This window comes from Leyella stercorea, from assembly GCF_021531655.1.
In genome coordinates, this window is the sequence record NZ_JADYUF010000014.1 from 1 (window position 1) to 57,671 (window position 57,671).

General features: G+C 45.3%; 50 protein-coding genes, 1 tRNA gene and 1 other RNA gene (1 of these 52 running past the window's edge). 35 read left to right on the plus strand and 17 right to left on the minus strand.

Translation table 11 applies throughout. The features are described 5' to 3' along the window. The first annotated feature begins 248 nt into the window (after positions 1-248). From I6E49_RS05535 to I6E49_RS05575, 9 genes are all read left to right on the plus strand, one after another. Complete coding sequence (locus tag I6E49_RS05535; RefSeq protein ID WP_235400916.1) at positions 249-1,178, plus strand: FimB/Mfa2 family fimbrial subunit; 930 nt, start codon at positions 249-251, stop codon at positions 1,176-1,178. Positions 1,179-1,753: 575 nt separating this feature from the next. Further along, entirely contained in the window at positions 1,754-1,975 is a 222-nt protein-coding gene (locus I6E49_RS05540) for a DUF6140 family protein (RefSeq protein WP_235400917.1), read from the plus strand. Positions 1,976-1,990: 15 nt separating this feature from the next. Further along, positions 1,991-2,161 (plus strand): hypothetical protein, encoded by a 171-nt coding sequence (locus I6E49_RS05545; RefSeq protein ID WP_235400918.1) that lies wholly within the window; start codon positions 1,991-1,993, stop codon positions 2,159-2,161. An 84-nt stretch (positions 2,162-2,245) separates the two neighbouring features. Then, entirely contained in the window at positions 2,246-2,824 is a 579-nt protein-coding gene (locus I6E49_RS05550) for a hypothetical protein (protein WP_235400919.1), read from the plus strand. Further along, the gene (locus I6E49_RS05555; RefSeq protein ID WP_235400920.1) at positions 2,821-3,645 is read left to right on the plus strand and encodes a hypothetical protein; all 825 of its coding nucleotides are present in this window, start codon (positions 2,821-2,823) and stop codon (positions 3,643-3,645) included. Before I6E49_RS05550 ends, I6E49_RS05555 begins: the two co-directional genes overlap by 4 nt. Then, complete coding sequence (locus I6E49_RS05560; RefSeq protein ID WP_235400921.1) at positions 3,632-5,227, plus strand: HNH endonuclease; 1,596 nt, start codon at positions 3,632-3,634, stop codon at positions 5,225-5,227. Before I6E49_RS05555 ends, I6E49_RS05560 begins: the two co-directional genes overlap by 14 nt. Before the next feature lie 318 nt (positions 5,228-5,545). Beyond that, complete coding sequence (locus tag I6E49_RS05565; RefSeq protein ID WP_235400922.1) at positions 5,546-6,175, plus strand: hypothetical protein; 630 nt, start codon at positions 5,546-5,548, stop codon at positions 6,173-6,175. A 17-nt stretch (positions 6,176-6,192) separates the two neighbouring features. Beyond that, positions 6,193-6,447, plus strand: coding sequence for a DUF234 domain-containing protein (locus tag I6E49_RS05570; RefSeq protein ID WP_235400985.1), 255 nt, complete (start codon positions 6,193-6,195; stop codon positions 6,445-6,447). A 120-nt stretch (positions 6,448-6,567) separates the two neighbouring features. Next, on the plus strand, positions 6,568-8,031 hold the full coding sequence (locus I6E49_RS05575; RefSeq protein ID WP_235400924.1) for a UDP binding domain-containing protein: 1,464 nt from the start codon (positions 6,568-6,570) through the stop codon (positions 8,029-8,031). A gap of 147 nt (positions 8,032-8,178) precedes the next feature. Here the strand turns inward: I6E49_RS05575 and kbl are convergent, their stop codons facing one another. Continuing rightward, positions 8,179-9,366 carry a glycine C-acetyltransferase gene (gene kbl, locus I6E49_RS05580; RefSeq protein WP_235400926.1) on the minus strand — a complete coding sequence of 396 codons (1,188 nt, stop codon included), beginning with the start codon at positions 9,364-9,366 and terminating at the stop codon, positions 8,179-8,181. Positions 9,367-9,691: 325 nt separating this feature from the next. Here kbl and I6E49_RS05585 point away from each other — a divergent pair, with 325 nt between their 5' ends. The 5 genes from I6E49_RS05585 to I6E49_RS05600 all read left to right on the plus strand — a co-directional run bounded on the left by I6E49_RS05585 (position 9,692) and on the right by I6E49_RS05600 (position 15,307). Further along, complete coding sequence (locus I6E49_RS05585; protein WP_235400927.1) at positions 9,692-10,648, plus strand: NAD-dependent epimerase/dehydratase family protein; 957 nt, start codon at positions 9,692-9,694, stop codon at positions 10,646-10,648. A 268-nt stretch (positions 10,649-10,916) separates the two neighbouring features. Then, positions 10,917-11,567: a type I restriction enzyme HsdR N-terminal domain-containing protein gene (locus tag I6E49_RS14740; RefSeq protein WP_295392183.1), complete on the plus strand. Its 651-nt coding sequence runs from the start codon at positions 10,917-10,919 to the stop codon at positions 11,565-11,567. Beyond that, complete coding sequence (gene hsdR / locus I6E49_RS05590) at positions 11,549-13,279, plus strand: EcoAI/FtnUII family type I restriction enzme subunit R (protein WP_441006963.1); 1,731 nt, start codon at positions 11,549-11,551, stop codon at positions 13,277-13,279. The genes I6E49_RS14740 and hsdR overlap by 19 nt, the downstream gene beginning before the upstream one ends. 14 nt (positions 13,280-13,293) lie before the next feature. After that, a complete protein-coding gene (locus I6E49_RS05595) occupies positions 13,294-14,799 on the plus strand; it encodes a class I SAM-dependent DNA methyltransferase (protein ID WP_235400928.1) in 1,506 nt (501 codons plus the stop codon). A gap of 106 nt (positions 14,800-14,905) precedes the next feature. After that, complete coding sequence (locus I6E49_RS05600; RefSeq protein WP_235400929.1) at positions 14,906-15,307, plus strand: DUF1016 N-terminal domain-containing protein; 402 nt, start codon at positions 14,906-14,908, stop codon at positions 15,305-15,307. Positions 15,308-15,551: 244 nt separating this feature from the next. Here the strand turns inward: I6E49_RS05600 and I6E49_RS05605 are convergent. The 4 genes from I6E49_RS05605 to pyrB form a co-directional block, all read right to left on the minus strand. After that, positions 15,552-15,622 (minus strand) — tRNA-Cys (locus tag I6E49_RS05605). A gap of 373 nt (positions 15,623-15,995) precedes the next feature. Then, positions 15,996-17,276 carry a serine hydroxymethyltransferase gene (gene glyA / locus I6E49_RS05610; protein ID WP_235400930.1) on the minus strand — a complete coding sequence of 427 codons (1,281 nt, stop codon included), beginning with the start codon at positions 17,274-17,276 and terminating at the stop codon, positions 15,996-15,998. A gap of 41 nt (positions 17,277-17,317) precedes the next feature. After that, positions 17,318-17,776, minus strand: coding sequence for an aspartate carbamoyltransferase regulatory subunit (gene pyrI, locus I6E49_RS05615; RefSeq protein WP_235394073.1), 459 nt, complete (start codon positions 17,774-17,776; stop codon positions 17,318-17,320). Positions 17,777-17,789: 13 nt separating this feature from the next. After that, positions 17,790-18,734: an aspartate carbamoyltransferase gene (pyrB, locus tag I6E49_RS05620; RefSeq protein WP_235400931.1), complete on the minus strand. Its 945-nt coding sequence runs from the start codon at positions 18,732-18,734 to the stop codon at positions 17,790-17,792. A gap of 162 nt (positions 18,735-18,896) precedes the next feature. Between pyrB and I6E49_RS05625 the strand changes: the two genes are divergently transcribed. Both I6E49_RS05625 and prmA read left to right on the plus strand, forming a co-directional pair. Further along, entirely contained in the window at positions 18,897-21,209 is a 2,313-nt protein-coding gene (locus tag I6E49_RS05625; protein ID WP_235400932.1) for a transglycosylase domain-containing protein, read from the plus strand. 17 nt (positions 21,210-21,226) lie between these two features. Continuing rightward, on the plus strand, positions 21,227-22,099 hold the full coding sequence (gene prmA / locus I6E49_RS05630; protein ID WP_235400933.1) for a 50S ribosomal protein L11 methyltransferase: 873 nt from the start codon (positions 21,227-21,229) through the stop codon (positions 22,097-22,099). 240 nt (positions 22,100-22,339) lie between these two features. Here the strand turns inward: prmA and I6E49_RS05635 are convergent, their stop codons facing one another. After that, positions 22,340-23,212 carry a glycoside hydrolase family 25 protein gene (locus I6E49_RS05635; RefSeq protein ID WP_235400934.1) on the minus strand — a complete coding sequence of 291 codons (873 nt, stop codon included), beginning with the start codon at positions 23,210-23,212 and terminating at the stop codon, positions 22,340-22,342. A gap of 119 nt (positions 23,213-23,331) precedes the next feature. Continuing rightward, complete coding sequence (locus I6E49_RS05640) at positions 23,332-24,981, minus strand: diphosphate--fructose-6-phosphate 1-phosphotransferase (protein WP_235400935.1); 1,650 nt, start codon at positions 24,979-24,981, stop codon at positions 23,332-23,334. Between the two features lie 208 nt (positions 24,982-25,189). Between I6E49_RS05640 and I6E49_RS05645 the strand changes: the two genes are divergently transcribed. From I6E49_RS05645 to I6E49_RS05665, 5 genes are all read left to right on the plus strand, one after another. Continuing rightward, the gene (locus I6E49_RS05645) at positions 25,190-25,459 is read left to right on the plus strand and encodes a hypothetical protein (protein ID WP_235400936.1); all 270 of its coding nucleotides are present in this window, start codon (positions 25,190-25,192) and stop codon (positions 25,457-25,459) included. A gap of 46 nt (positions 25,460-25,505) precedes the next feature. Continuing rightward, positions 25,506-26,066 (plus strand): 1-acyl-sn-glycerol-3-phosphate acyltransferase, encoded by a 561-nt coding sequence (locus tag I6E49_RS05650; RefSeq protein WP_235400937.1) that lies wholly within the window; start codon positions 25,506-25,508, stop codon positions 26,064-26,066. A 160-nt stretch (positions 26,067-26,226) separates the two neighbouring features. Then, positions 26,227-29,163, plus strand: coding sequence for a golvesin C-terminal-like domain-containing protein (locus I6E49_RS05655; RefSeq protein ID WP_235400938.1), 2,937 nt, complete (start codon positions 26,227-26,229; stop codon positions 29,161-29,163). A gap of 34 nt (positions 29,164-29,197) precedes the next feature. Beyond that, positions 29,198-29,524, plus strand: a complete 327-nt coding sequence (locus tag I6E49_RS05660) for a hypothetical protein (RefSeq protein ID WP_235400939.1) — start codon at positions 29,198-29,200, stop codon at positions 29,522-29,524. Positions 29,525-29,544: 20 nt separating this feature from the next. After that, entirely contained in the window at positions 29,545-31,779 is a 2,235-nt protein-coding gene (locus I6E49_RS05665; RefSeq protein WP_235400941.1) for a YgiQ family radical SAM protein, read from the plus strand. Between the two features lie 210 nt (positions 31,780-31,989). Here the strand turns inward: I6E49_RS05665 and I6E49_RS05670 are convergent, their stop codons facing one another. The 3 genes from I6E49_RS05670 to I6E49_RS05680 all read right to left on the minus strand — a co-directional run bounded on the left by I6E49_RS05670 (position 31,990) and on the right by I6E49_RS05680 (position 34,366). Beyond that, entirely contained in the window at positions 31,990-32,274 is a 285-nt protein-coding gene (locus I6E49_RS05670) for a putative quinol monooxygenase (RefSeq protein WP_235400943.1), read from the minus strand. A gap of 319 nt (positions 32,275-32,593) precedes the next feature. Then, positions 32,594-33,670 (minus strand): chorismate synthase, encoded by a 1,077-nt coding sequence (aroC, locus tag I6E49_RS05675; protein ID WP_235400944.1) that lies wholly within the window; start codon positions 33,668-33,670, stop codon positions 32,594-32,596. Between the two features lie 75 nt (positions 33,671-33,745). Continuing rightward, positions 33,746-34,366, minus strand: coding sequence for an FKBP-type peptidyl-prolyl cis-trans isomerase (locus I6E49_RS05680; protein WP_235400945.1), 621 nt, complete (start codon positions 34,364-34,366; stop codon positions 33,746-33,748). 173 nt (positions 34,367-34,539) lie between these two features. On the opposite strand from I6E49_RS05680, the gene I6E49_RS05685 reads away from it, so the two are divergent. Together I6E49_RS05685 and rnpB are read left to right on the plus strand one after the other, a co-directional pair. Beyond that, the gene (locus I6E49_RS05685; RefSeq protein ID WP_235400946.1) at positions 34,540-35,421 is read left to right on the plus strand and encodes a M48 family metallopeptidase; all 882 of its coding nucleotides are present in this window, start codon (positions 34,540-34,542) and stop codon (positions 35,419-35,421) included. Between the two features lie 57 nt (positions 35,422-35,478). Further along, positions 35,479-35,870: RNase P RNA component class A (gene rnpB / locus I6E49_RS05690), an RNA gene on the plus strand. Positions 35,871-36,236: 366 nt separating this feature from the next. Here rnpB and I6E49_RS05695 read toward each other — a convergent pair. From I6E49_RS05695 to I6E49_RS05710, 4 genes are all read right to left on the minus strand, one after another. Further along, positions 36,237-36,737, minus strand: a complete 501-nt coding sequence (locus I6E49_RS05695; protein ID WP_235400947.1) for an N-acetyltransferase — start codon at positions 36,735-36,737, stop codon at positions 36,237-36,239. Between the two features lie 39 nt (positions 36,738-36,776). After that, a complete protein-coding gene (locus tag I6E49_RS05700; protein WP_235400948.1) occupies positions 36,777-38,060 on the minus strand; it encodes a Y-family DNA polymerase in 1,284 nt (427 codons plus the stop codon). 67 nt (positions 38,061-38,127) lie between these two features. Continuing rightward, positions 38,128-38,565 carry a LexA family protein gene (locus I6E49_RS05705; RefSeq protein ID WP_235400949.1) on the minus strand — a complete coding sequence of 146 codons (438 nt, stop codon included), beginning with the start codon at positions 38,563-38,565 and terminating at the stop codon, positions 38,128-38,130. Between the two features lie 61 nt (positions 38,566-38,626). Beyond that, the gene (locus tag I6E49_RS05710; RefSeq protein ID WP_235400987.1) at positions 38,627-39,451 is read right to left on the minus strand and encodes a DUF5715 family protein; all 825 of its coding nucleotides are present in this window, start codon (positions 39,449-39,451) and stop codon (positions 38,627-38,629) included. 137 nt (positions 39,452-39,588) lie between these two features. Here I6E49_RS05710 and I6E49_RS05715 point away from each other — a divergent pair, with 137 nt between their 5' ends. From I6E49_RS05715 to I6E49_RS05770, 12 genes are all read left to right on the plus strand, one after another. Then, complete coding sequence (locus I6E49_RS05715) at positions 39,589-40,566, plus strand: PhoH family protein (protein ID WP_235400950.1); 978 nt, start codon at positions 39,589-39,591, stop codon at positions 40,564-40,566. A 26-nt stretch (positions 40,567-40,592) separates the two neighbouring features. After that, complete coding sequence (locus I6E49_RS05720; protein WP_235400951.1) at positions 40,593-41,543, plus strand: phosphoribosylaminoimidazolesuccinocarboxamide synthase; 951 nt, start codon at positions 40,593-40,595, stop codon at positions 41,541-41,543. Between the two features lie 105 nt (positions 41,544-41,648). Next, positions 41,649-42,386 carry a bifunctional demethylmenaquinone methyltransferase/2-methoxy-6-polyprenyl-1,4-benzoquinol methylase UbiE gene (gene ubiE / locus I6E49_RS05725; protein ID WP_235400952.1) on the plus strand — a complete coding sequence of 246 codons (738 nt, stop codon included), beginning with the start codon at positions 41,649-41,651 and terminating at the stop codon, positions 42,384-42,386. 36 nt (positions 42,387-42,422) lie between these two features. Continuing rightward, on the plus strand, positions 42,423-43,175 hold the full coding sequence (locus I6E49_RS05730) for a shikimate dehydrogenase family protein (protein ID WP_235400953.1): 753 nt from the start codon (positions 42,423-42,425) through the stop codon (positions 43,173-43,175). Positions 43,176-43,241: 66 nt separating this feature from the next. Further along, entirely contained in the window at positions 43,242-44,390 is a 1,149-nt protein-coding gene (locus I6E49_RS05735) for an AIR synthase-related protein (RefSeq protein ID WP_235400989.1), read from the plus strand. 60 nt (positions 44,391-44,450) lie between these two features. Continuing rightward, entirely contained in the window at positions 44,451-45,563 is a 1,113-nt protein-coding gene (gene prfA / locus I6E49_RS05740) for a peptide chain release factor 1 (RefSeq protein ID WP_235400954.1), read from the plus strand. 63 nt (positions 45,564-45,626) lie between these two features. Continuing rightward, on the plus strand, positions 45,627-46,454 hold the full coding sequence (gene pyrF / locus I6E49_RS05745; RefSeq protein ID WP_235400955.1) for an orotidine-5'-phosphate decarboxylase: 828 nt from the start codon (positions 45,627-45,629) through the stop codon (positions 46,452-46,454). A gap of 198 nt (positions 46,455-46,652) precedes the next feature. Then, positions 46,653-47,681 (plus strand): UDP-3-O-(3-hydroxymyristoyl)glucosamine N-acyltransferase, encoded by a 1,029-nt coding sequence (gene lpxD / locus I6E49_RS05750; protein WP_235400956.1) that lies wholly within the window; start codon positions 46,653-46,655, stop codon positions 47,679-47,681. A gap of 6 nt (positions 47,682-47,687) precedes the next feature. After that, the gene (locus I6E49_RS05755) at positions 47,688-49,076 is read left to right on the plus strand and encodes a bifunctional UDP-3-O-[3-hydroxymyristoyl] N-acetylglucosamine deacetylase/3-hydroxyacyl-ACP dehydratase (protein ID WP_235400957.1); all 1,389 of its coding nucleotides are present in this window, start codon (positions 47,688-47,690) and stop codon (positions 49,074-49,076) included. A 27-nt stretch (positions 49,077-49,103) separates the two neighbouring features. Further along, complete coding sequence (gene lpxA / locus I6E49_RS05760; RefSeq protein ID WP_235400958.1) at positions 49,104-49,874, plus strand: acyl-ACP--UDP-N-acetylglucosamine O-acyltransferase; 771 nt, start codon at positions 49,104-49,106, stop codon at positions 49,872-49,874. 90 nt (positions 49,875-49,964) lie between these two features. Next, on the plus strand, positions 49,965-50,873 hold the full coding sequence (miaA, locus tag I6E49_RS05765) for a tRNA (adenosine(37)-N6)-dimethylallyltransferase MiaA (protein WP_235400959.1): 909 nt from the start codon (positions 49,965-49,967) through the stop codon (positions 50,871-50,873). A gap of 62 nt (positions 50,874-50,935) precedes the next feature. Further along, positions 50,936-53,425, plus strand: a complete 2,490-nt coding sequence (locus tag I6E49_RS05770) for a transglycosylase domain-containing protein (protein WP_235400962.1) — start codon at positions 50,936-50,938, stop codon at positions 53,423-53,425. A gap of 122 nt (positions 53,426-53,547) precedes the next feature. Here the strand turns inward: I6E49_RS05770 and I6E49_RS05775 are convergent, their stop codons facing one another. The 3 genes from I6E49_RS05775 to gyrA form a co-directional block, all read right to left on the minus strand. Then, complete coding sequence (locus tag I6E49_RS05775) at positions 53,548-54,753, minus strand: tetratricopeptide repeat protein (protein WP_235400963.1); 1,206 nt, start codon at positions 54,751-54,753, stop codon at positions 53,548-53,550. A gap of 83 nt (positions 54,754-54,836) precedes the next feature. Next, a complete protein-coding gene (locus I6E49_RS05780) occupies positions 54,837-56,042 on the minus strand; it encodes a tetratricopeptide repeat protein (protein ID WP_235400966.1) in 1,206 nt (401 codons plus the stop codon). A gap of 22 nt (positions 56,043-56,064) precedes the next feature. Next, a protein-coding gene (gyrA, locus tag I6E49_RS05785; RefSeq protein WP_235400968.1) for a DNA gyrase subunit A crosses the window boundary here: on the minus strand, positions 56,065-57,671 show its 3' portion. 949 nt of this gene lie beyond the right edge of the window; 1,607 of the gene's 2,556 nt are visible here — the last part of the coding sequence; the start codon falls outside the window, past its right edge; it ends in the stop codon at positions 56,065-56,067.

The window sequence follows — 57,671 nt, forward strand, 5'->3', positions numbered from 1 at the left end:
GAGAAGTTAAGCCCGCTTGCGCCGATGGTACTGCAATGCAATGCGGGAGAGTAGGTGGCTGCCTTCTTTACTTAGGGTCTTCAAGGTCTAATGACTTTGGAGACCTTTTTTGTTTGTACATTTGTACTTTTTCTATGTTTTTACATTTTATCTTATATTTTTGTGGATTTTCTTGCGTCGTAAAATATAAATGTGTATTTTTGCAGAAAATAGCATCATATTTTATAAAACCTTAAATAACTATCAAAATGAAGATTTTGAATTATTGTTTCTTTCTGTTTGTTATTGGCATTTTGTCTGCTTGTTCTTCAGAGTCTAATTCTGTTGATGAAAATGCCTTAGTTCCTGTTCAAGTGACATTCTCCGGACTTGATGTTAGTGTTGTGCCTGATGGTAGTAGAGGCTTAACGACTCGTGCAACGGTCTCAGAAGCCAAAGTCGACCGTATTGCCTTTAAAGTATTTGATGCGAAAGGTAAGAATGTTTATTCTGTGGTTAAGGAAGATCCAAATGCAGAGGACTTTGACAAAGTCAAGTGCTTGTTGCATATTGGTACTTACAAATTCGTTGCAGTAGCACATAAGGCAACAAGTGCGGAATCTAAAGCTGCTGTGATTACTTCCGATACAATTGCTACATTGAATGAAAAAAATATTCCTTCTGCTATGTATTCCAAGGTTATGGATGTAAAAGTAGCTGGTAATACAAAGCAAGATGTTGCTATTGAATTTGGAAAGCGTATCACTTCTACCTTTAATCTGACTGTGACGGATACTTATCCTGCCGATATAGAGATTCTGGAGCTAATATTTAATCCTTCTGAAAATAAAGCTACTAATCCGTATACATTTAACCCGACTACGGGACTTGTTGCCAATCCTCTTACGTATAGTGTTGCATACAGTTCCAAACCTTTAAAAAATTCATCATTCACTGGATATAATTTATCTGCAAATCTTTTTCTGGCTGCTAAAGAACAGAAGATGGATGTTACTATCAATATGAAGAATAGCGATGGAATCACACTTTACACTCGTACGCTTAAAGATGTCACTTTCCGTCAGCATTCATCAACTATTGCTAAGGGCACATTCTTCTCTTCACAAGTTAGCAGCAGTTTTACTTTTGATACCACAGATGATACTTCCATTAATATTCCATTGAAACCACTGGATTAATAACGTTCATTATGTCAGCTCATCGTCATTAACGGTGGGCTTTTTTTTCTTAGTGAACCATTATGGACTTGTATGGTTCGCGAATATTCAATACCTTTACACCGAAAATAGCTTGACACATGCTTATTCAGCATGTAGATACATTTATAATGAGGAATCCGACAAGATTTTCTTAACAATGGTTGGGTATTATTCTGATTTTTGTTAAATTTGCAATTAGTTGGTGACAGGGCAGGTGAAAGTCCTCGCTTGAAGTCGCCAATGTAGAAGCAAGACAATCTTGTGGACACGAGCAAGCAAATAGTTCTGTAAGTTGAAATCTGGTAAATTGAAACGTAGAAAGAACGCGAATTTGTTTGAGCGAGTCTGCACCATCATATGGTGTGGATTCCTCTTTCATATTTCCTATTCTACGGGTTTTACCAGAGCCTAACTTACGAGGAAGTGTTGAGAGATGGGATTCACACCTTTCTATTTCCACTTGTGAACCATTATGGACTTGTACAGTTCACAAATAACCTATACCTTTACATCGAATTAACAATTACACGTCAAAACCTAAAAACGATAAGACTATGAGTAAGGTTTTTCAAGTTAAGCCGAAGCGTATCAAGCGCTCCAACGGCACAGTCCTCACTCCCGACATGGTAGTGAACGTGACAACCTTGCAGCATACTGCTACACCTTTCTATAATGGAGCGAAAGAGTTGCAAGAAGTATACATGCGCATCTATGCTTTTGACTACAAAAAAGCATGCTGCAATCCGAATGATTTTGAATTTAAGAAGTTGGACTAAAATGATTGATAAGTTATGAGAACATTAAAACCATCAACTTGTAAAAAATGTAAGCAAGTATGTCAAACGATAACTGAAGTATGGGTATGTCCTAAATGTGGAGCTAAAAATGTGAGTTATACCCATATTGCAAATGATGTAACTGCAGGATTGAAAATCTTAACAAAAATATTAGCAAAGAAATAGGTTAAACAATATTTCAAATCATTAGTGTTACTTTAAAATTGAGACACTAAAGAATATAAAAATGTAGTATTAAAATAAGAAAATATGAAAATAAAACATTTATTGTTGGTAGTGACACTTATAGTCTCACCAGTTATCTTCTCATCTTGTTCTAGTTCTGACGAAGCAGAAAATAGAATTGAAGCAGCAAAAGTAGTTGAAAGTCGTTCAAATGAAGACTTATTGAATGATCTTTATTTAGCTAGTGACGGTGATATAGAGTCACTCTCTAGAATTTTGCAAGTGACACCATCTTCTATTAATCGTTTAAGAAATGGGAAAACTGTTGCTACTGCAAAATTTGAAGAAAAAGTAAAAACTGTAGCAATATATTATTATCAAAATGATCGAAAGTTTTCTTTGCTTCAGTCCGCATTGGATGAAGAGTATGGATGGTATGATTCTATTTTGAACTTCCCATCACATCATCCATGGATTTTTTGGATTGTAAATATTGTTTTGCTTCTGATTCTTGCTTTTGCCGCTATAATAGCAATATGGCCTATTCTTGCAGAAATGCTCATATTCTTAATTGCTTGGATTGTGAGTCTGATTTGTGCACCAGAACAGATGCCTGATAATTTCACTAATTCCATTAATCCAACAATAGAACAAGTATTATGATGGTTAGGTCTGTCTTTGCTTTTTTTCTTTTATGTGTTGTGTTCTTTTCCTGTTCTAACAGTGAAGAGGAGAAACTTCGTGCAAAAATATCTGAAGAAGCAACAATCGTACAGAAAGATTCTAGAGAACTATCTGAAACCCAAATATCTCAATATAAAGATTTGGAACTGGCTGCAAATAAAGAATATATCAAGGATTTAAAGGTGCTGATTGATAGTAGTTTTGAAAAACAGTTAGGACACTTTGAGGATGAGGAATTAGGGGTTATTGCTGGTTATAAATATATGTTTAAGTATATTTTTATGAATGAAGAGAAGTGGACGGATCTCCAAATACAATTAGGAGACAGATATTTCAATTCACTCAATACAGAACAAACCGCATTGCAGCTTAGTTTGAATCACGCTCAAAAAGTAAAAGATCTCAGAATAAAATACAAAGGGATTAAAGCAAGTACAGCACCTAAAATGCAAGTTCTGAATTTACCTAATTCAAACGTGTATTTAGGTTCCTTGATTAATCATTCTAGAAACAATGTTGCAATAGAGATTGGTACAACAATTCTTGACTATCTTTTAGGATTGCTTTTAATTTGGATTGTAGTTAACATAATTGGTTATGCAATTACAGGTCCTGTTGGATGTGGCATCTCTATTGTTTCATTTGTTATTATGGTTGTAGTATCAGTATGCCTTACCCATTATAATGATAATTCATTGCTGGAATCATTAAGGCAACAAAAACAAGAAAATACTGTTGACTACAATAGTATTTTATATAATTTGAATAATAATACAGCTAAATTCTATGAAGCTAAATAATAATTGTTTTCTATTTCTAGGATTACTTTCTTTATTGCTTACTTCATCATGCAAGAAAGTTGCAAAAGAAGCTTCGGAAGAAATAATGGAAAAAGGTACAAAATCCTTATCGAAGGAATTTACGGAAGAATCATTAGAAAATATTTCTAAAAGAGAACTAAAGACAATAACTTGGGAGGATTTCTATAAGGCTATTGCCAAGAATAGGCCCTCTTTGGCAAACGCTTTAGATGGTTTGGATAGTAATGTACGTGTAGTTTTTGAAAAATACCTCAAAAGAGATTTCCGTTTCTTTAAGGGGCTAACTTCATCTAATACAGTTATAGATGAATGTACGATATATTCAAAGCAAGCACCTAAATTAATGAAAGACCCTAATTTCATGAGAATGTATGTAAAGTCTAACATTCTAAGAAATGAGGGAAGAAATTGTATTATTAATAATTTAATAGCTAAAGAGGAATCTGGCTTTGTTAGATTCTACTCAAAGGCAACAAATAAATTAGTTGCAGAATATCGTGATGGTATAGTTAACACTTTTGATAAAAGTATTTTATCTCAGGAACTGATACCTAACGCTTGTTATACAATAAAAGGTACAAATGGCAAAAAGCTTTCTTATTTTATTGATGAATTAGGGCGTATTTCATCAATAGAAGGCAAAAATATGTCACCAGAGGAAATTGCTTCAGAAATAGTAAATATTTCTAAGAAAAATGACTTTGGCAAAAATTGGGATCAAGCCCTTTCGAAACTTAAGCAATCATCGGGTAAAGATGATATCAATATTAAGTGTCAGTTTTCATATGTAAATGATGATGAGTTAGTGCCTAAATATGCTCATATCGAGACTGATATCAGGGGTAAGAAGAAAGTAAGTTCTACTTACGAGAATGTAGCAAAAAGACTAGGTAATACCTTCTCGGCAGAAGAAAATACAGCTATTATAAAGAGGTACGCATCAAAACTTGGACTTTCTGTAGACAAGTCTACTAAGTTATTATCGGAAATGAACGCTGATGATGGCTTAGCTAGATTAATTCATGAAAATCCCCAACTAAATATTAAGCGTTGGTTAAATACTCGTAATCATGTAGATAAAAAACAAATTATGCGTACTCCTAAAGGCAAAATGCCAATAAATGCCCGTGTTTATGCTGGTAATGTGTATTATTTTAATCCACACCTTAATTATGGTCTAAAAGCGCGTTTAAGAAGAGGTAATGGAATGGTAGATTTGAGGGGCATGAGTAACCTTTCTTATGACGATCTTGTAAGATTAGACAAGTTATATCCTGATGGTGTACCTTTTACTAAGCAAGGTTTCCCTGATTTTTCTAATGTTGCAGCCAAAGGAAGAGATGGAAAACCTATAAAGGTTGACATTGGGAAATTAACGGGTGATAGTAAAAAGGATATAAATAAAGCAGAAACAATATTTCAAAGTTTGGGAAATTCTTGGGGAACAGGATTTACATGGCACCATATAGAAAATACAACTAGTCTTCTCAGAGTTCCAACTCAGATTCATCAGTTAGTTGATCATACTGGTGGCATGAGTATGTCTGGGCTGAAGCCATAGTTCTTTGAAAGAATTCAGTGAAATGTACGAAGTGTTATATTGCTTCTTACCAATAATGATTATGACCGCATAACTCATACAAGAAAGGAATAGTTTATGTTTAGAGGATTCTGTACTTTCGTCTGTGATGATTGCGGACATCGATTCAAGGGGATGGATTGTGAGTGGATGGCAACTGCCTATACTGCTCCTGTGAAATGCCCAAAGTGTGGCGGATGGCACACCTATCCGCCAGGCTTTTTAGGCTTGAACAAATATGTCTATCGAAGAATATGGAAAAGCAGAGAGAAGAAATGAATCTCTAACGACTATTGAGTTTTGGCGAATAACATTTTCTTTCAGCCTTTCGTTGGCAAGGACTATGCCAGCGGAGGCATGTTTGGCAAGCGAATAATGATATTGGGCGAGAGCCATTATTGTGATGAGGGTTGCAGCAATTGTGGCAACTGTCGTCTGCATGGGGAGTGTACTGGTTTTACGCAGGGCGTTATCAAGGATTATCTTGATGAGAATAAGGAATGGCAGGACTGGATGCGGACTTTCGTGAAATTTGAGCGTTCACTTGTAGGTAAAGAGACAGACCAGACGATGAGGCTGAAGATATGGAATTCCGTTGTCTTCTTCAACTATCTGCAAGTGGCAATGGGAGGTCCACGTGAGGCAGGAACGTCAGCACAATATCGTCAGGCAGGTGATGCTCTGTTTGAGGTTATGGATAAGTATCAGCCAGAGTATGTCATTGCGTGGGGCAAAAGGCTTTGGAGCAATATGCCTGGAGAACGCTGGAGGGAAGGAGAAGACATAGTTGTGGATGGCTATCATGTTGCTACTGGTGCTTATTTCCTAAGTAATGGCAGGCAGGTGAAGGTGATGGCAGTAAACCATCCTTCTGTGGGCTATCCTTGGGACTATTGGAGTCGAGTGATACAAGATTTCTTATTGCAGTAAATGGTGAAAAAATAGTGATGTTTCTGAAATGTCTGTTTCCGAAATGTAGGTTTCGGAAATCCTCGTGGTGGGACAGAAAGGGTGAGTATGAAATAGACATAATAGCTGCCGACGAAATAGAGCAAACAGTTTGTTTCTATGAGGTTAAGCGTCAAGCTAAGGATGTGGTCATCGGTATTGTGAAAGAAAAGGCCGAACACTTCTTCCAGACTACAGGAAGATTCAAGAAATACAACATAGAGTATAAGGGTTTGTCTATGGAGGATATGTAATAGGAGAGAGGATGCCCTAAATTGGTGTTCTTTCTAAAAAGAATCCAAAACTTGTGGCAGTCTCACCGAAAATATATATCTTTACATGCTAAAAACAACAACATATAGATTTAAACAAGTATGCGTGAATTCAAAGATATAAAGGTGGCTGTGGCAGGAACCGGCTACGTAGGCTTGAGTATTGCTACATTGCTTGCTCAGCATCATCATGTTACGGCTGTAGATGTGATACCCGAAAAGGTAGAGAAACTGAACAATCGTATATCGCCTATTCAAGACGAGTATATCGAAAAGTATCTGGCAGACAGGAATATTCTGCCTTGTGTAGGTAATGAGACCTGTGCGTCAGAGCAAGAAGGTAAAGGAACTTTGATAGCCACTCTTGACGGCAAGGCTGCATATGCTGATGCTGATTATGTGGTTATTGCGGCTCCTACCAACTACGACCCAGTAAAGAACTATTTCGACACATCACATGTAGAGGAGGTTGTCGACCTGGTGCTGGAGGCAAATCCTGATGCAGTAATGGTCATCAAGTCGACCATTCCCGTAGGTTATTGTCGCGGCCTATATGTGAAGTATGCACATAAATTCCAGACAACCCCTTCGCTCAAGGGCAAGCATTTCAATCTGCTGTTCTCGCCTGAATTCCTTCGTGAGAGCAAGGCATTGTACGACAATCTTTATCCCTCACGTATCATAGTGGGCTATCCCAAACAGCTCCCTACAGAGCAGAACGAGGAGTGGAAAGAGGAGAATGTTGCAATAGCTGCTGTCAGCAATCCAAAGTCGGAAGAGTTTGCCAAGACATTTGCATCTTTACTCTTGGAAGGCGCTATCGGCCATAATGGCGATACAAAGCAATTGGATTCTTTACTTTTCACTCTTAACTCTTCACTCGAAAAGAACATTCCAGTTCTTTTCATGGGCACTAAGGAGGCTGAGGCTGTAAAGTTGTTTGCCAATACTTATCTGGCATTGCGTGTGAGCTACTTCAATGAGCTTGACACTTATGCCGAGATGAAGGGTCTGGACAGCAAGGCTATTATTGAAGGTGTAGGACTTGATCCGCGCATCGGTACACATTATAATAATCCTTCGTTCGGTTATGGTGGCTACTGTCTGCCTAAGGACACCAAGCAGCTTCTTGCCAACTATCAGGATGTGCCCGAAAATCTTATTGAGGCTATCGTGGAGAGCAACCGCACACGTAAGGACTATATTGCTGATGCTGTGCTTAAAAAGGCCGGCTACTATAGCTATGCCGAAGACAACAGCTTCGATGCAAGCAAGGAGCATGCCTGTGTGATAGGTGTATATCGACTGACAATGAAGTCGAACTCGGACAACTTCCGCCAGTCGGCAATACAGGGTATCATGAAGCGCATCAAGGCTAAGGGTGCAGAGGTGATAATCTATGAGCCTACGCTTGAAGACGGCACCACCTTCTTCGGCAGTAAGGTAATCAACAATCTCGACGACTTCAAGGCGCAGAGCAAGGCTATCATTGCCAACCGCTTTGACGACTGTCTGAAGGATGTGGAGGATAAAGTCTATACACGAGATATATTCCGCCGCGACTAAATGACTTTTTGCTGTTAAGACAGCACAACATTGGATTGTGCGAGCGAATATAATGAAAAGACGGGAATATCAGCAATCAATATGCTGATATTCCCGTTAATTGTTTTTCGGAGCTTAAGATTGTTTTCAGGGAACTTAAGCTGAATATTACTTGATTACGCCAAGTTCCTTGCCTACCTTAATAAATGCATTGATAGCCTTGTCGAGCTGCTCGCGTGTGTGGCCTGCTGAGAGCTGAACGCGGATACGTGCCTCGCCCTTCGGAACAACCGGATAGTAGAAACCAGTAACGTAGATGCCTTCCTCAAGCAGAAGGTTGGCGTAGCGCTGTGACAGAGGAGCGTCGTAGAGCATAACGGCGCAGATGGCACTCTGAGTAGGCTTGATGTCGAAGCCGGCAGCCATCATCTTGTCGCGGAAGTAGTTGACGTTCTCTACCAGACGATCGTGGATGGAATTATCCTCCTTGAGCATCTTGAATACCTCGAGACTTGCGCCGATGATAGAAGGAGCCAATGAGTTAGAGAACAGGTATGGACGGCTGCTCTGACGCAGCATGTCGATAATTTCCTTGCGGCCGGTAGTGAAGCCTCCGAGAGCACCGCCGAATGCCTTGCCGAGTGTACCAGTGTAGATGTCAACACGACCATAGGTCTTGCAGAGTTCGCTAACGCCATGACCGGTAGCGCCTACAACACCTGCAGAGTGGCTCTCGTCAACCATTACGAGTGCGTCGTACTTCTCGGCGAGGTCGCAAATCTGCTCCATAGGAGCTACGTTGCCGTCCATTGAGAATACACCATCGGTGCAGATAATACGGAAACGCTGTGCTTGTGCTTCCTGCAGACACTTCTCGAGCTCTTCCATATTGGCATTGGCGTAACGATAGCGCTTAGCCTTGCAAAGACGTACACCGTCAATGATAGAAGCGTGGTTGAGTGCATCAGAGATGATGGCATCCTCGTCGGTAAGGAATGAGCCGAACAAGCCACCGTTAGCGTCGAAGCATGCAGCATACAAGATTGTGTCTTCTGTCTGGAAATAGTCAGAAATTGCAGCCTCCAACTCTTTGTGAATATCCTGTGTTCCGCAGATGAAACGAACAGAAGACATACCGAAACCGCGGCGGTCCATCATGTTCTTGGCACCCTCGATAAGGCGTGGATGGTTAGACAAGCCAAGATAGTTGTTGGCGCAGAAGTTGAGCACCTCTTTGCCTTTCACCTGAATGGCGGCCTGCTGTGGGCTTTCGATAATACGCTCCTCTTTGTAGAGACCTGCCTGTTTGAGATTTTCCAGTGCTGTGCAGAGATGATCTTTGATTTTTCCGTACATGATTTGTCAGTTTTTAAATGTTATTATATCTGGTTATGTTAGAAACCTAATGAGAAGGTTTTTAGTGTGCTTATGGCTCACAGGGGAATGCTTCCCGTTTAAAGCTGCAAAATAACTCATTATTTTTTACATAGAGGGTAATTTGTGTGTTATTTTTTATGAAAAATGTATCAAAAACAAATTTCTTGGAAATATGATTTTTATATCATTTTTTTTTTGTTATTTTGCATCGCAAATAACACCTAAATCCACAAGTGACGGATGTATTGTAAGTAGTAGAAAATTATAACAATAAAAACAAACTTCAAAAATTATAAAAACTATTATGAAGAACATTTTGGTTATCGGTTCTACAGGACAGATAGGTTCTGAACTGACAAAAAAATTACGTTCAATCTACGGAAACAGTAATGTTGTTGCAGGTTACATTAAGGGTGCTGAGCCTACTGGCGAATTGGCCGAATCAGGTCCTATGGCTGAATGTGATGTAACAAACCCACAGATGATTTCGGATGTTGTAAGCAAGTACAACATTGACACCATCTACAATCTTGCCGCTCTGCTTTCTGTTGTAGCAGAGTCTAAGCCACGTCTGGCATGGAAGATTGGCATCGATGGTTTGTGGAACATTCTCGAAATTGCACGTGAGCATAACTGTGCTGTATTCACTCCGAGTTCAATCGGTTCGTTCGGTACGTCGACACCTAAGATGATGACTCCGCAGGATACAATCCAGCGTCCACGTACTATATACGGTGTGTCAAAAGTTACCACAGAGCTTCTGAGCGACTACTACTTTAATAAGTATGGTGTTGATACACGTGCCGTACGTTTCCCTGGCGTTATCTCGTACGTTACACCTCCGGGTGGCGGTACTACCGACTATGCTGTTGATATTTATTATTCAGCAGTTCGTGGCGAGAAGTTCGTTTGCCCAATCAAGGAAGGTACACTGATGGATATGATTTACATGCCCGATACTCTTAAGGCTGCTATCGACCTTATGGAGGCTGATCCGACACGTCTTGTACACCGCAACGCATTCAATATCGCTTCTTTGAGCTTCGGACCGGAGACTGTGTTCCAGGCAATCAAGAAGTATAAGCCGGAGTTTGAGATGGAGTACAATGTCGACCCATTGAAGCAGAGCATTGCTGAGAGCTGGCCTGACCGTATGGACGACTCATGTGCTCGTGAGGAGTGGGACTGGTGCCCGGTATACGACCTCGACTCGATGACAAAGGATATGCTCGAAAAGCTTACTATCAAGTTGAAGGGATAGTAGAGTAGGGCGCAACTGATATAAAAGCAGGAAATACAATTGTGGATTGATGTAGAATCCCACTCTTGTATTTCCTGTTTTTTTTAGATAAAATTATGCTAAAATATGCCGAATAGCTAAAAATGATCGAATAATGAGTTTTTCACCTCAATAGAGGTAATGATTTAACGATTATAGCAATATTTAATGTATATTTGTAGCAAAATTCTTGGTTTACGGCATTAGCAAGTATGTTGTATAACTTCTGATAATAAAATATTATTTGAATATGGGCATAAGCAAAGAATTAACAGAAGAGGATGTAAAGTTCCGTTATATCAACGAAGCCATCACAAGCAAGGGATGGTCAAAGGATAGTATATTCATGGAACAGAAGGTTAAATTTACTGATGGTAAAATTAGCCTTCATGGTAATCTTGTGCATAGAGAGAAACCTAAGTTTGCCGACTATGTACTTTATGCAAATAAGGCAACACCCATTGCTATTGTAGAAGCAAAGGATGCAAATCATTCTGTTTCTCATGGATTGCAACAAGCCATGACCTATGCCCAAATGCTTGATGTGATGTTTGCATACAATTCAAACGGTGAAGGTTTTGCCGAACATGATTTTTTGACAGGTAAGGAACGCACCTTCGCTATAGATGAATTTCCAACAAAGGAGGAACTTATCGAAAGATACAAAAGAGAGGCTAACGATGGCAGTGGGCTTAATGAGCAAGAGTTGTCTGTTATTGAGCAGCCTTTCTGCACAGGTCAGAATATTTTTCCGCCACGATATTATCAGCGCAATGCAGTAAACCGCACAGTTGGTGCCATTGCCAAAGGACAAAACCGTGTGCTCCTTGTCATGGAACTGGTACGGGCAAGACATATACAGCCTTTCAGATTGTATGGCGTTTGCTTAAAAGCGGATTAAAAAAGAAAGTGTTGTATCTTGCAGACCGAAACATACTGGTTGACCAATCAATACAGCAGGACTTCAAACCGTTGGAGAAGGTAACACACAAGATAGACTTTTCAAAAGATAAGAACCACTTGGAAGAATTAGGTTCTTATCAAGTGTTCTTTGCATTCTATCAACAGTTGATTGGACAGAATGATGCCAAAAACTATAAGGAGTTGTTTCCTAATCCAGACTATTTTGACCTTGTTATCGTTGATGAGTGTCATAGAGGTAGCGCAAAGGATGATAGCAACTGGCGAAACATATTGGAATACTTTTCTTCGGCTACTCATATAGGTATGACTGCCACACCTAAAGAAACAAAATATCAGTCAAGTATTGGCTACTTTGGTGAACCAGTCTATACTTACAGTCTTAAAAACGGAATTGAGGACGGTTTCCTTGCTCCTTTCAAGGTTATCAACATCACAACCAACATTGGCGATGAGTGGAGACCGACAAAGGGACAAAAGGATATATACGGCAACGAGATAGAAGACCGCATCTATAACAATAGCGACTACGACTATAACATTGTTATTGAAGATCGCATTAGGGAAGTTGCGCAAGAAATAACCAATTATCTGAAAAGCACAGACCGCATGGCTAAAACCATTGTGTTCTGTGCTGATGAGACTCTTGCGGAACGTATGCGCATGGCTTTGGCTAACGCCAATGCTGATATGTGCAAGAAAAATCCTGATTATGTGGTTCGTATAACAGGTAGTGACGAATACGGAAAAGGCAAGTTGGACTATTTTATTTCAGTTGCTGAGAAATATCCAGTCATAGCAACTACAAGTAAGTTGCTTTCAACTGGTGTTGATTGCAAAATGACAAAACTGATTGTGCTTGACCAACAAATCGGCTCTATGACAGAGTTTAAGCAGATTATCGGTCGTGGCACGCGTCTACGTGAAAAAGAAGGAAAGACATATTTCACCGTTATGGACTTCCGCAATGTTACACGATTGTTCGCTGACCCAGATTGGGACGGACCTATCGAGATAGATCCGGATTATCCGCCCAAGCAGAAGGAGCAGAAGACGTATGTTCTCCCAGAAGAAGATGATGAACCTAAAGGCATGAAAGAGCCAGACCCCGAACCACGACCGAAGCCGATAGTAGCCAAAGACGGTTGCCAAGTTATGGTTATCAACAAGGTTGTTTCTGTCTATGAAACAAATGGCAAGTTGCTTCGTACGGAAAGCATTACTGACTATACAAAGAAGAGTATTGTTGATACATACGCAACGATTGACACGTTCACTTCCAAGTGGCAAGAAACCAAGAAAAAGTCAGACATCTCTGAAATGCTCAAAGAAAGTGGTATCGACCTTGCGTCATTGAAGCACGATCAAGACATGGACGATGTTGACGATTTCGATTTCATCTGTCATATAGCCTACGGCAAGAAAACACTTACACGACATGAACGTGCCGAACAAGTGAAGAAACGAGACATATTCAGCAAGTATGGTGAACAGGCACGACTTGTGCTTGAAGCCTTGCTGGATAAGTACACCAAGGAAGGTGTGTCAGAATTGGAAAGCTTTACTGTTCTTGAAAATGACCCTTTCCGCAAACTTGGCTCCAAGGCAAACATTGTGAAATTTTTTGGTGGAAAGCAAGGTTATCTTGACGCCGTGAAGGAACTGGAGCAAAACATATATAGTATAGCATAAAGTAAAAACAAAATATGAGTTTATCAAATTTCGTAAAACGAGTTCGCAATATAATGCGCAATGATGCCGGTATCAACGGTGATGCGCAACGCATAGAACAAATGGCGTGGATGCTGTTCTTGAAAGTCTATGACGAGAAAGAGAATGATTGGGAGTTGGACGATGATGATTACAAGTCTATTATTCCAGAAGAATGCCGTTGGCGCAACTGGGCGCATGACGATGGAAGTGGTAATGCCTTGACTGGTGATGAGCTACTTTCGTTTGTCAACAACACATTGTTTGTGGAACTCAAAAACATAGAGGTAACACCAACTACCCCTATCCGTCAGGCGATTGTAAAGACCACATTTGAGGATGCCAATCAATATATGAAAGATGGCGTTCAACTTCGTCAAGTGCTGAATGTGATTGACGGTTTGAACCTTGGTGACTATGAGGAAAGTCATGTTTTCGGTGAGATATACGAGACAATCCTCAAAGAAATGCAGTCGGCAGGTTCCTCTGGTGAGTTCTACACCCCAAGAGCCTTGACCGAATTTATGGCAGAGATAGTCAATCCGCAGATTGGTGAGAAAATGGCAGACTTCGCTTGTGGTACAGGAGGTTTCATCACAAGTTGGCTGGGTGAATTGGACAAGAAGGTAAAGACTGCTGAAGACCGCAAAGAGTACAATCAGTCTGTATTTGGCATAGAAAAGAAACTATTCCCATATATGCTATGTGTGACAAACCTGTTGCTGCATGGTATTGACACGCCATTGGTATATCACGACAACTCGCTTACAAAAGATGTACTCAACTATACAGACAGCGACAAGTTTGATGTTGTGTTAATGAATCCACCATACGGAGGTAATGAGAAGGCTGATGTCAAGTCACATTTCCCTTCTGATATGCGCAGTAGCGAGACTGCCGACCTATTTATGGTACTCATCATGTATCGTTTGAATAAGAATGGTCGTGCAGCGGTCATTGTTCCAGACGGTTTCCTGTTTGGTGCGGACAACACAAAGATAGCCATCAAGACCAAACTGCTCAGAGATTTCAACTTGCATACCATTATCCGTTTGCCAGGTAGCATCTTTGCGCCCTACACTTCCATTGCCACGAACATTTTGTTCTTCGACAATACCAGTGCGGAGGGTGCTCCAGAAGGTTATTCTACAAAGGAAACGTGGTTCTATCGTTTGGATATGCCAGAGGGGTACAAGCATTTCTCCAAGACAAAGTCCATGAAGTCGGAACATTGCGACCCAATCCGTGAGTGGTGGAACGACCGTAAGGAGATTATTATTGCTGATGGTGACGAGAAATCTCGTTGCTATTCGGTTGAAGACCTTATCGCCACCGATTGCAACTTCGACTTGTGCAAGTTCCCGAAAGAGGATGAAGAAATCTTGCCTCCTGCCGAACTGCTTGCCGACTATTTCAAGAAGCGCAAGGCTCTTGATCATGAGATAGATAAGACATTGGCTGAGATACAGCGTATCTTGGGGATTGAGGTGAATATTGAATAATAAGATTTGGTATGCATGCGTACCAAATCTATATAAAAGGTGAGACTCTGTCTCACTTGTTTGAAATTTGAATTTGCGGGACATTGTCCCACAAATTCAGATAACAATGAAATTAATTATGGCAAACGAAATAACAAAGACTTCGGATAATATTGAAGACCTATTTAACAAGGTGTCTGGTCTTATAGAACAGGCAAGGTCTTACGTGAAGACTTCAGTCAATACTGCTGAGGTCTATACCAAGTATTATATTGGTAAATATATCGTAGAGTACGAACAAAAGGGAAATGTTCGTGCTCAATATGGTAAGCAAGTTATTAAGGACTTGTCTAAAAAGCTAACAGGTCGTTTTGGAGAAGGATGGTCTGCTGATATTTTGGAAAAATGTCGGAAGCTATTTGTTGTATATTCAAATTCCGCAACAGTGTCACGGAAATTGAATGTACAGGAAAAATCCGCTACAGTGTTGCGGAATTTTAAGATAATTCTGAACTGTTACTTATTCTGAGACGCTTGTATCTGTCTCCTAATACGAATACGTCTTCATCTGCCAACGAATACGTCTTCATCTGCCAACGATAACGTCTTCATCGGGTTGTGATAACGTATTCATTTTTCCGCCTTCAAAATGTTAACAACAAGGGGATTTATAATTGAATCCATCGACATATGTCAATTAAAAGATGCGACATTCTTTTTTGAGGGTATAAAAACAAAAAAGACAGAACTTAAAAAAGTTCTGTCTTCTTGTGAGGTACCTAGCAGAGTCGAACTGCTCTACACGGTTTTGCAGACCGTTACCTAACCGATCGGCCAAGGTACCATAGGCATGTTGCTTAATTGCGAGTGCAAAGGTAGGCATAATTAATGTAACCTCCAAATGTTTTTCAGACTTTTTCTTCAAAACATTCAAATTTCTTTGATTTTCCTATGTTTTTCATCCTTTTGTCCTTTATTTTGCCTTTCAATGCACATCCTTTGCATCCATAGCATCCACTTTTGGCTTCTTTGAATGTTGTCACGATACGGTATATTATATAAGCAATAGCGCTTACAAGTATAATAAATACTATTATATATTGAATATTCATATTGATGTACGATTGTATTAAACAAAAATGCTGCCCTTCTGCAGAGGGGCAAAAGGGCAGCACTATGGTTGTTTCTGTATCTGTTATTTACCAGATAGGCTTATCTTACCAAGCAAACAACGGGTAGTTCTTCATAGTCTCGTTCACCTTGGCACGTACACGAGCGATTACCTCTTCGTTCTCAGGATCGTTGAGTACTTCCTCGATGAGTTCGGCAATGAGCACCATGAGGTCTTCCTTAGCACCACGTGTTGTGATGGCAGGTGTACCGAGACGTATACCAGAAGTCTGGAAAGCGCTGCGTGTGTCGTACGGAACCATATTCTTGTTTACGGTGATGTCGGCTGCCACGAGAGCGTTCTCAGCTACCTTACCGGTAAGTTCTGGATATTTGTCGCGAAGGTCGACAAGCATAGAGTGGTTGTCGGTGCCACCGCTTACGATGGTGAAGCCACGCTTAACAAGTTCGTCTGCCAATACCTTTGCATTCTTCTGAACCTGCTTGGCCCATTCCTTGAATTCCGGCTTCAGAGCCTCGCCGAATGCTACTGCCTTAGCAGCGATAACATGCTCAAGCGGTCCGCCCTGCTGTCCGGGGAATACCGCAGAGTTGAGCAGCTGGCTCATCATCTTGGTTACGCCCTTAGGAGTCTTGAGTCCCCATGGATTCTCGAAGTCCTTGCCCATAAGGATAATACCGCCACGTGGACCACGGAGAGTCTTGTGGGTAGTAGAAGTTACGATGTGAGCGTACTTGACTGGGTTGTCCAAAAGGCCTGCTGCAATAAGACCAGCCGGGTGAGCCATGTCAATCATGAGCAATGCGCCAACCTTGTCGGCAATCTCACGCATGCGCTTGTAATCCCATTCGCGGCTGTATGCCGAGCCACCACCGATGATAAGTTTTGGCTTGTTCTCTATAGCAAGTTGCTCCATTTGGTCGTAGTTGACGCGACCGGTCTCCTTGTCGAGATCGTAACCAATGGCATGGTACAGAATACCAGAAGTATTGACAGCCGAGCCGTGTGAAAGGTGGCCACCGTGTGCGAGGTTAAGTCCCATGAAGACATCGCCTGGCTTCAGTACAGCGAGCAGCACGGCAGCGTTGGCCTGTGCTCCAGAGTGAGGCTGTACGTTGGCATATTCAGCTCCGAAAAGCTTCTTGATACGTTCAATGGCGAGATTCTCCACTTCGTCGACAACCTGGCATCCGCCATAGTAGCGTTTGCCAGGATAGCCTTCGGCATATTTATTGGTCAGGCAAGACCCCATGGCCTGCATAACTTCGTCACTTACGAAATTCTCTGATGCAATGAGTTCGATACCCTTCAGCTGGCGCTGATGTTCTTTCTCAATAAGATCAAAAATCACTTGGTCTCTTTCCATATTGGCTTAGGTTTTAAAAAAGTAATTGAATAGAATTTATTTTATACGAGTTTTACATCTTCCATGCACTGCTCTTTGTCGCAGTATCTGCACTTGATGATACCGTGTGCTTTGTCTACGACGTTGAACACAGTCTGCATAGGCTCGTTGTTGGTAATGCACTTGGGGTTGTTGCAAAGCACAATGCCACGCAACTCGTCGGGTGTCTCTACGGTCTTCTTCTCGACAACCTCGTAGTCCTTGATAATATTCAGCACTACGTTAGGGGCAACTACAGAGAGACGTGAAATCTCCTCGTCGGTGAAGAATCTGTCAGAGACCTTGATAATGCCCTTCTTTCCAATCTTGCTTGACGGATAGTTGTAGCCGATAGTTACCGGTACTGCCAGCTCTTGCAGTTTTAGCAGGTTTACAACCTCGTAAGTCTTTTCGGCTGGTATATGGTCGATGACGGTGCCGTTCTTGATGGCGGCAACCAGTCTTTCTTTCTTGTTGTTCATCGCGTTTATGGTATTACTTAATAATAGTTTTATCGTTCTTAACCTCGTCGAGTGTTATGCCGAGCACGTGGCTGAATATTGCCTCACGTGCAAACAGTCCGTTACCAGCCTGCTGTATGTAGTAAGCGTGAGGATTGTCGTCGACATCGTATGCAATTTCGTTGACGCGTGGCAGCGGATGCAGAATCTTCATGTTGGGCTTGGCCTTGCCCAGCATAGAGTTCTTGAGGATGTATACGTTCTTGACGCGCTCATATTCCATCAAATCAGAGAAACGTTCCTTCTGTACACGTGTCATATACAGAATGTCGGCATCGGCAATGACGTCTTCGTTGAATTCGGTGTGCTCTACGAACTTTATACCATGCTCCTTGCAATAAATCTTGTATTCATCAGGCATTGCGAGCTCCTTAGGTGCTACGAAATGGAATGTAGGATTGAAATGGCGCATTGCTGTGATGAGCGAATGTACTGTACGACCATACTTAAGGTCGCCTACAAGATATATGTTAAGATTGTCGAGAGTGCCCTGGGTCTTATAGATAGAGTAGAGGTCGAGCAGACATTGCGATGGGTGCATGTGTGCACCGTCGCCGGCATTGACAATAGGAACGGGAGCTACTTCGCTGGCATATTGTGCTGCACCTTCTACAAAGTGGCGCATTACAATGACGTCGGCGTAATTAGACACCATCAATACTGTGTCTTTAAGTGTTTCTCCTTTCGATACGCTTGAAGCCTTGGCATCAGAGAAACCTATCACACGTGCGCCAAGTCGGTTGGCTGCTGTCTCAAAGCTAAGGCGTGTACGTGTTGACGGCTCAAAGAAAAGTGTCGCTACCACTTTGCCTTTCAGAAGCTCTCGGTTGGGATACTTCTCGAATTCCTGGGCCATCTCAAGGAGATACATGATTTTCTCTTTGGAAAGGTCGGCAATTGTTACGAAATCGTGTCTCATTTGTTTTATAGAATTAATGGTTATTCTTTGATTTGTGTGCTAAGGTAGTTATATTTTTTCAGATAAGAGTCAAATGAAATGTATTATTTATTCTTTTCTCACTTTTTTACCTTACCTTTGCAATCAAAAGAATAACTAATAAGACTCACTTTATCAGAATATATGCGAAAAGTTTTTATACATTTTCTATGGTGGCTGTTGGGCCTTACATTTTTAGGTAGTTCGTTGGCGTTTGTTGCTATATGGAACGGATGGATAGGGTATATGCCTCCGATAGAAGATTTGCAGAATCCGATAAGTCGTTTTGCCACACAGATATATTCGTCTGACGGCAAAGTGATTGGTACATGGAATTTCAACCGCGAGAACCGTATATGCGTGCCTTATTCTAATTTGTCACCATATCTTGTACAGGCATTGGTGGCAACTGAGGATGTACGTTTCTACGACCATTCGGGCATTGACTTCATTGCTTTGAGCCGTGCCATAGTGAAGCGTGGACTGTTAGGACAGACCAGTGCCGGCGGTGGCAGTACCATCACACAGCAGCTTGCCAAGCAGTTGTATTCGGATGCGGCTGGCAGTACGCTCGAACGTCTGTTGCAGAAGCCGATAGAGTGGGTGATAGCCGTAAAGCTTGAGCGCAACTATACAAAGGAGGAGATAATAGCTCTGTATCTCAACTATTTCGACTTCCTGCATAATGCGGTAGGTATAAAGACTGCAGCTACCACATATTTCTATAAAGACCCCAAGAATCTCACGCTTGAGGAGGCTGCAACATTGATTGGACTCTGCAAGAATCCGTCGCTGTTCAATCCTGTGCGTTACCCGGAGCGTTGTCGCGACCGTCGCAATGTGGTGTTGGACCAAATGCGTAAGGCAGGGTATATTACAGATGAACAATATCATAAGTCATGCGAACTGCCTCTTACACTCAATTTCCATCGTAACGACCACAAGGATGGCACTGCTCCATACTTGCGAGAGTTCTTGCGTGTGTATATGTCGGCAGAGCGTCCCGACCGCAGCAAGTATCCATCGTGGAACAAGCGCCAGTATGTGCTCGACTCAATAGCATGGGATACCGACCCGCTCTATGGCTGGTGCAACAAGAACTTCAAGAAGGACGGAACTCCATACAATCTTAATGCCGACGGACTTAAGGTGTACACCACAATCGACTCGCGCATGCAGCGTTATGCCGAAGAGGCTGTGTATGGACATGTGGCGCGCTATCTGCAGCCCGAATTCTTCAAGGAGAATAGGGGCAAACCTAACGCTCCGTTCACTTCGCAGCTCACAAAGAAGCAGGTGAATCAGATTATGGAACGTGCTGTGCTGCAGAGCGAACGCTATCGCATATTGAAGTCAAATGGCGCAAGTGATGAAGAAATACATAAATCGTTCCATACTCCAACGGATATGTCTATATTCACATATCATGGCGATGTCGATACAACGATGACACCAATAGACAGCATTCGCTATGTTAAGTCTTTCCTCAGAGCAGGATTTATGAGTATGGACCCGACTACAGGCGCTGTGAAGGCGTATGTGGGAGGCTTGGACTATACACACTTCATGTACGATATGGTTACCGGTGGTCGTCGTCAGGTGGGTTCTACAATTAAGCCTTTCCTCTACTCGCTGGCTATGGAGAACGGATTCTCGCCATGCGATCTGGCTCCCAACGTGCAGCGGACTTATATGGTAGCAGGCATGCCGTGGACTCCACGCAATGCAAGCCATAAGCGTGCTGGAGAGATGGTCACACTGAAGTGGGGATTGGCACAGTCGAGCAACTGGATTTCGGCTTATCTTATGAGTAAGCTGAGCCCGCAGCAGTTTGTGCAACTTCTGCATGACTACGGCATCAACAATCCCGACATCCACCCGTCTATGTCGTTGTGCTTGGGTCCGTGTGAGATGACCGTAGCAGAGATGGTAAGCGCCTATACTACATTCGCCAATCGTGGCATACGTACGGCTCCGATGTTTGTGAGTCGTATCGAGGACAACGAAGGCAATGTCATTACCAGTTTCCAGCCTCGTATGAACGAGGTGATAAGTGAGGAGAGTGCCAACAAGATGCTTGTGCTGCTCAAGGGAGTTGTTGACGGTGGTACAGCGGGCCGACTGCGTTATAAGTATAACTTCACAGGCGAGATAGGCGGTAAGACCGGTACTACCAACCGCAACAGCGATGCTTGGTTTATGGGATTCACACCGCAGCTTGTAAGCGGCTGTTGGGTAGGCGGCGACGACCGCGACATTCACTTCGACTCGATGCGTATGGGTCAGGGTGCTACAATGGCGTTGCCTATATGGGCTTACTTTATGAAGAAGGTTTATCGTGACAAGACTCTGCCATACGATCCTAATGCCAAATTTGATTTGCCGGAAGGATTCGACGGTTGCTCGCATAATGCCGAGGACGACATGGAATATGGTATTGACGAAGTGTACGAATAATTAATAACAACTGACAGATGAAATATTTTGTAGCTAATTTCAAGATAGAATGTGAGGCTGAGCTTATGCAGCCTGCCCGTGAACTGTTGTCGGCTGCTGCCTGCGAGGCTGGCTTTGAGGCTTTTGAAGATACTGACGACGGACTGCTGGGTTATGTGCAGCGTCCTTTGTATAATAAGGAGACGCTCGATGATGCCATTGCCGACTATATGCCTGAAGGCGCAACTGTGGCTTACGACATAGCTGAAGTGCCCGACCAGGATTGGAATCAAGGTTGGGAAGACGAGGGCTTCGAGCCAATAGGCGTTGGCGACCACCTTATTATATATGATGCCAAACATACTGATATGAATATGTTTGCGGGTAATGATGGTGTGATGCGCATCTTCATTGAGGCACGCAACGCTTTTGGCACCGGTACCCATCAGACTACACGCATGATTCTGCGTCGTCTGCTTGGCATGAATTTGAATGGAAAGAAGGTGCTCGACTGCGGATGTGGTACAGGCATTCTTGGTATTGTAGCTTCGCGTCTTGGTGCTGATAGAGTGTTGGGATATGACATTGACGAATGGAGCTCGGAAAACGCCAAGCACAATGCCTCGATCAATGGAGTAGGCAATCTTGATGTGATGCTTGGTGACGCGTCTGTTCTTGACGGAGTGGACGAGAAGTTTGATGTAGTGATTGCAAACATCAACCGCAACATCCTGATAAACGATATGCCGGCATTCAAGCGTCATATGAAGAAGGACGGATGTCTGATACTCAGCGGTTTCTATGAGTCGGACGTTCCGATGTTGGAAAAGGCTGCAATGGATAATGCCATGTCTCTGAAGAATGCTGTTACTGACGAAGAATGGGCTTGCGCCTTGTTTGAAGCTAATTAAGTATAGAAAAATACCTATTTATAAAAATGCGATTAAGGTATATGGGTGTGTCGATAGCTTTCTGTGGAGCTACAACCCTTATGCATGAGTATTATAGTGTGTCGCCTTGGATAGGAGTGGCTGGTTGTGTTTGGCAAGGAGAAAATATGCGACGACGTTAGTTTGTCAGTATCGCCCGTTGGATTTCAATTCAGATACAACTTGAATTAAGAATCAAACCAGATGAATGCTTGATTCTTTTCACCATACGGTGTCTTGATTGCCAATGGTAAGTTTTTTCATATCATAGAACGAACCGTTGTAGATGTTGAAGTCTACATAGCTCTTTATACCAGGAAGTCGGCCAACGTCGGTATGCTGCCAGAATTTCCACGCTCCTTTGTATTCCACCTTGTCGACATAGTAATGGGCTATCCAGTAAGGGTAGTCGTCGAATACGGGCTTGCTTAAGTATTTCTCCTTGAATTTGTAATACGTGTAGATGATAGGCTTCACGTGATATTTATCCTCAACGATGTGAAGCCATGTCAGTATGTCGTGTTGGAAATCCTCAACCGAGCGGTCGGCAGGTTTATGTTCTACGTCAAGAACCGGAGGCAGGTCGCCCTCTTCAAGACGTACGGTATTAAGGAAGTGGTAGGCCTGCGAGCGAGCTGACGACTTGTTGCTCCAGAAGTGATAGGCGCCACGTATGTATCCATATTCGCGTGCCTGGCGGAAGTTCTCCTTGAATTTGTCGTCAACGCGTGTTGAGCCTTCTGTTGATTTTATCATTATAAAACGCAGCGGGCATCCCTCGATGCTGGCTCCACGCAGTTTGTCCCAGTCTATGTCGCCCTGATAGTGCGAAATGTCTATGCCGTGTATTTCGTATCCGGCAGGATAGTTGGCATCGCCGAACAATGCACGCCATCTGAATCCGGTAGGGCTTACAAGAAACGAGTAGAACAGCCACACGTACAGACACACTACGGCAATGCCGCCAACCCACCATGCTGCATGCGGATTGCGTGCGAGCAGGGCGCTGAGTGCCGACTGCTTCTTTGTGGAAGAGGCTTTGCGTGTAGTTTTCTTTCTTTTGTTTGCTTTGCGTGCGTGATTCTGTTCACTCATAGTTTCTAATGAATTTGCAATATATGCTCAGGCTTAAACAGAGAGAGCAGAATGGCTGAAGCCACTCTGCTCTCCATCTTATCTTTAACTCAGTAAGAAGTTGTAGCTTGACAAGTGAATTACTTGCCCTGCTCAAGCTTCAGAGTCTTAGTAGGCTGATCGCAAACCTCTGACGGACCCCAGTACTGAACCGGACCCGGGTATACGTAGCAATCGTTCTTGGCCCACTCCTCACGATGAGCAGCGAAGAACTTGAACGGAGCACCGTCGAGCTCTACAAGAGCCTTGCGGATAACAGGCTTGTTGGCACCGTTACGACGCTCGATGTTCATCATCATTGTGATAGGCACACCACCTGCAATCCACTCAGCGGCAGGAGCAGTAGTGTTCTTGATTACTGACATGTAGCCAGTCTTGCCGTTGGCAATGAGGCGTGAAGCGTTGTAGCCGAGTGAGTAGCAATAGTCAGCGTCGTAGTTAGACGGAGCAGCGCAACGTCCCTCATAGCCGAAGAAGTGGTGCTGTGCTGAGAAGTTGCCATTGTACTTGCCCTCTTCCTTCCAAGCTTCGAGCTTCTTCTCAACCATACGTGAGAGGAGCTTCTCTGTCTCGATGAGCGAAACCTGAACGTTTCCGTGCGGGTCGCGGTCAAGGCAGAGCTGACGTGCAACGTCCTCAGGAAGCGACTCGAGAATAGCAAGGTTGTCCTTAGCGATAGAGCTCTTTACGAAATCGATCTGCTCCTCAGCGTTGGCAAACTCACGTGACTCGCCAGTAGCAGGATCGGTAAGAACCTCGTTGAGCTCAGCGATGAGCTTCTTGATAGCAGGGATGAACTCGATAAGACCCTCAGGAATGAGTACAGTACCGAAGTTGTTGCCATCGGCAGCACGGTCGGCTACTACCTTAGCGATATATGTTACAACATCGTCAAGTGACATCTCCTTAGCCTCAACCTCCTCTGAAACGAGGCAAACGTTAGGCTGGGTCTGAAGAGCGCACTCAAGAGCGATGTGAGAAGCCGAACGGCCCATGAGCTTGATGAAGTGCCAGTACTTGCGGGCTGAGTTGCAGTCGCGCTGGATGTTGCCGATAAGCTCAGAGTATGTCTTGCAAGCTGTGTCGAAACCGAATGAAGTTTCGATCTGCTCGTTCTTCAAGTCGCCGTCGATAGTCTTCGGGCAGCCGATTACCTGAACACCGTACTTCTTTGCTGCATAGTACTCAGCGAGTACGCAAGCGTTAGTGTTAGAGTCGTCACCACCGATGATGACGAGAGCCTTGATGCCGAGCTCGCGAAGAATCTCGATACCCTTCTCAAACTGCTCTTCCTTCTCAAGCTTGGTACGGCCAGAACCGATGATGTCGAAACCGCCAGTGTTGCGGTAAGCATCCATAAGCTCAGGAGTGATCTCCTTGTAGTTGTGGTCAACCAGACCGCCAGGGCCGAGGATGAATCCGTACAGCTTGTTAGCGGGGTTGAGTGACTTTACACCGTCGAAAAGACCTGAAATAACGTTGTGGCCGCCAGGAGCCTGACCACCTGAAAGAATTACACCAACATTGAAAGCCGGAAGCTCCTTCTTCTCGCCAGCTTCGAATGTGATGACGGGCATTCCGTATGTGTTAGGGAACAAAGCCTTGATGTCATCCTGGTTACCTACTGACTGTGTAGCCTCACCTTCTACGGCCTTCACCGGTCCCTGAAGAGCCTTGGGCAATTTGGGCTGATAAGCAGCTCTTGCAATCTGCAATGCACTAATTTCCATTTGATGTTAAAAATTAAAAAGTATGTATTATTGAAATAAAATCTACCTTTATATTATTTCGTGCTGCAAAAATACGCTTTTTCTGTGACATACTGAAAATATTGGACGGAAAACTTTAAGCGATTACATTTTTTATTGATATTACTTGTTACGTATTCTTTTTTTTTCTATCTTTGGCAAGAAATTATATTAAATCATAAAAGGAATTATGGCTAATAAACGAATCTTAAAACGAAAAATCAATTACGTATGTAGCGAACTTTTTTCAGAAGTAGTGGCTGCATCTTATTCAATAAAGGCTGACGAAGAAAACGTTAAGGCCTTGCTTACTTCTATTCTGGTAATCCACAACGACTACATCCGCCGCATATCGCATGTAGAGCCGGGAATGCCGGCTTCTGAATTCTTCAAGGATCTTATCACAAAGTTCAACAAGCAGGTGTCTGAAATCATCGACCAGATTTCAAACTTTGAGTAAATTGGCTTGTTAGACATTAATATCTGGTTAAGAAAATAAAGGAATAATGAGTTTATTGCAACGTTTTTGCAGAACGGTGCTCTACAAGCGCATGCATTGGCGTGCCGAGATAAGTGTGGAGTTTCCCGAAAAATATATCTTGTGTCTTGCACCTCATACGAGCAACTGGGACTTTATAATGGGTCTGCTCTACTCGCGTGCCGAGAACCTGAAGATCAACTTCCTTATGAAGAAGGAATGGTTCTTCTGGCCTTTGGGCGTTTTCTTCCGTAGCATAGGCGGAATACCCGTCTATCGTGGCAAGCATACAAGTATGACCGACGCTCTTGCCGAGACAGCACGCAACACTCCCCACTTCCGCCTGTGTGTCACTCCTGAGGGAACCCGTTCGCTCAATCCCGAATGGAAGAAGGGCTTCTACTTCATAGCATTGAAGGCTAACATACCAATACTGCTGTACGGACTCGACTTCGAGCGCAAGCTCATAGAATGCAAGCATGTGATTGTGCCGACAGGCGACGTTGAGGCTGACATGAAGAAGATAAAGTCCTACTTTAAGGATTTCAAGGGTAAGAAGCCCGAACTCTTCACCGTCGGAGACATATAAAATAGGTGTGGCGAATCAATATTCGCATACTGCATTCCGAATGTAGTCCTTTTGCTCTGTAAAAGGACTACATTTGCAATGTAAAAGGGGTCCTTTTGAACGGCAGAAGGAGTCCTTTTGCAAGCCCAAAGGAGCCCTTTTGAAGGGCAGGGGGACAACAATGGAAAAATCATATAATCAGAGTTGTAAAATGAACCGAGTCATATCCATACTATTCTGTGCCTTTTCGATGGTTGCAGTTCAGGCTGTAGCTGGCAGCAACAAGACGCTGCCAAGTGAAAAAGTGGAAGCTCTTCTGAAAAACTATGTTTTGCAGAACAGGGCAAAGAATGTCACTTACCATACACAGCCTTATCTTGAGAAGTTTAGTGTGGACAACCGCAAGCGTGAGCTACGGGTGTATGTCAGTACGTCGTTTGCTACGCAGGAGTTTACCGAGAAGTCGGTAAAGTTCTATTACAAGCGTCTGGCGAAGTCTCTGCCCAAGCCTTACAACAAGTATTCGCTCAGCATTGTGGCTGCAGGTCTGCCCATTGAGCAGCTTGTGGCTGGTGCATGTGTGGAAAATGCTGGCGTACCATCGGCATGGGGCAAGATAGAATATGACGGTGCTCCATGGGTTTACGATGAGTCGCGCCCTTACTTCATCTCGCACGGATTGTTCGACAGGCACATTTCTTTGTGGGCTTCGCACGGAATATATTATGATACGAAGAAGTCACGCTGGCGTTGGCAGCGCCCAAATCTGTATGGCACTACCGAGGACCTTTTCACCCAAACCATCGTTGTGCCTTATCTCATTCCGATGCTTGAGCGTGCTGGAGCTGTGATTTATACTCCACGCGAGCGCGACTGGCAGAAGAACGAAGTGCTGGTAGACAACGACAACGGTCGTGGATATGTAGAAGACGACGGCCGTGAGAAGTGGCAGACTGCCAAGGAAAAAGGTTTTGCCGTGCGCAATGGAGTGTATCGTGACGGCGAGAACCCGTTCCTTCAAGGCACCGTGCGTCAGGTTCGTACCGTGCGTAAGGGTCATGAATCGTGGGCTTCCTATCAGCCTCAGATTCCGCAGGCAGGCCGTTATGCTGTGTATGTGAGCTATCAGACTCTGCCCAATAGCGTGTCTGACGTGCAGTATATAGTATGTCATAAGGGTCAGCGCACTCTGTTTCGTGTCAACCAGCAAATGGGTGGAGGCACATGGGTTTATCTTGGCACTTTTGATTTCGGCAGCGGCAGCAGCACCGACAACCGTGTGATAATCACCAACCTTTCCGACCAGAAGGGTATCATAACAACCGATGCTGTGCGTTTTGGCGGAGGCATGGGCAATGTGCAGCGCTATGGCGTCACGAGTGGAATGCCACGTTGTCTGGAGGGTGCCCGTTACAATGCCCAGTGGTCGGGTGCTCCTTATAGCGTTTATGGTGGGAAGAATGGTACAGACGACTATTCTGACGACATCAATACCCGCTCGAATATGGCCAACTGGCTTGCAGGAGGCTCGGTTTATGTGCCGACACGCGAGGGCAAGAAGGTTCCTATCGAACTCTCGCTTGCTGTGCATAGTGATGCAGGATATACGTCGGTGCCCGACTCGATAATAGGTTCGCTGGCAATATGCACCACCAACTTCAACGACGGACGGCTTAATAGTGGCATTTCGCGCATGGCTTCGCACGACTTCGCCGAACAATTGCTCGAAGGATTGCGTCGCGACCTTACGTTCAAGTATGGCAAGTGGACTCGCCGCTATCTATGGGACCGTAACTATAGCGAGACCCGCCGCCCGGAAGTTCCGTCGGCTATAGTCGAGACTATGTCGCATCAGAACTTTGCCGACCTCAAGCGTGGATTCGACCCTAACTTCAAGTTCACTATGGCACGCTCGCTCTACAAGACCATATTGCGCTACGTCAGCAGCAACCATTCTCGTCCATGTATAGTTCAGCCTCTGCCGGTAGACAATTTCCGTATAGAGAATATCGGAAACGGCCAGTTGCGACTGTTGTGGCTTCCCGTAAAGGACGAGCAGGAGCCTACAGCCGTGCCCACATCTTATAATATATATGTGGCGAAAGGCGCAGGCGGTTTTGACAACGGACGTATGGTGCACGCCACTTCTTATGTGATTGACGTGCAGCCCGATGTAGTCTACCGATTCCGCGTAGCCGCTGTGAATAGGGGAGGCGAGAGCTTCCCGTCGGAGACGTTGGCTGCCAAACTGTCATCGGTTCCTCATGCACGCAACGTTCTTGTGGTGAATGGATTCAAGCGCCTTTCGGGTCCGGCTGTAGTTGACAATGAAACACAGCAGGGCTTCGACATGGACAGCGATATAGGCGTTTCTTATGGACTCACAGCAGGGTGGAACGGTCGTCAGCAATGCTTCGACCGTAGTCGTGCAGGAAGCGAAGGTCCGGGAGCGTTGGGATATTGTGGAGACGAACTTGCAGGCTCGTTTGTGATGGGCAATCAGCAGAATGAATCGGTTTGTCACGTGGAAAATATTGCAACCTCGGGAGATTACAATGTGGTGAGCTGCTCGGTGGAAGCTTTGGAGAACGATTTCGTACGCTCGACAGACTATGACGTTATGGACATTGCTTTCGGACTGCAGAAGGACGACGGTCATTCGCTTGTGCGCTACAAGACCTTCACATCGAGACTGCGCAAGCAGCTTGAGGCATTTACGGGTCGTGGCGGACGCATTATGGTGAGCGGAGCTTATGTGGGCAGCGATATGTTGCGTGCCGACGAGCGACAGTTTCTTGCCAATGTGGTCAAGGCATCGTACGAACGTGCCGACCGCTCCATTAATAATAATGTAATAAACGGACTGGGAATCAAATTCGACATCATCCGCCATCTCAACCCCATGCACTATGCTGCAACGTCGGTAGACGTAATGCATCCTGCCGCTTCGTCGGCATTTTGCGCAATGCAGTATGCCGACGGTTCGAGTGCTGCGGTAGCTTATGACGGTAGCGACTACAAGTGCTTCGTTATGGGCTTCCCCTTCGAGTGCATCAACAATATGAATGCACGCCGACAGGTGATGAAGGCCGTAATGGACTTCCTCGTCAAGAGATAGAAACAAGACTAATAACTTTAAAAAACTAATGATTATGTACAAAATTCAGGCAAATGCATCAGGCACAAGAAGCATTGAGGTGAGTGACTTGCATCTAGAAACGCTTCGCAAATATTCTTTTCTTGACAGCTTGGTAGACAGCAACGGTATTATCGACGAGACTGTGCTCGACAAGCTTAAGCTTAACGTGCGCTCATTGCTGGAGTCGTCGGGCATAAGCGACAAGAACTTGCTCGACCTCTGTCTTGATGTAATCTACAACAATAATATGAAGGCTATCGGCTTGTCTAATCTTGTGACGCTCTATAAGGAGTGGGAACAGAACAAGCCGTCAGCTGAAGAGGAAACAGAACAGAATTAATAACACGTAAAGTATATACAATGAAAGAATATAGGCTCACCGATTGGCTGCCTACTACAAAAAAGGAAATGGAAATCCGGGGATGGGACAGCGTTGACGTTATCCTGTTCTCGGGCGATGCGTATGTTGACCATCCGTCGTTTGGTGCCGCTGTTATCGGTCGCACGCTTGAGTCGGCGGGCTATAAAGTGGCAATAGTGCCGCAGCCCGACTGGCACGGCGACTTCCGCGACTTCAAGAAGTTGGGACGCCCCAATCTCTTCTTCGGTATTGCTCCGGGATGTATGGATTCTATGGTCAACAAGTACACAGCAGGCAAGCGTCTGCGTTCGGAGGATGCCTACAGTCCTGACGGTCGTCACGACTGCCGTCCGGAATATCCTACCATTGTATATACTAAGATTCTGAAACAGCTCTTCCCTGATGTTCCCGTCGTGTTGGGAGGTATTGAGGCTTCACTTCGCCGACTGACTCATTACGACTACTGGAAGGACGGACTGCATAAGTGTATCCTCTGCGATTCGGGTGCCGACATGATAATCTACGGAATGGGCGAGAAACCTATTCTGGAACTTTGCAGCCAGCTCAGCGAGGGTAAGCAGATTGCTGAAATACGCAATATTCCACAGACGGTATATCTCACAAAGGAGGACGAGATACCTGGCGGAATAACCTCGGACGACATCGTCCTGCACAGCCACGAGGAATGTCTGCGAAACAAGAAGGCTGAAGCCGACAATTTCCGTCATATCGAGGAGGAATCGAACAAGATGCACGCACAACGTCTGCTGCAAGAGGTAGACGGCAAGTATGCCGTTGTCAATCCTCCATATCCACCGATGACATCTGAAGAACTCGACCGCTCGTTCGACCTGCCATATACGCGTCTGCCTCATCCTAAATATAAGGGCAAGCGCATTCCAGCTTACGATATGATCAAGTTCTCGGTCAACATGCATCGTGGATGCTTTGGCGGTTGCGCCTTCTGTACTATCAGCGCCCATCAGGGCAAGTTCATAGCTTGCCGTTCGAAGGAGAGCATAATAAAGGAGGTGAAGAAGGTGATAGAAATGCCCGACTTCAAGGGCTATCTGTCCGACCTTGGCGGACCCTCGGCCAATATGTATGGAATGCACGGCAAGAATCCGAAGGCGTGTGCTGTGTGCAAGCGTCCCTCGTGCATCAATCCGCAGATTTGTCCTAATCTCGTAACCGACCACACTCCGCTGCTTGAAATCTATCATGCGGTAGACGCTCTTCCTGGAATTAAGAAGAGTTTCATAGGTAGTGGCGTGCGCTACGACTTGCTTCTGCATAAGAGCAAGGAGGAGAAGTGGAATGCTGCTGCACGTCAGTACACCCGTGAACTTATCTGTAAGCACGTGAGCGGCCGATTGAAGGTGGCTCCCGAACATACTTCAGATGCCGTGTTGAAGCTTATGCGCAAACCTTCATTCAAACTGTTTGAGGAGTTCAAGCGCATCTTTGACAAGATCAATACCGAGGAGAATTTGCGCCAGCAGATAATTCCTTACTTCATAAGTTCGCACCCGGGCTGCCGTGAGGAGGATATGGCAGAGCTGGCAGTCATTACCAAGCGTCTTGACTTTCATCTTGAGCAGGTGCAGGACTTCACGCCTACGCCGATGACTGTAAGTACGGAGACGTGGTATTCTGGTTATGATCCTTATACTCTCGAACCGGTATTCTCTGCCAAGACTCTGCGCGAAAAGCTTGCCCAGCGCCAGTTCTTCTTCTGGTATAAGCCAGAAGAGCGTCGTGGCATTGAGCAGGAATTGCGCCGAATAGGTCGTCCCGACCTTATACAGCAGCTATATGCAGGTGTGCCTGCTCCCAATCAGGGACGCAACTTCGGCAACAATCGTCGTCCAGAATTTGAGCGTCAGCAATTCGAACGTGACATTCAGCCACGCGACAAGAACCGTCGTGGACACGACAAGCAGTCGGATAAGTATGAAGGTTATGGCAAACAAGGCGCTCAGCGTGATGGTTACAGCAAGCAAGGTTCACAGCGTGATGGCTACGGCAAGCAGGGCACTCAGCGTGATGGCTATGGCAAGCAGCGTGACTATTCCGGCGGTAAATATGGTGGCGGAAAAGGCTATAATGCTGCTGGTGGCAATTACGGTGGCAGCAATTATGGCAACGGCAGTTATGGCAGCAAGACTAACGGCAATGGTCATGGCGCCAAGGCAAACCGTAAGGACAACGGTCGCAATACAAGAAGAAAGTAGGTTTTTGTATTGTGCTTTATAGTCATGAATTACCATTCGAATTATCCATGAGTTTTTTAGCAAATTAGAATTCATGGATAATTCGTGATAATTAATGACAAAATATTTTTCGTGTTAACTCATGACGAAAATATTTTCGTGTTAACTCATAACAAGAATATCCTTTTGTAGATATATGTTGACAAAAGTTTTTAGTGTACGAAAACGAGTTTAGAACTCGAATTTCTCCAGTTTCAATCCGTTCTTTGTGAGTGCTTCGATTTTGGGCACGAGACTGGTGAAGTGAGCCGAGGCAATATGAGCCTTCAATACTTCCTCGTCCTTCCATGTTTCGCAGAACATCATCACCAATGGACGTGTAGCGCTTGTGAAGAGGTCGTACGAAACGCAGCCCTCGTCGTTGCGTGATTTGTTCACAAGTTCAGTACCGAGATTCTTTACTGCGTCAATGCTGGCGTTGTCTTTCACTTCGAAAAATGCATTCAGTCTAATCATAATATTGATTTTTTAAAAAGTTGTACAATCAGCTGTTTATTTGTAAATTCAATGGCTAAGTTATATAAATTTATTGACTTGTAAAATATTTGGCCGATAAATTTATAATTTATTATACCGTAATAAAACAAATTTAGGGCAGTCAATTGACTGCCCTAAACCAACACAAAAACTAAACTAGACTTAACTAAGCTAATCTAAGGCTCTCACGAGTCCCAAATTATCATGTGCAAAAATAGTGATAATTCATGAAATATTCCCCCCCCCATTTTGAAAAAAATGCTAAGAAGTATTATTTCTATTTTAATCTATGTTAATCTTATACTACAATATTATTGTTGAGCATAATATAGTCCAAAATGGTCATTGCAGTCATGGCTTCAACCACCGGTACTGCACGAGGCAGAACGCACGGATCGTGTCGTCCGCGCGCACGGAGTGTTGTATTGTTGCCGTCCTTGTCTACGGTAGGTTGCTCTTGAAGAATGGTTGCTACGGGTTTGAAAGCCACACGGAAGTAGATGTCTTCGCCATTGCTTATTCCTCCTTGAATGCCTCCGCTATGGTTGGATGTTGTGTGTATTTTGCCGTTGTCGGATGTGAAGATGTCGTTCTGCTGGCTTCCTCTTGACGTGACGCAGTTGAAGCCTTCGCCTATTTCAAACCCCTTGGCGGCATTTATGCCGAGCATTGCTGCTCCGAGCACGGCGTGCAGCTTGCCGAATTCCGGTTCGCCAACGCCCACTGGACACCCTTTCACTACGCATGTAATGATTCCTCCTATTGTGTCGCCCTCCGCTTTCACCTCGCTTATGAGGTGTTCCATCTTGGTGGCAACCTCGGCATCAGGACATCTTACTATGTTGCTTTCGACAGATGAGAGGTCGTACTTGCTATAGTCGCGGTCGAGAGCTATGTCGCCTATCTGCGATGTGTAGGCAGTTATGCTTATGCCCATTTTGCGCAATACGAGCTTTGCCAATGCTCCACCCACGCATCGGCTTATTGTGATGCGTGCCGAAGAGCGTCCGCCGCCCCTATGGTCGCGTATGCCATACTTGCTTGTGTATGTGAAGTCGGCATGGGAAGGGCGGAATACAGAGCGCATATTGTCGTAGTCGTTGGAGTGCTGGTTGGTATTGCGCACGACAAACCCAATAGGGCAGCCGGTCGACTTGCCTTCAAACACTCCGCTGAGAAACTCCACCTGGTCGGGTTCGTTGCGTGCTGTGGTTATCTTGCTCTGTCCGGGACGTCGGCGGTTGAGTTCGCTCTGTATGAACTCCATGTCGATGTCCACTCCTGCAGGCATTCCATCCACTACGCCTCCTATGGCAGGTCCGTGGCTCTCGCCGAACGTTGTCAGCGTGAAAAGGTTTCCAAATGTATTTCGCATAATTAGATTATTTAAATGTTCGCAAGCAGGGCTGTTCTTGTTCCCTGCTTGCGAAGGTTCTGTTATATATATAATTTAGTGGCAGTGTCCGCAGCATCCGCCCTCTTTCGAGTGCTTCTCGTCGTGGTGTCCGCATCCGCCTTCGCCTTTGCATCCACCTTCGTTCTCGCATCCGCCGCAATGTCCGCTGCATCCGCCACCGTTCATGTGGTTGAGCAGAGTCTGTATCTCGTCGTTTGTAGCTTCACGGTTCTCAATAACGTAGCCCTTGAAGTTGAGTTTGTTGCCAGCGAGCGGGTGGTTGAGGTCAACCTTAACCTTGTCAGCACCGATTTCAAGAACCTTTGCTATAAAGAAGTTGCCGTCCTCGTTCTTGAGAGGAATTTGTGCTCCCTTGAATATGTTCTTGCTGTCGAAGTGTCCGTCAACGGTGAACATCTCCTTGTTGAGTTCGATAACACGCTTCGGGTCATATTCGCCGAACGACTTGTCCTTGTCGAGTTCGAAGTCAAACTTCTCGCCGCGACCCAGATTCTTAAGTATGTCCTCGAAGGCATCAAGGGCTGTACCGAATCCAGTAATGAACACGAAAGGCTGTTCCTGAGTTGTTTCCTCTACGAGGTTGCGTTCGCCGTTCTCGTTAATGGTGAAAAGCTGATAGTGTGCAGCAATAAGTTTGTTTGTCTCTTTTTCCATTTTTGATATTGTTATTTATTTTTACGTTCTTTCCTTCTGTTTGCGTATCTTTAAAGTGAAGATAGGGCAATGATTGTGCAAAGGTACGATATTTTTATCTGATAAATTTCCTTTGTTTCTTATTTTTATATACTTTTGCAGCATATAATAACAACAAAAATGTCTTTTGAGTTATGAAAAAAGTAAAATTTGTATTGATGGCCCTTGTTGCCGCCATCGTTGTTTCGTGTGGCACAACACGTACTGTGCCAATTACTGGTCGCAAGCAGAACATCCTTGTGTCGGACGAGCAGGTTCTTTCGCTCAGCAATCAGGAGTATTCCGACTATATGAAGTCAGCCAAGCTCTCTACCAATGCTGCCAACACGGCAATGGTGAAGCGTGTAGGCCAGAAGCTTGCCACAGCCGTTGAGGCTTATCTCAACAATCACGGATTGGCAGCCGAGACAAAGCAGTATAGTTGGGAATTCAATCTTGTGCAGGACAAGAGTGCCAACGCTTTCTGTATGCCTGGTGGCAAGATTGTGGTGTACGAGGGATTGCTGCCTTACACTCAGAACGAGGCTTCGCTTGCCATTGTTCTCGGTCATGAGATTGCCCACGCCGTGGCCAAGCATTCGGCAGAGCAGATGAGCAAGCAGATAAAGAACCAGTATGGTACACAGATTCTCGGTTCGGTGCTCAATGCTGCCGGTGTCAGTTCGTCTACCACACAGCTGGCTCAGATTATAGCCCAGAAGGGTCTGCAGTTCAGAAGCTTGAAGTATTCGCGCGACAATGAGACTGAGGCTGACCGCATGGGACTTATCTTTGCTGCAATGGCTGGCTACGACCCGAACGTGGCAGTTAGTTTTTGGCAGCGCATGTCGCAGGGCAACAATAGCAATCAGAGCGATATGTTCAGCGACCACCCGTCAGATGCCAAGCGTATTGCTGCAATCAAGCAGGAACTGCCAGAGGCTCTAACTTACTACAATCCGCCTAAGACAACAGTAAAGAAGACAACAACTACAAAGAAGAAAACTGTACGAAAAACCACAGCGAGAAGGAAATAATCTGATTTCAGCTTCGTTTAATCCAATTTTTTGCAGTAACTTTGCATCTTAATGGAAACAGTGCCTCGGTTCTGTCGCTGCTGTGCTTGTGCGCAGGAGAGGAAAGTCCGGGCAGCATAGGGAACCCCACTTCCGAAAATAGAAGCTGTCGGCGACGGCAGGTGTCGGTAGAAGAAAACAACCGCCATGCCTTGTGTGTGGTAAGGGTGAGAAGGCGTGTGTAAGAGACCACCAGCCGATGGGCAATCATCGGGCTGTACCATCTGGGGGCTGCAAGTTCATGTATACCATCGTTTGAGGGCTTCCCGTCCGATTTCCTTTCGAGGATACGGTGGAGGGTAGAATGCTAGAGACGCAGGGCGACTTGCGTAGTAGATAAATGGCAGAAGGCTCGTACGTCAGTAATGGTGTGTGAGAAACAGAACCCGGCTTACAGAGGCACTGTTTCCATTTTTTTTCTCTCTCCCGAGGAATGTTTGGTGCGCTATAGTCACGAATTATCATTAATTGACCATGAATTATTCGTGTGATTCGTGCGATTTGTGTTGCTTCACCACGAATTTCTCTAATCCCTCGAATGTTGGGTACGCTATAGTCACGAATTATCATGAATTGACCATGAATTATTCGTGTGACTCGTGCGATTCGTGTTGTGATATTTCACCACGAATTTCTCTAATCCCACGAATGTTGGAGGCGCTTTGTCTGTCTACGTTGCAAAGGTAATACATGTGTGGCGATTGTGCAATAGATGTTACGTGTGGCGTGAGCATTTGTTACGTGTGGCGTGCGTGGTGCAATGTAAGCACGTGCGTCTACGCCCTTTGGAATGCCAGACGCTCATCACCATTGGCAACGTGAATGATTCCGCAGTATTTGAAGCCGTTCTTCTTGAGCAGGTGCTGCATTATGGTGTTGTCGCGGAAGGTGTCGATGCGTATGTTGCTACAGATGCCGAGGCTGTAGTTGAGCGCAGCGGCGAATGTGCCGTGAGTGTCGGGCAGGCTTGTGACGCGGTGAATTACATAATAAGGCAGGTCGTTGAGCCATGCTCCGTCGTAGATTTCGGAGTAGGTAGGGTCGGGGCCAGGCTTAAGGGCGAACGAACCTACGGGCTTGTCGCCAGCCAGGAGTAGATAGCAGGTGTCGGATGTGATGTCTGCCATGATGACATCTTTGCCAGGATAGCCGTCTTTCCATTGTCCGGTGTTGCCACTGTCGTGCATAATCTTTATAGCCGACTTCACCAGTTCCATGATTATTGGCAGATCGGCTTCGGTGGCGTGGCGTATTGTTAGTGTTTGTTGGGTTGCCATATTTGTTTTTCTATGATTATTGTCGAATAAACAGTCCTGTTATTTTAGCTTGATAATATCTTTCCATCGTGTTGTGGGGCATGGACTCTTGTGTTCGTGCCTTATGGCATCGGCAAACTTGCGTCCATGGGGGTATTGTTGTGACGAAAGCAGTACGGTTTCCGTCCCGTCTATCTTGTTTATCCGGTCGATTGTGGTGTCGAGCTGCGTCATGCGGTTGTGGCGTAGTGCATCGAAGGAGAACAAATCGGGCTGTATGGCTGTGTCGGGCACTACGCCGATGAGTATCACTCCAGCGCGCTTGTAATAGATGTCAGTACGATATATGCTGTGCAGGCAGGTTGTAGCAGCCTTTACGATGTCGATGGTCGACGACGATGGGGTGGGGAGGCTAAGCTCGGTCATGTTGGAGTATTGCTGCAATTCGGGCCGGAAGTGGTTGGAGTCGACAAATACGCCAACGATATTGGCAGCCGACCGCTGCTTGCGCAGTTTCTCGGCACATCGTGCGGCGTAGTTGGCTATATGTGTGCGCAGCGTGTCTAAGTCGTGTACCATTCCGTCGAAGCTGCGGCTCGTGCAGATGCTCTTCTTGCGTGCCGGCAGGTCGTCGGGTATACAGTCGGTGCCGTTGAGTTCGGCCCATGTGCGTTCAATCACCAAGTTGCGGAATGTGGAGTGTACCCACGTGGCTGAATGGCTGGTCAAGTCGTGGGCGGTGGCAATGCCTATGCTGTTGAGGCGTGCTGCGTAGCGTCTGCCGATGCCCCATACATCGCCGATGGGATAGAGCCGTGACGCCTTGATGCGGCGTTCGTCTGTGTCGATAATGCAGCAATGGTTGTAGCCAGGGTGTTTCTTGGCGAAGTGAGAAGCCATCTTGGCAAGAGTCTTTGTAGGCGCAATGCCTATGCTTACGGGCATTCCTACAGACTGCAATATACGGTCGTGGAGCTGTGTGCCCCATTGCTTGAGCTGAGTGGGCGTGAATCCGTCGAGAATGGCGAACGCCTCGTCGATGGAGTAGCGGAAGCACATGGGCGCCATGTCGCGTATGATGGTCATGACGCGTCCGGTTATTTCGCCATAAAGTTCATAGTTTGACGAGAACGCCTCAATCCTGACTCCCGGTAGCTGCTGTCGCAATTTGTAGAATGGTGTGCCGGCCTTGATGCCCAGTAGCTTTGCCTCCTTGCTTCGTGCCACGACACAACCGTCGTTGTTGGATAGCACAACGACGGGCTTGCCCTCCAGATCGGGACGGAAGACACGTTCGCAACTGACGTAGCAGTTGTCGCAATCGCATATGGCATACCATTTCATGAGTCGGGGATTATATAAACGATGTGGTGTAACAAACGATGATGTGGCTAAATGACAAGTGTAGTGGTCAGCGTCGCCATTGTTTAATGGTCCACACTACCACGCCCCATACGCGGAAGTTGTCGTCGGCATCTATGTGTATAGGGGAGTAGGCATGGTTGGCAGGCCGCAATTCAATATATCCCTCGGGCTTGTGGCTGAGGTCGATATATTTTATGGTAAACTCGCCGTTGACGAAAGCCACTATTATGTCGCCGTCGGAAGGTTGTAGCGAGCGGTCGATGACGGCAATGTCGCCGTCGCAGATGCCAGCCTCAATCATCGAGTCGCCCGACACGCGTCCGTAGAACGTAGCTTCGGGGTTCTTGATAAGGTCGCGGTTGAAGTCGAGACTGTCGTGCAGGTAGTCATCGGCAGGACTTGGAAATCCAGCCTTTATGGTAGGGGCAAGTGCCAGCGAAAGTTTGCAGGCGAAATCGCCCTTCAGAAGTTTCAATTTTTCCATTTAATATTTCGGTAGCCGATGCAGGAGTAATTATCCATAAACGTTAGGCTGTGAATAGCCGTTAATTCACCGTGATGTGAAAGCATCCTTGCTTCACTTCGTACTTTACAAGGCATCGTTTCTGCTGACGCATGTCGTTGAGCACTTCGCTCAGTACCCACTTCAGTGAATCGTTGCGTACCTGTCGGCGGCGCGGCCCTTGCGGGTCTTCAACGGTCTTATATCGGTTGTAGCAGACGTCGAACGTTGTGCCGTACAGGTGGCATGAGTTCTCTGTGGCGTTGGAGTTGTGTTGGCGTAGCTTTGCTACATCAGCCTTGCTGCGTAGCACAGATGTGACTATAATCTTGTGAAGCGGGATCTGCTTGGTCTGCAAGCTGTCGAAGAAAGCCCGTCCTATATCCTGTAGCAATTCGGAAGCTGAAGGTACCAGATAAGGGATGCTGTTGTTGAGTCGGTCAACATGAAAGAAGGGGTTGTTGCCCACATATACAAGTTCCGACTTGCGGCGTTCGGCATCCTTACGGTCGAGCACAGCCTTCACACCATGGCGTTGGGCAGCTGCAAGCTGTACATCGTTCTGGTCGGGGAAAGTGTTGCCGAAATGTGGAACGCTGTAAATACGGTTTTTCACCTGAGTTCCGTCTGCGTTAAAGAACAGCGACGGACGTCCTTTAGGCTTTACTTCTGCAACAGTAGCTGTAGCCAATTCCTCCATTCCGTCTGATTCAATCGAATCGGCAGTTGCATTAGTGCTGACCGAGTCTGCCGATGCTAATGAAGTGCCATTGCCGCAAGCGCGGTCAATGGACGCACATCTGAAAATTGCAAGCAATACAACCGTAATGCCGAATATCTGAGTATAATTCTTCTTCGTTATTTTCATCATAGTAAGTGCAAAGTTACACAAGAATGCAAATACTGCCAAAACAGAGGTAATTTATTTTTGGAAATATCTGAGTTTTTTTTTTGAATTTGTACAAAAAAACGTACCTTTGCATCTAAAATAACATATTATAAATTTTGATAGAGAAACATATCATACTTGAAGACATAGACCCAGTAGTATTTTATGGTGTGGGCAACGGACATCTGCAGATGATCAAGTCGCTCTACCCGAAACTACGTATCGTAGCGCGCGATAATGTAATACGCGTTTTGGGCGATGAAGAGGAAATGGCTTCATTCGAGGAGAATATCGAGAATATGCGCCGTCACGTGCTGAAATACAACAGCATCAGTGAAGAGGACATTCTCGACATTATAAAAGGCAAGCAGACAAAAGCCGACGGAGTAAAGGGCGTAATTGTCTACAACATATCCGGCAAGCCCATAAAATGCAAGAGCCAGAACCAGCAGCAGCTGGTTGACGCTTTCGAAAAGAACGATATGGTCTTTGCAACTGGCCCTGCAGGAACCGGCAAAACTTATCTAAGTATCGCTCTTGCCGTCAGAGCCTTGAAGGAAAAGACCATACGCAAGATAATTCTCTCGCGTCCTGCTGTGGAGGCTGGCGAAAAACTGGGATTTCTTCCTGGCGACATGAAGGACAAGATAGATCCGTATCTGCAACCGCTGTACGATGCTTTGGAAGACATGCTGCCGGCAGTAAAGCTGCAGGACATGATTGAAAAGAACGTCATACAGATAGCTCCACTTGCATTCATGCGCGGCCGTACGCTCAGCGACGCTGTAGTGATACTCGATGAGGCGCAGAACACCACACCGGCTCAGCTGCGTATGTTCCTGACACGTATGGGATGGAACACCAAGATGATTGTCACTGGAGACATGACGCAGATAGACCTGCCACGCGGACAAAAGAGCGGACTAAAGGAAGCACTCAGCATTTTAAAAGATGTGGAAGGAATAGGTTTTGTGCCATTGGAGCAGAAGGATATAGTGCGTCACAAACTCGTAACACGCATTGTCAACGCATACGAGGCTCACGACAAGAGCAATGCCGAACGAAAAGAAGGCACAGCAAATCAGAATTCATAAACAAATATAAATTTATATTAGAAAGTATGAAAGCACTTACACAAACTGATTTTCATTTTGAAGGACAGAAAAGCGTGTACCATGGTAAGGTGCGCGACGTATATGACATCAATGACGATGTCATAGTAATGGTAGCCACCGACAGAATCTCCGCTTTTGATGTGGTATTGCCGAAAGGCATACCATTCAAGGGACAAGTATTGAACCAGATTGCAGCTAAGTTCCTTGATGCAACTATCGACATCTGTCCCAACTGGAAACTTGCAACTCCCGACCCAATGGTGACAGTAGGTCTGAAGTGTGAAGGATTCCGTGTGGAAATGATTATCCGTTCTATTCTTACCGGTTCAGCATGGCGTGCCTATAAGGAGGGATGCCGTGAAATATGTGGCGTTAAGCTTCCTGAAGGAATGAAGGAAAACCAGCGTTTCCCGGAGCCAATCATCACTCCTACGACAAAGGCCGACGAGGGTCACGACCTCAATATCTCTAAGGAAGAAATTATAGCACAGGGTATTGTAAGTGCAGAGGACTATGCAGTAATGGAAGATTATACACGTCGTATCTTCCAGCGCGGTCAGGAAATGGCTGAAAAGCGTGGACTTATCCTTGTTGACACTAAGTACGAGTTTGGCAAGCGCGATGGCAAGGTCTACCTCATCGACGAAATCCACACTCCCGACTCAAGCCGCTACTTCTACGCTGACGGCTATGAGGAGAAGTTTGAGAAGGGTCTGCCACAGAAGCAGCTCTCTAAGGAATTTGTACGCCAGTGGCTCATTGAACACAACTTCATGAATGAGCCAGGACAGGTTATGCCCGAAATCACCGACGAGTATGCAGAAAGTGTAAGCGAACGCTACATCGAGCTGTACGAGCACATCACCGGTGAAAAGTTTGACAAGACTGCAGAAGACGGTGACATTGCCGCACGTATAGAAAAGAATGTAGCTTCTTACCTCGCTACACGCAAGTAGTATATGGAATGTTGGGTGATGAATGTGATCTAATGGGCTGACAATGAGGCTGACATAAATAACGTTCAACACCCAACATTTTTTGATTTCCGTAACACTGCAACAATGACATACAAACAGGAAAAGATAACCCCTTACAACAATACACAGGAAAAGGGAGAGCAAGTGGAACAGATGTTTGACAATATCGCCCACTCCTACGACAAACTCAACCACCGACTGTCTTGGAACATCGACAAGGCGTGGCGAAAGATGGCTCTCAACCGGCTGAAACCATTCAAGCCACAGCACATCCTTGACGTAGCTACAGGAACAGGCGACTTTGCCATTCAGGCTGCCGCGATGTTAAGTCCCAAGCAGCTTGTAGGAGCTGACATAAGTGAGGGGATGATGAATATCGGCAGACAGAAAGTCGACGCTCTCGGGCTGGGCGACACCATATCATTCAGTAAAGAGGACTGTATGAATCTGTCTTTTCCTGAAGACTCATTCGATGCTGTGATAGCAGCTTTCGGAATACGCAACTTCCAGAACTTGGACAAGGGACTTGAGGAGATGCACCGAGTATTGAAGAAGGGAGGACATCTCTGCATACTGGAATTGACAACACCGGTGCACTTCCCCATGCGCCAACTGTTCAAGATCTATTCGCACACAATATTGCCATTATACGGCAGAATGATTTCGGGTGATAAGACGGCTTACTCATATCTCACAGCAACAATAGAAGCGTTTCCGCAAGGAGAGGTAATGATAGGAATATTGAAAAAGGCAGGTTTTGCGGAAGCGTCATTCAAGAGGTTTACGCTTGGCATCTGCACAATGTATTTTGCAACGAAGTAAAAACATTTATTTCATAACCATCTAAAAGTAGAATATATGGACAAGTATGGATTAATAGGATTTCCATTGGGCCACTCATTCTCGGTAAGTTTCTTTAACGAGAAATTTACCAATGAGAACATAAATGCACGCTACATTAATTTTGAAATTCCACAAATAGATGAACTGCCCGAGATTCTGGCTTCAAATCCCGAACTCAAAGGACTTAATGTAACCATTCCATACAAGCAGAAGGTCATAAGCTATCTTGATGATATAAGTCCGGAAGCTAAGTCTATTGGCGCCGTAAACGTTATCAGAATTACTCACAAAGGCAAGAATCCTATCCTCAAGGGCTTCAACAGCGACGTTATCGGCTTCACAAGAAGCATCGAACCCATGCTGGAGAAATTCCATAAGAAAGCACTCATATTGGGCACGGGTGGAGCGTCGAAGGCAATAGAGTACGGACTGAATACATTGGGTCTGGAAACATTGTTCGTAAGCCGCACGAAGCGAGACGGATGCATCACATACGACGAGGTGACTCCCGAACTTGTCAAGGAATACAACGTCATCGTCAACTGCACACCGGTAGGCATGTACCCCAAAGCCGATTCTTGCCCAGACCTCCCATACGAAGCTATGGGCAGCCACAATATATTGTACGACCTTATATACAATCCCGACGAAACTCTATTCATGAAGAAGGGAGCTGAACATGGTGCCACAACAAAGAACGGACTGGAAATGCTGCTGCTTCAAGCCTTTGCCAGCTGGGACTTCTGGAACGGCGAGGAGCAACTTTAATATATATAATAAACTCAAAATCGAAACATATCAAATAATATAACAATGGACAAATCCAATAGATACATGATGCGCGGAGTCAGCGCCGCCAAGGAAGACGTACACAATGCTATAAAGAACATAGACAAGGGTCTTTATCCTCAGGCTTTCTGTAAGATTATCCCCGATATCCTGGGCGGTGATCCGGAATATTGCAATATTATGCACGCTGATGGTGCCGGTACAAAATCGTCACTTGCATATATGTACTGGAAGGAGACAGGCGACATCAGCGTATGGAAGGGCATTGCCCAGGACGCTATCGTCATGAATACCGACGACCTTCTCTGTGTAGGTGCTGTTGACAATATTCTTGTATCAAGCACTATCGGACGTAACAAGATGCTCATCCCGGGCGAGGTTATCTCGGCCATCATCAATGGCACCGACGAGCTGCTTGCCGAATTGCGCGAAATGGGAGTAGGCGTATATGCTACAGGCGGCGAGACAGCCGACGTTGGCGACCTCGTACGCACCATCATTGTCGACTCTACCGTAACTTGCCGTATGAAGCGCAAGGACGTTATCGACAATGCCAACATACGTCCGGGTGACGTTATCGTAGGACTGGCTTCTTTCGGACAGGCAACATACGAGAAGCAGTACAACGGCGGTATGGGTTCTAATGGACTGACAAGTGCCCGTCACGACGTATTCGCAAAGTATCTTGCTGAGAAATATCCTGAAAGCTACGACCACGCTGTGCCCGAGGAACTCGTTTATAGCGGCGGCTGCCGTCTGAACGACGAAGTAGAAGGCGCACCTGTAAACGCAGGCCAGCTCGTACTCTCACCTACACGTACCTACGCTCCGGTAATCAAGCGTCTGCTTGACGAACTGCGTCCTGAAATCCATGGTATGGTTCATTGCACCGGTGGCGCACAGACCAAGGTTCTGCACTTCGTAGGCGACAACTGCCGTGTTATCAAGGACAACATGTTTGCCGTTCCTCCATTGTTCCGCCTCATTCAGGAGCATAGCCAGACCGACTGGAAGGAAATGTACAAGGTATTCAACATGGGTCACCGCATGGAGATTTATGTACGTCCGGAAGTAGCCGAGAAGGTGATTGAGATCAGCAAGAGCTTCAACATCGATGCACAGATTGTAGGCCACATCGAAGAAGGTAAGCGCTCGCTGCTCATCAAGTCGGAGTATGGTGAATTTGAATATTAATAACAACTTCTACACATTTCACCACATCACCCCTGCATCATATCAACATTAATTTGACAAATGGCAGAAAACAATAATATATTAGAAAAGCTTGACGGACTGGAAGCACGCTACGAGGAAGTGTCAACCCTTATCACCGACCCTTCTGTAATTGCCGACCAGCAGCGTTACGTGAAACTGACAAAGGAATACAAGGACCTTGAGGACATCATGAAACTTCGTCAGAAGTACATCAATTGTCTTAACGGCATTGCCGAGGCAAAGGATATTATCATGAACGAGCAAGACCCTGACATGAAGGAGATGGCGCGCGAGGAACTTGCTACAAACGAAGAACTTCAGCCTCAACTTGAGGAAGAGATAAAGATTGCACTTGTACCGAAAGACCCGGAGGACGCTAAGAACGTACAGATGGAGATTCGTGCCGGTACTGGTGGCGATGAGGCTTGTCTCTTTGCAGGCGAGATATTCATGATGTACAAGAAGTATTGCGAGTCGAAGGGTTGGACTGTGTCTGTCACAAGCGAAAGCGAAGGTGCTGTAGGCGGCTTCAAGGAAATCTGCTTTGCAGTAAGCGGCGACAACGTGTACGGCACATTGAAGTATGAGTCGGGTGTTCACCGCGTACAGCGTGTCCCCGTGACAGAATCAAACGGTCGTATGCAGACTTCTGCCGCTACCGTTGCCGTTCTTCCCGAGGCCGACCCGTTTGAGGTAAATATCAACGAGGGCGAAATCAAGTGGGATACCTTCCGCTCTTCAGGTGCAGGTGGTCAGAATGTGAACAAGGTGGAGTCGGGTGTACGTGCCCGCTATATGTGGAAGAATCCTAATACCGGCGAGGTAGAGGAAATCCTCATTGAATGTACCGAGACACGTGACCAACCCAAGAACAAGGAAAGAGCTCTTGCGCGCCTGCGTACATATATCTATGATAAGGAGCACCAGAAATATGTCGACGACATTGCCAACCGTCGTAAGACTCTCGTCTCTACTGGCGACCGCTCAGCAAAGATTCGTACATACAACTTCCCGCAGGGCCGTGTCACCGACCATCGCATCGGCATGACCGTATACGACCTTCCCGGCTTCATGGGCGGCAACATTCAGTCGATGATTGACGCACTTACCGTGGCTGAGAATGCGGAGAAGATGAAAGAGAACGAACTGTAATCATCAGTTGTAACATACGTTGTAAATACTAATTGAATCATCAATTTATAAATACTAATCGTTATGAACAGATCAGAATTGGTAAATCAGATAAAGACCAAGCGCACGTTTCTGTGCGTAGGTCTTGACACCGACCTCAAGAAGGTTCCATCACATATCCTCAATGAGGAAGACCCGATATTCGCTTTCAACAAAGCCATCATCGATGCCACTGCTCCTTACTGTGTATCGTACAAGCCAAACCTCGCGTTCTATGAGGCTTTCGGCGTGAAGGGACTCATCTCGTTTGAGAAGACCATCAAGTATCTTAAAGAGAACTATCCCAACCACTTCATCGTAGCTGATGCCAAGCGTGGTGACATAGGCAACACAAGTGCAATGTACGCACGCACATTCTTCGAGGAGTACGATGTTGACTCTCTCACTGTTGCTCCTTACATGGGCGAGGATAGCGTCACCCCGTTCCTCGGATATAAGGACAAATGGGTGATTGTACTTGCTCTGACAAGCAACAAGGGCAGCTACGACTTCCAGCTTACTGAAGACAAACAGGGTGAGCGCCTCTTTGAGAAAGTGCTCCGCACATCACAGCAGTGGGGCTCGAAGGACAACATGATGTATGTAGTAGGCGCTACACAGGGTCGTATGTTTGAAGACATCCGTAAGATTGCACCCGATCACTTCCTGCTCGTTCCGGGCGTAGGTGCGCAGGGCGGTTCACTCGAAGAGGTGTGCAAATATGGTATGAATTCGGAATGCGGACTTCTGGTGAACAGCTCACGCGGCATTATCTATGCATCCAATGGCGAAGACTTTGCCGAGGTGGCTGCCCATAAGGCGCAAGAGCTGCAGAAGCAGATGGATCAAGAACTGCAAAAGTATGGCATCTAACCACAAATAAACATATTTGAGGATAGAAGTTGGCATTATTATGTTCAAAACACGAAATTAATAGTGCTAAAATGCTGTATCTACAATAAAATTTCTTATTTTTGCAAAAATAATATTATGTGTTGTGGCTAAGAGTGCTTATTCACCTATGCTACAACACTTACTAACTTATAAGAAACAAAGAATAGACATTATAAAATGGAATTTACAGCAGAACAAATCGCCAGTGTTATCGGTGGAAGAGTGGAAGGTGACAACAATGCCGCCGTACATACCTTTGCAAAGATAGAAGAAGGTGTTGAAGGAGCAATCTCGTTCCTCTCAAATCCCAAATACACCCATTACATATACGACACAAAATCATCCATTGTAATAATAAATGAGGATGTAGAACTGGAAAAACCAGTTGCTACAACACTCATACGAGTAAAGAATGCCTATGAATGTATAGCCAAACTTCTGCAGATATACGAGGCAAGCAAGCCCAAAAAGACAGGTATCGCACCACAAGCCTACATAGCTCCAACTGCTAAAGTCGGCAAAGACTGTTATGTAGGACCGTTTGCATGTATTGGCGAAAATACTGTTATAGGTGACAACTGCCAGATATATCCGCATGCAGTTGTTGGTGATAACGTGAAAATAGGTTCTGGCTGTATAATCTATCCCAATACAACAATCTATCAAGGTTGCAAATTGGGAAATAATGTCACATTGCACGCAGGTAGCGTTGTCGGATCTGACGGATTCGGATTCGCACCTAATGCTGATGGCTACGACAAGATTCCGCAGATAGGAATTGTAACTATCGAGGACAATGTAGAAATCGGAGCTAATACCTGTGTTGACCGTTCTACAATGGGTTCTACCATTATACGTAAGGGTGTGAAACTTGACAACCTTGTACAGGTAGCGCACAATGTGGAAATAGGTGAGAATACTGTGATGTCTGCCCAAGTAGGTATTGCGGGCAGTACAAAGGTAGGTTCATGGTGTATGTTTGGCGGTCAGGTAGGACTTGCCGGCCACATTACCATCGGCAACAAGACCTTCCTCGGTGCACAATCAGGCGTACCAGGAAGTCTTAAGGGTGGGGAGGAACTTATCGGAACTCCTCCGATGAATCCACGTGCCTACTTCAAGTCACAAGCTATTTTCCGCCGTCTGCCCGAAATGTACAAAGACCTGGCAGACATTAAAAAGGAAATTGAACAACTGAAAAAATAAAAATATATGTCATCAAAACAGAAGACACTAAAGGGTAGTTTCTCCCTGTGCGGCAAAGGACTTCACACAGGTTTGAGCCTTACAGTCACATTCAATCCAGCTCCTGAGAACTCCGGATATAAGATACAACGAATTGACATTGACGGAATGCCAACAATTCAGGCTATTGCCGAGAATGTAGTAGACACACAGCGTGGCACAGTATTAGGCAAGGATGATGTACGTGTTTCTACCATCGAGCATGGTATGTCAGCACTCTATGCTATGGGTATTGACAACTGTCTTATTCAGGTAAATGGTCCTGAATTCCCTATTCTCGATGGCAGCGCAGCCTTGTATGTTCAGAAAATCAATGAAATTGGTGTTGAAGAACAGAATGCACCTAAGGACTGGTATATCATCCGTCATAAGATAGAAGTGAAGGATGAAGAGACTGGTTCTTGCATCACTATTCTGCCTGACGAGGAATTCTCACTCACAGCAATGTGCTCATTCAATTCTAAATTCATCAACTCACAGTTTGCTACACTTGACTGTGTGGAGAAATTTGCTGAAGAGATAGCTCCGGCACGCACATTCGTCTTCGTTCGTGACATCGAACCTCTGCTTAAGGCCAACCTTATTAAGGGTGGCGACTTGGACAATGCCATCGTTATATACGAGAAGCAGACCACACAGGAGCGTCTTGATTCATTGGCCGACATGCTTAAGGTGGAGCGTCGTGATGCAAACGAATTGGGCTACATACAGCACAAGCCTCTGGTATGGGAGAATGAGTGTACACGACACAAGTTGCTTGACATCATTGGCGATATGGCGCTTATCGGCAAGCCTATCAAGGGACGCATCATTGCAACACGCCCTGGCCACACCATCAACAACAAGTTTGCACGTCAGATGCGTCGCGAGATTCGCAAGCACGAGATTCAGGCTCCGATATACGATCCGAATGAAGCTCCCATAATGGACAACATCAGAATACGTGAGCTTCTGCCTCATCGTTATCCTATGCAGCTTGTTGACAAGGTGGTAGCTCTTGGTGCTACAAGCATTGTGGGTGTGAAGAACGTTACAGCCAATGAACCTTTCTTTACTGGCCACTTCCCGCAGGAGCCGGTAATGCCAGGTGTGCTTCAGATTGAGGCAATGGCACAATGTGGCGGTCTGCTCGTACTCAACACTCTTGAGGAGCCAGAGCGTTGGTCTACATATTTCATGAAGATTGACGACGTGAAATTCCGCCAGAAGGTGGTCCCAGGAGACACATTGCTCTTCAAGGTTGACTTGCTTTCACCATTGCGTCATGGCATCTCATCAATGAAAGGCTATGTATTTGTAGGCGACCATGTGGTGTCAGAAGCAACATTTACAGCTCAGATTGTAAAGAACAAGTAGAATTCAATTCAAAAAAATAACTTCAAGATGAATCAGATAAGCCCCTTAGCATACGTCCATCCCGACGCAAAGCTCGGTGACAACAATATCATTGGCCCTTTCTGCTACATTGACCGTAATGTAGAAATCGGTGACAATAATGTTATGCAGAACAGCGTAACTATTCACGTAGGAGCACGCATCGGAAATGGCAATGAGTTCTTCCCGGGTGCAAGCATCTCTACCAAGCCGCAGGATTTGAAATTCAGAGGCGAGGAAACAATCTGCCGTGTTGGCGACAACAACAGCATACGCGAGAATGTAACTATCTCGCGTGGTACAGCTTCAAGAGGCGAGACTGTGGTAGGTTCAAACAATCTGCTTATGGAGTGCGTACACGTAGCTCACGACTGTGTTCTCGGTAGCGGCCTGATTATTGGCAACTCTACCAAACTTGCCGGTGAGGTTGTTGTGGACGACAATGCTATTATTTCTGCAAACGTTCTATGCCATCAGTTCTGCCGAATAGGTGGATATGTGATGATTCAGGGTGGATGCCGATTCAGCCAGGACATTCCTCCGTTCATCATCGCTGGCAAGGAACCTACAAAATATTGTGGATTGAATCTTGTCGGACTCCGTCGTCGCGGATTCTCTAACGAGAAGATTGACCTTATCCACAATGCTTATCGCAAACTCTACTCTAAGGGTATAATGTCTGAAGGCATTCAGGAGATTAAGAACGAGCTTGAGGTTACTAATGAAGTTCAATACATTATTGATTTCGTGGAATCTTCTAAGAGAGGTATCATACGCTAAACGTATTAATCAAATAAAGGGAGCTAAGTAGAATGGTAAAAGACAAGAGTCTACTTAACTCCCGTTTTTTATATTCACATAAAGACAATAATGAGCAAGAAACTTATTGTTATTGTAGGTCCCACTGGTGTAGGAAAGACGGAATTATGTTTGCAAATTGCCGAACATCTCAATATTCCTATAGTCAATGCCGACTCGCGTCAGATTTTCAGCGAAATACCAATTGGAACAGCAGCCCCTACACCAGAGCAACAGCAGCGTGTGAAGCATTATTTTGTAGGCAATCATCATCTTGAAGATTATTATAGCGCTTCGTTGTTCGAAGAAGATGTTATGCAACTTCTTACCGACAATCTCTTCAATACCTCGGATGTGGCGCTTATGAGTGGAGGCTCTATGATGTACATAGACGCTGTATGCAATGGTATTGATGACATACCGACAATCGACGACAATACACGTGAATGGATGAAACAGCGATTGGAAACAGAAGGGTTGCCCAGGCTTGTCGAAGAACTTAAACTTTTAGATCCTGAGCATTGGAAGATTGTCGACCGCAACAACCCACGCCGTGTCGTGCATGCTTTGGAAATATGCCATATGACGGGGAAGACTTACACTTCATTCAGGCAGAACGCCAAGAAACAACGTCCGTTTGACATAATAAAGATAGGTCTGAACCGCGACCGTGAAGAATTGTACAATCGTATTAATGCGCGCGTGCTTCAAATATTTGACGAAGGACTTGTAGACGAAGCACTTGCCGTATACGACAAGCGAGGCCTCAACTCATTGAACACAGTAGGCTACAAGGAGACCTTCGAATATCTTGATGGACTTATAACCATCGATCAATGTATATTCAACATACAAAGCAATAGCCGACGCTACTGTCGTAAACAGCAGACATGGTTCAAGCGGGATAAGAATATCATGTGGTTCCATCCCGACAATATTAAAGAAATCATAAATTATATAGACAACCAACTGATAGGTTAAACTATTTTCGTACATTTGCAAGATAATATACCAAGATTAGCAAACAAAATAATCATTTAAAGATGAAAAAAATAAAAGACTTTCTCATCTGGTGTATGCGTAAAGTCAAGGCTTTTTGGCCTTGGTATCGCAATTTGTACAAAGGCAAAGCGTGGTACACCAAGACACTTGTAGGAATCGCATCCTGCATAGTAGCGTTTTTCATCTACCTTGGCATGGTAGACACAAACTTCTTGTGGCTGTTTGGTAAATCACCTGGTTTTTACACTATTATGAATCCTGAGACTCACGAAGCCTCAGAGATATATAGTGCCGATGGTGTAATGATTGGCAAATATTTTAACGAGAATAGAACTCCGGTAAAATATGAGGAGGTAAATCCTGCTTTCTGGAAAGCCCTTATTGATACCGAGGACGAGCGCTTCTACAGTCATCATGGAATTGACTACCCAGGACTTATAGGAGCTGTGAAGGATGCTGTCATGCATCATGATGCTCGTGGAGCTTCTACAATCACGCAGCAGTTGGCTAAGAATATGTTCCGTGTACGCACCGACTATTCTACTGGATTGCTTGGTATGATTCCTGGTGTTCGTATGCTCATCATGAAGTCTAAGGAATGGATCATCGCCACGAAGCTGGAGTTGACCCACGACAAGAAGGATATTATCACAATGTACGCCAATACAGTTGACTTTGGTTCTAACGCATTTGGTATAAAGACGGCTTCAAAGACGTATTTCAACTGTACTCCAAAAGAATTGACGACAGATCAGGCTGCTGTGCTTGTTGGAATGCTTAAGGCTACCACTTACTACAATCCTATCTCGCATCCTGAGAACTCGCAGCGTCGTCGCAATGTGGTGCTCAGCAATATGCTCAAGCATGGCGATTTGACACGCACCGAATTTGACGAACTTAGCCAGAAGCCTATTAAGCTCAGCTATAGTGTTGAGAGCAACTATGATGGCCAGGCTCTTTACTTCCGTGAGGCTGTTTCTGCCGAACTGAAGAACTGGTGTCGTGAAAACGGTTACGATCTTTATACTTCAGGTTTGAAGATTTATACCACCATTGATTCGCGCATGCAGAAGTACGCCGAAGAAGCTGCTGCAAAACAGATGAAGCAGGTGCAGCGCAACTTCAACAACCATTGGGGCAATCAGGATCCATGGCAGGACGAAAATCATAATGTCATCCCTAATTTCATTGAAGGAATAGCACAGAAGCAACCCGTTTACAAGAATCTTCTGGCACGCTTCCCCAATAACCCTGATTCAATTGAGTACTATCTCAACCGTCCGCACAAGGTGAAGTTGTTCGATTACGAGCATGGCACCATAGAAAAGGAGATGTCTACAATGGACTCAATCCGCTATATGGTTCATTTCATGCATTGTGCATTCGTTGCTATGGAACCGCAGACTGGTGCTGTGAAAGCATGGGTGGGCGACATCGACTTCAAGTCATGGAAGTATGACAAGGTGACGGCAATGCGTCAGCCTGGTTCTACATTCAAGCTCTTTGTATATACCGAGGCGATGAATCAGGGACTCACGCCTTGCGACAAGCGTCGCGATGAGTATATCTCAATGCAGGTATATGACAAGGTAGCAGGCAAGGAAGTGACGTGGGCACCTACTAACGCCAATGGTTCTTTCTCAGGCGACTCCATTCCTTTGAAGGGTGCATTTGCACGAAGCATAAATTCTGTAGCAGTTCGTCTTGGACAGGAGATGGGTATTCAGCGCATCGCAGAGACTGCACACAAGATGGGTATTGAAAGTCCGCTTGATGAGACTCCGGCTCTTGCTCTTGGTTCAAGTGATGTCAACCTCCTTGAATTGGCCAATGCTTATTCTACTGTTGCCAACGATGGCAAGTATGTAAGACGTCAGCTTGTGACGCGTATTCTTGACCGTAATGGAAAAGAGATTTATACATCGCCCACAAACGAGGAACAGGTGATTCCATATAGAAGCGCTTTCCTCATGCAGCAACTGCTCATGAGCGGTCTGCGTGAACCAGGCGGTACATCAATGAGCCTGAATGGTTATGTAGGACAGTATCGTGATACAGATTGGGGTGGCAAGACCGGTACTTCAAACAATCACTCTGACGCTTGGTTTATGGGTGTCAGCCCTAATCTTGTAGTAGGTGCATGGGTTGGAGGTGAGTATCGTTGCATACACTTCCGAACTGGAGCTTTGGGTCAGGGTTCGCGTACGGCATTGCCAATATGCGGATACTTCCTTGAGGCTTTGTTGAAAGACCCTGCTTTCAGTAAGTATCGTGCAAAATTCGGCAAGCCTAAGGATGAGAGCATAACAGCCTCAATGTATAATTGCTCAAGTTATGTGCCAAGAGCCAAGGCTGACACTTCGCTTAACGATAGTGTGAAAGTCGAAGAGGAAATAGTTCTTGACGAGGATGGCAATCCTGTAGAACGCCAGTTGCCACTTTCTGTAAATAAGGAGCAGCAACCTGCCGACCAGCAACAAAAGGAACACAAGACTCCGAAAGAACAGCCAGTGAGTCTTGAGAACCTATAACAGTTGAGAGTTGTTAACAGTTGAGAGTCGAAAATTGAGAGTTATGATTACCTTTGATATAATATTATCAAAATCAACATATCATAACTCTCAACTCTCACCTCTCAATTTTCAACTCTCATTTATTTTTTCATGAGTTTGTCAATTTCCTCAAACTCACGTCCCATATTCAAGTTGAGATAGATAGTATAGAGAGGTACTCCCCATTTTGATTTTTCGTTAGGAGCTTGTTTTCTATACTCTTGCATATAGGGCAATGCCTTTTTAAAAAGCGCTTTCAGCTTTTGTGTTTTCTCACGGCTGTGCCTCATTGTCCTTTCAATGTAAGTGGCTTGATTGAAATACGCCAAGCCAGCGTTCAGATAAACGTCGGCAAAATTCTTGTCTTTTGCAATCACCTTGTCGCAAATGCTCACGCAATCGTCATATTTCTGCTGTGCAAGCAGTACTGTTGATTTGGCAAACAAGGCAACAACACTTGAAGTGTCAGCCTCAATAGCGTCGTCGCACAATGCAGTAGCTACGTCATACTTGCTCTGCTTGTAATAATAGTCAAACAGATGCGAGAAGAAATATTTTGACTGCGGATAGTGGGCAAAACCACTCTCAAGTACTTCTACAAAATTTGCAGTATCAGCTTTCTGCCTATACGTTTCAGCCATGTATTGATATGTCATGGCCAATCTTGCTGTGTCCTTCTGTGCAACGTCTGCGTAGTTCAACGTACGCTTTGCGTCGCTCTGCTTGTATCCGCAGTAAACGGTATAGAATGCAGCAGTTCCTATTCTCTTATCTTTGTTCTGATAGTCGTAAGCTGCAAAGATAGGCTGCCTTGCACAATCTATATACGCTTCAAAGAGGTTGTATGCATTCTTATAATCATTCTTGCCGATGAAGAACAGTCCGCCATTATAAAGGTTGCCTCTCAATGCATTTAGATATTCTGCATGACGTTTGCGGTATTTCATTTTTGCCTGTTGCATGCCCTTAAGATTCCATTCTACAGAATCAAGCCCTTCCAAAACACCAAACATTCTGTAGGCCGCAAGGAAAAGTTTGGATGTGTCTGCCTTTTGTTTCAGATACATCTGCTCGTTTACCGTTTCATACTGTTTTCTTACAGCGTCAAAAAGTACGAGCCAAATTTTCTCATTGTCCTTATTTGCTGAATCGGTAAGAAGCTTACGCATTGAAGCCTCTGCCTCAGCTAACGATTTACCTGCCTTGACATCATCCTTTGCCTTTGATATCTCCTTCTTCTGTGCATAGCACATCGTTGGAAGGCAGATGCCCCAAGCCAATACCATAAACAATAATTTCCTGAACATACCCTACTGTAAAAATGAAAGGTGCGCATTCATGACTTTCACAGAACATGGTGCGCACCTTAATTTGTTGAAGCTGTTACACTTTACTTGTTAGGATCCAAAGCCTTTGTACGGCTGTCGTCTGCACCATAAAGAACATAGTATGTATTATAGAGCAGATACTTCCAGTTGGCCTCCTGCTGGTTAGGGTCGAGGTCGCGAGCCTTCTCCAGGTAGCCCTGTGACTCAGTTAGAATCTTCTTCTGCTCATTTGCGTCCTGCAAGTTAGCTGCCTTGTTGTTGTTGCAGAATCCCATCCAAGTCAGCACAAGTGCGTTCGGCTTGATAGAATTAGCCTTCTTCAGGTCGGCAAGAGCCTCATCCCATTTGCTGTCGTTCATCTCAGCCTGGCCCTTGACAGCCCATGCTGTGAAGCAGTTAGGATCAGAAGCCAGACGCTCTTCGATGAGTTTCATCTGCTTGTCCTTCATGTTAAGGTTGCCATACAGAGTGGCGAGGTTTGTGAAGATAGTCTCGCTCTTGTCCTTGGCATAGAGGTCCTCGAAGCTCTTGAGGCACTTTACAGAGTCCTCCTTTGTCTTCATCGACTGCTGCATCATAGCCATCTTCAGTCCAAGGGCATCCTTGTATGAAGCAGTATCGTTCAGGGCAATGTCGATGTACTTGTTGGCATCGTCCATTTTCTTTGCCTGATAAGCTATTACGCCAGCTACACGAGCTACCTCGCCGAGGTATGTATCCGGCGACTTTGTCTTGTCGAAATCGTCGAACAGGGCAGAAGTACCGCTGTTGACATAAGCAGCATAGTAGTTGAAAGCGCCATTGTTGTCTTCCTTCTGCAGGCAGTCCTGACCGGCATTGATAAGGTTCAGACGCAGAGGCCACAGAGCAGCCTGGTTCTTCTTGTGGAACTTGGGAGCCACCTTGCCCTTGGCATTAGGCATGCGGTCATACTTGTCGCACTCCATAGCTGCGTTGAGAGCGTTGGTGAGCGATGTGTACATGCCTTCCTTGTCTACTGGTTTCAGTTTGGCGTCTTTCTGTCCCATCTGTTCCATCACCTGGTTCTCGCTCATCACAGCCATTTCCTTGTTGACCTTCTGAAGCGAGAGCTCTACGAGCTTGTTGTAAGCCTTTGCCTTTTCCTCATTGTTCAATGAAGAAATGCAAGCCTCGAGTTGAGACTTTGCCTCAGCGTAGTCTTTCGACTTAAGGACGCTCTTTACGTCCTGTGCAAATGCAGTTGAGGTAGCTACTACCATCACTGCCAACATAAACAATTTTCTCATATTCAAATATATTTAAAATGTTTTATTTTTCATTTTCTGAATTATTCTCAGCTGTATTCGGTGTGTCTGTAGCCTCAGTCTCTTGTTCTGCGTTGTCGTCGGCAAGTTTGGCTTCAAGTTCAGAGCTCATAACCTTGCATACGCTTGCAATCACATCATTCTTCTTCGAGAGGTTGATAAGGCGTACACCCTGTGTGGCTCGTCCCATTACACGACAATCGCTCACGGCAAGACGAATGGCAATGCCACTCTTGTTGATAATCATGAGGTCGTTGTCGTCGGTCACGTTCTTGATGGCTACCAGTCGGCCGGTCTTCTCTGTGATAGAGAATGTCTTCACACCCTTACCGCCACGGTTTGTCTTGCGATAGTCTTCTACCTGCGAACGCTTGCCATAACCATTCTCCGATACCACCATAACGGTCTCGGTCTCGGCATTATTGACGATAATCATACCTACAACCTGGTCGTCGTCACCATCGAGCTGCATACCACGTACACCTGTTGATACACGTCCCATAGAGCGTACTGTATTCTCGTCGAAGCGTACGGCGCGACCGTTGCGGTTGGCAAGGATAATTTCGTTCTTGCCGTTGGTCAGTCGAACGTCTACCACCTCGTCACCATCTACGATGTTTATGGCGTTAACGCCATTGGTACGTGGACGTGAGTAAGCCTCCAGACATGTTTTCTTGATAGTACCGTTCTTTGTGGCAAACACAACGTAGTGTGAATTGACAAACTCCTCGTCGTTCAGTCCGCGCAGACGCAGCATTGCATTTACCGAGTCGTCCGGCTCGATGTTGAGCATGTTCTGAATGGCACGTCCCTTGAAGTTCTTGTCGCCCTCCGGTATCTCGTAGCACTTGAGCCAGTAGCAACGACCCTTGCGTGTGAAGAACAGCATTGTCTGGTGCATTGTTGCAGGATATATGTATTCTGTGAAGTCCTGCTCGCGTGTACGTGCACCCTTCGAACCTACGCCACCACGAGCCTGCTCGCGGAACTCGCTCAGCGGAGTGCGCTTGATATATCCCATATGGCTTACTGTAATAACCACCGGGTCGTTAGGATAGAAGTCCTCAGCATTGAACTCGTGCTCGAAAGGCTTGATTTCAGTACGACGCTCGTCGCCATACTTCTCCTTCACCTCGTTCAGCTCGTCCTTCATTACCTTCTTGCACAGTTCGGGATCGTCGAGTATCGACTGCAGATAAGCAATCTGACGCTCCAGTTCCTCAAACTCAGCATGCAGCTGATCTATACGCAGACCGGTCAACTGCGAGAGTCGCATGTCTACGATAGCTTTCGACTGTATCTCGTCCAGGTCGAAGCGCTTCTCCAAGTTGCGCTGTGCGTCGCTCGGTGTCTTCGAGGCACGGATAATGTGTACTACCTCGTCGATGTTGTCGCAGGCTATGACAAGTCCTTCAAGTATGTGGGCACGTTCCTGTGCCTTCTTAAGGTCGAACTTAGTGCGGCGTATTGTCACGTCGTGGCGATGCTCTACAAAGTACTTCACGCATTCCTTAAGAGTGAGCAGACGTGGACGTCCCTTCACCAAGGCGATGCAGTTTACCGAGAACGACGACTGCATGGCAGTCATCTTGTACAGTTTGTTGAGTATGA

Bases quoted from the DNA above. Each gene is read 5' to 3' on its own strand.
- I6E49_RS05730 (WP_235400953.1), top strand. From the start codon at position 42,423: ATGGACAAGTATGGATTAATAGGATTTCCATTGGGCCACTCATTCTCG.
- I6E49_RS05555 (WP_235400920.1), top strand. From the start codon at position 2,821: ATGATGGTTAGGTCTGTCTTTGCTTTTTTTCTTTTATGTGTTGTGTTC.
- kbl (WP_235400926.1), bottom strand. From the start codon at position 9,366: ATGTACGGAAAAATCAAAGATCATCTCTGCACAGCACTGGAAAATCTC.
- aroC (WP_235400944.1), bottom strand. From the start codon at position 33,670: ATGCGAAATACATTTGGAAACCTTTTCACGCTGACAACGTTCGGCGAG.
- I6E49_RS05695 (WP_235400947.1), bottom strand. From the start codon at position 36,737: ATGGCAACCCAACAAACACTAACAATACGCCACGCCACCGAAGCCGAT.
- lpxD (WP_235400956.1), top strand. From the start codon at position 46,653: ATGGAATTTACAGCAGAACAAATCGCCAGTGTTATCGGTGGAAGAGTG.
- I6E49_RS05560 (WP_235400921.1), top strand. From the start codon at position 3,632: ATGAAGCTAAATAATAATTGTTTTCTATTTCTAGGATTACTTTCTTTA.
- I6E49_RS05700 (WP_235400948.1), bottom strand. From the start codon at position 38,060: ATGAAATGGTATGCCATATGCGATTGCGACAACTGCTACGTCAGTTGC.
- pyrI (WP_235394073.1), bottom strand. From the start codon at position 17,776: ATGAACAACAAGAAAGAAAGACTGGTTGCCGCCATCAAGAACGGCACC.
- I6E49_RS05595 (WP_235400928.1), top strand. From the start codon at position 13,294: ATGAGTTTATCAAATTTCGTAAAACGAGTTCGCAATATAATGCGCAAT.
- I6E49_RS05625 (WP_235400932.1), top strand. From the start codon at position 18,897: ATGCGAAAAGTTTTTATACATTTTCTATGGTGGCTGTTGGGCCTTACA.
- I6E49_RS14740 (WP_295392183.1), top strand. From the start codon at position 10,917: ATGGGCATAAGCAAAGAATTAACAGAAGAGGATGTAAAGTTCCGTTAT.
- I6E49_RS05640 (WP_235400935.1), bottom strand. From the start codon at position 24,981: ATGGAAATTAGTGCATTGCAGATTGCAAGAGCTGCTTATCAGCCCAAA.
- I6E49_RS05770 (WP_235400962.1), top strand. From the start codon at position 50,936: ATGAAAAAAATAAAAGACTTTCTCATCTGGTGTATGCGTAAAGTCAAG.
- I6E49_RS05535 (WP_235400916.1), top strand. From the start codon at position 249: ATGAAGATTTTGAATTATTGTTTCTTTCTGTTTGTTATTGGCATTTTG.
- I6E49_RS05780 (WP_235400966.1), bottom strand. From the start codon at position 56,042: ATGAGAAAATTGTTTATGTTGGCAGTGATGGTAGTAGCTACCTCAACT.
- I6E49_RS05670 (WP_235400943.1), bottom strand. From the start codon at position 32,274: ATGATTAGACTGAATGCATTTTTCGAAGTGAAAGACAACGCCAGCATT.
- I6E49_RS05735 (WP_235400989.1), top strand. From the start codon at position 43,242: ATGATGCGCGGAGTCAGCGCCGCCAAGGAAGACGTACACAATGCTATA.
- miaA (WP_235400959.1), top strand. From the start codon at position 49,965: ATGAGCAAGAAACTTATTGTTATTGTAGGTCCCACTGGTGTAGGAAAG.
- I6E49_RS05635 (WP_235400934.1), bottom strand. From the start codon at position 23,212: ATGAGTGAACAGAATCACGCACGCAAAGCAAACAAAAGAAAGAAAACT.
- pyrF (WP_235400955.1), top strand. From the start codon at position 45,627: ATGAACAGATCAGAATTGGTAAATCAGATAAAGACCAAGCGCACGTTT.
- I6E49_RS05720 (WP_235400951.1), top strand. From the start codon at position 40,593: ATGAAAGCACTTACACAAACTGATTTTCATTTTGAAGGACAGAAAAGC.
- I6E49_RS05710 (WP_235400987.1), bottom strand. From the start codon at position 39,451: ATGAAAATAACGAAGAAGAATTATACTCAGATATTCGGCATTACGGTT.
- I6E49_RS05575 (WP_235400924.1), top strand. From the start codon at position 6,568: ATGCGTGAATTCAAAGATATAAAGGTGGCTGTGGCAGGAACCGGCTAC.
- I6E49_RS05545 (WP_235400918.1), top strand. From the start codon at position 1,991: ATGAGAACATTAAAACCATCAACTTGTAAAAAATGTAAGCAAGTATGT.
- glyA (WP_235400930.1), bottom strand. From the start codon at position 17,276: ATGGAAAGAGACCAAGTGATTTTTGATCTTATTGAGAAAGAACATCAG.
- I6E49_RS05550 (WP_235400919.1), top strand. From the start codon at position 2,246: ATGAAAATAAAACATTTATTGTTGGTAGTGACACTTATAGTCTCACCA.
- I6E49_RS05650 (WP_235400937.1), top strand. From the start codon at position 25,506: ATGAGTTTATTGCAACGTTTTTGCAGAACGGTGCTCTACAAGCGCATG.
- lpxA (WP_235400958.1), top strand. From the start codon at position 49,104: ATGAATCAGATAAGCCCCTTAGCATACGTCCATCCCGACGCAAAGCTC.
- I6E49_RS05655 (WP_235400938.1), top strand. From the start codon at position 26,227: ATGGAAAAATCATATAATCAGAGTTGTAAAATGAACCGAGTCATATCC.
- I6E49_RS05755 (WP_235400957.1), top strand. From the start codon at position 47,688: ATGTCATCAAAACAGAAGACACTAAAGGGTAGTTTCTCCCTGTGCGGC.
- I6E49_RS05680 (WP_235400945.1), bottom strand. From the start codon at position 34,366: ATGGAAAAAGAGACAAACAAACTTATTGCTGCACACTATCAGCTTTTC.
- I6E49_RS05540 (WP_235400917.1), top strand. From the start codon at position 1,754: ATGAGTAAGGTTTTTCAAGTTAAGCCGAAGCGTATCAAGCGCTCCAAC.
- prmA (WP_235400933.1), top strand. From the start codon at position 21,227: ATGAAATATTTTGTAGCTAATTTCAAGATAGAATGTGAGGCTGAGCTT.
- I6E49_RS05600 (WP_235400929.1), top strand. From the start codon at position 14,906: ATGAAATTAATTATGGCAAACGAAATAACAAAGACTTCGGATAATATT.
- prfA (WP_235400954.1), top strand. From the start codon at position 44,451: ATGGCAGAAAACAATAATATATTAGAAAAGCTTGACGGACTGGAAGCA.
- I6E49_RS05660 (WP_235400939.1), top strand. From the start codon at position 29,198: ATGTACAAAATTCAGGCAAATGCATCAGGCACAAGAAGCATTGAGGTG.
- I6E49_RS05585 (WP_235400927.1), top strand. From the start codon at position 9,692: ATGAAGAACATTTTGGTTATCGGTTCTACAGGACAGATAGGTTCTGAA.
- I6E49_RS05685 (WP_235400946.1), top strand. From the start codon at position 34,540: ATGAAAAAAGTAAAATTTGTATTGATGGCCCTTGTTGCCGCCATCGTT.
- I6E49_RS05645 (WP_235400936.1), top strand. From the start codon at position 25,190: ATGGCTAATAAACGAATCTTAAAACGAAAAATCAATTACGTATGTAGC.
- I6E49_RS05705 (WP_235400949.1), bottom strand. From the start codon at position 38,565: ATGGAAAAATTGAAACTTCTGAAGGGCGATTTCGCCTGCAAACTTTCG.
- I6E49_RS05570 (WP_235400985.1), top strand. From the start codon at position 6,193: ATGTTTCTGAAATGTCTGTTTCCGAAATGTAGGTTTCGGAAATCCTCG.
- I6E49_RS05775 (WP_235400963.1), bottom strand. From the start codon at position 54,753: ATGTTCAGGAAATTATTGTTTATGGTATTGGCTTGGGGCATCTGCCTT.
- pyrB (WP_235400931.1), bottom strand. From the start codon at position 18,734: ATGAGACACGATTTCGTAACAATTGCCGACCTTTCCAAAGAGAAAATC.
- ubiE (WP_235400952.1), top strand. From the start codon at position 41,649: ATGACATACAAACAGGAAAAGATAACCCCTTACAACAATACACAGGAA.
- I6E49_RS05665 (WP_235400941.1), top strand. From the start codon at position 29,545: ATGAAAGAATATAGGCTCACCGATTGGCTGCCTACTACAAAAAAGGAA.